Genomic DNA, 56,311 nt, shown 5'->3' with positions numbered 1-56,311 from the left:
ATCTGCAGGCGGATCATCATGTCGCCGTCGAGCAGCCCGCCCACGCAGATGATGACGATGGCCGCATGCGCCAGGATGTAGCCGATCTTGTTGCCCGCGCCGGCCTTGGCGGTGATGAGCGTCGCGCCGCCGTCGCGTGCAAACGCCCGGATGCGGAACCCGCGGTTCTGCGCGAGTGCTGCAAGGCGGGCCGTTACGGTGGCCGCATCGGCCGGCGCGTCGAATTCGTCCTTGTGATGGAACGCGCGCAGGCTGCCTTCACGCACGTTCTCGCGCCAGGCGCGCATGTCGGCGAGCATCTTCGGCGCATTGCGCACGATGCACAGCGACGTCGAAACCACCAGGAACGCCAGGATCAGCAGGAACCACCACGCGCTGTAGACCGTCGGCAGCGACAGCGAACGGAACACGTCGGCCCAGAACGGCCCGAACTGGTTGACGTAGTTCGGATAGGGCTCGTTCTGCTTGAGCACCGTGCCGATCACGCTGGCAATGGCGATCACCGTCAGCAGGCTGATGGCAAAGCGCATCGACGACAGCAACTCCACCGTCTCGCGCAGCGCGCGGCGGCGGGTGCGGATCTGAACGCCGGAGGTGGAGGCAGAAGACATGCGGGACAACGCTATTCAGAAACGAAAACAGGGTGGCGATGCCAGGCGCATTGCCACCCTGTTTTTCTTATGGATTGTGCGACCGTCAATTGATGGCCGGGTGCGACAGATTAGCGCAGGCCGGCAATGTAATCCGCCACGGCCTTGATCTGCTCGGCCGTCATGCGGCTGGCTAGGTCGTGCATCTGCACGCTGTTCTTGCGCGTGCCGTTCTGGAACGCCACCAGCTGGGCCTCGGTGTATTCGGCGAACTGGCCAGCGATGCGTGGGTACTGCGCCGGGATGCCGGCGCCGGTCGGGCCGTGGCAGCCCGCGCACGCTGCGATGCCGCGCTTGGCATCGCCGCCGCGATACAGCTTCTGGCCGAGTTCGATGGTGTCCTTGTTCTTGGCCGAGCCGGGCTTCCAGGCGGCCTGCTTGCCCAGGTAGGCACCGATGTCCTTCATATCCTGCTCGGAGAGCGCACTCGCGTAGAGCGACATGACCGGCTGATTGCGCTCGGTCTTGGCCTTGAAATCCTTGAGCTGCTTTTCGATGTATTCGGCGTGCTGACCGGCCAGCTTCGGGTTGACGTTCATCGCGCTGTTGCCGCCGGCGCCGTGGCAGCTGGTACAGGCCGGCACGCCGTTGGCCGGGATACCGGTATTGAAGAGCGTCTCGCCGCGGGCGGCGTCAGCCTTGGCGACTTTCTGCTCGGCAGCGTAGGCCACGGAAAAGGCCGATGCCAGGGACAGCGCTGCGACAGCAACAACGTTCGCGATGCGGTTCATTCGCACACCTTGTTTAGATTGTTTTCGAATGCTGCGTGCGCCGCCTAATGCCACACACTTCGGCCCGACCCTGCGGCGCGCGGCATCCCCTTCTCCTCTTGCCAGATCGGTACATGAAAACGGACCGGCCCGGGCCTCGGGGCGGTCCTGCGACGGATCTGGCGGGGACGTCCGTAAACCGGCGTATTGTACAATAACCCTTCTGCAATGCGACCTAGCGGCGCAGCATCTACGCAGTTTCAACACCGCAGTCTACAAGGTTCGCCGCGCATGTCGCTCCTCCATCAAGCCCGTTTCTTTACCACCGTCAATCATCTGCGCGATCTTCCGCCAACGGCCGTGCCGGAGGTGGCGTTTGCGGGCCGCTCGAACGCGGGCAAGTCCACCGCGATCAACATCCTGTGCAACCAGAAGCGGCTGGCGTTCTCGAGCAAGACGCCCGGCCGCACGCAGCACATCAATTATTTCTCGGTCATGCCGGCCAAGGCGGAAGACCCGCTCGGCTTCCTCGTCGACCTGCCGGGCTATGGTTATGCCGAGGTGCCGGGCGAAGCGAAGTCGCACTGGGAACACCTGCTCGGCGACTACGTCCAGACCCGCCCGCAACTTGCCGGCCTGGTCATCATGATGGACGCACGCCGGCCCTTCACCGACCTCGATTGCCAGATGGTCGAGTGGTTCCTGCCGACGGGCAAGCCGATCCACGTGCTGCTCACCAAGGCGGACAAGCTGACCAACAACGATGCCTCACGCTCGCTGATGGGGGCGCGCAAGGTACTGAAGGATTATCAGGCGCAGACCGACGGCGATGTATCGCTGACGGTGCAGCTGTTCTCGAGCCTGAAGCGCCGCGGTATCGAAGAAGCGCAGCGAATTGTCGCAGGCTGGCTGTGCCTGCCCGAAGCCTCCGAGCCCGTGCCGCCGGCCACGAAGGCAAAAAAAACCCCGTCGCCAGACGCGCAACGGGGATAACGACCCCATCGAGCCATCGATGGGAACCCGCGTCAGGGAGGAGCCGCGGGGGACGCTGCATCAGCGTCGCTGGCGCATTGTCCGTGCGTAAGAGGGATAATGGCCAAGAAAGTTTTCAAAGTTCACAGTGTGTTCTTAGAGTCTGCTGACATGATTTCGAGCTTCCCCGACCATCGTCCGCGCCGCATGCGCCGCGACGATTTCTCCCGCCGCATGATGCGCGAGTCGCGCCTCACACCCGACGATCTGATCTACCCTGTGTTCATCCTTGAAGGCAGCAACGTACGCCAGGCCGTGCCGTCCATGCCGGGCGTCGAGCGGGTGTCGATCGATGTGCTGATGGGCGTCGCCGAGCAGTGCGTGCAACTGGGCATTCCGGTGCTCGCGCTGTTCCCGGTCATCGAACCGTCGCTCAAGACGCCGGACGGTATCGAGGCGACCAACGCAGACGGCCTGATCCCGCGCGCCGTGAAGGCGCTCAAGGCGCGCTTTCCCGAGCTAGGCATCCTGACCGACGTGGCGCTCGACCCGTACACGAGCCACGGCCAGGACGGCGTGCTCGATGACAACGGCTACGTGCTCAACGAAGAGACGGTGGAAATCCTCACGCGCCAGGCGCTGGTGCAGGCTGAAGCCGGCGTGGACATCGTCGCTCCGTCAGACATGATGGACGGCCGCATCGGTGCGATCCGCCTGGCGCTGGAGCACGACAACCACATCTACACGCGCATCATGGCGTACGCCGCCAAGTACGCATCGGCGTTCTACGGCCCGTTCCGGGATGCCGTGGGTTCGGCCGCGAACCTGGGCAAGGGCAACAAGATGACCTACCAGATGGATCCGGCCAATTCGGACGAGGCGCTGCGCGAAGTGGCGCTCGACATCGCCGAGGGCGCCGATATGGTAATGGTCAAGCCCGGCATGCCGTATCTCGACATCGTGCGCCGCGTGAAGGACGAATTCCGCTTCCCGACGTACGTGTACCAGGTCAGCGGGGAATACGCGATGCTGAAAGCCGCCGCGCAGAACGGCTGGCTGGATCACGACAAGGTCGTGCTGGAATCACTGCTGGCGTTCAAGCGTGCCGGCGCAAACGGCATCCTGACGTACTTCGCACTGGACGCCGCCCGTCTGCTGCGGGCCTGATGATCAGGTGGAAGGTTTCGCCGCCTGTGCCGTGCCGAGTGCGCGGCGCAGGCTGGCGAGGAACGTGTCGGCACGCTGAAAGCCGATCACCCGGGCTTGTACCTCGCTGCCGCGCACATCAAAGAAGACGGTCCCCGGCGGGCCGAACAGGCCAAAGCGCTTGAGCAGTGCTTGGTCATCTGCAGTGTTGGCCGTGACGTCCGCCTGCAGCAACACCACCTCGGCGAGCGCCGCGCGCACCCGCGCATCGGTGAACGTCAGGTGCTCCATCTCCTTGCAACTCACGCACCAGTCGGCGTAGAAGTCGAGCATCACAGGTTTGCCGGCTGCACTGGCGTTGCGCACTTCGGCATCGAGCTCGGTCACGCTCTTCACGCGCTTGAAGGTCAACGCCGGTGCGTTCGTCATCGCCGAGGTGCGCAGCACGCCCGCCAACGGCTGCAGCGGATCGCGCCCGCCTGCGGCCACGCCCAACAGCTGTGCCACGCCGGCCAGCGCCAGCACCATGCCGATCACCTTGCCCAGGCGTTGCAGGTTGCCGGCGCCGTCGGGCAGCGAATCGAACGTCCGCAGAAACACGGACGCGCCGATCAGCAGCGTACCCCAGCCGACCATCGCCATCCACGCAGGCACGACCGGCTGCACGATGTACCAGGCCACCGCCAGCAGGATGAAGCCGAAGACCGCCTTGGTGACGACCAGCCAACGCCCCGAACGCGGCAGCAGATTGCCAGCGCCCACACCGACGAGAATCAGCGGAATCCCCATCCCGATAGACAGCGCGAACAGCGCCATACCGCCCACGGCCGCGTTGCCCGTTTGCGAGATGTACACGAGCGCTCCCGCCAAGGGCGCGGTGACGCAAGGGGACACAATCAAGGCAGACAGCGCGCCCATGACGGCCGCTCCCACCACCTGGCCGCCGCTCAGCTTGTTGGACGCCTGCGTCAGGTGGTGATGCCACGCCGCCGGCAGCTGCAGTTCGTACAAGCCGAACATCGACAACGACAGCAACGCGATCAGCAGCGCAAAGGCACCCAGCACCCAGGCATTCTGCAACGCTGCCTGCAGCCCCTGGCCTGCCAGCCCGGCAGCCACGCCCAGCGCCGTATAAACAACGGCCATGCCGAGCACGTACGCCACCGACACCAGTGCCGCGCGCATACGCGTGGCGTGCTCCCCCACAACGATGGCCGACACGATCGGCAGCATCGGCAGCACACACGGCGTAAAGGTCAGCAGCAAGCCCAAACCAAAGAACAGCGCAGCGATCGCGCCGAGGTTGCCGCTGTCCAGTGTGCTGGCAATGCGTCCTTGCTTGCCCTCCGGTTCGGTGCTGTCTGCCGCCGTGGCAGTCGGCGCCATGGGTACGGCCGAGGCAGGCGACGGACGCACCTGGAACCGGCTCTTCATCGGCGGGTAGCATAGACCTTGGTCCGCGCAGCCCTGGGAGGTCACGATCAGCGTGAACGGCGAGTCTGCATTCAGTGCCTTCACGCGGAAGGCAACCTCATGGCGATACGTCTCGACGTCCTTGTTGAAGGTCTCGTCAAATTTGACCTTGCCGGGCGGCATGTCGAGCGGGGCCAGCCTGACGGTGGCCGGTTCGGCGCCCACGGCAAAGCGCTCGCGATACATGTAATAGCCATCGGCAATGCCGAAGCGGACCTCGACGGTCTGCCCGTCCACCTGCGTCGCCGAAAAACGGAAAGCCTGCTCCGGCGGCAAGAAGTCGTCAGCGGCATGCGCGGGAACCCGCAAAAGCGCCACCAAGACGAGCAGCACGAGCCATTGCAGCATGCGCCGCGCGGACAGGAACGAAGACAAGGTCATATCAACAACAATCAGACGTCAGACAGAGGGCGGCGGCGAAGCTTCTTCAGCTACCCACGCAAGATACGCCGGCAAGCCCGCCGTCACCGGCACGGCGATGAGTTCCGGCACCTCGTAGGGATGCGCCTGGCGCAACACGGCTTCCAGCGCCGGGTACACCGCCTGCGTCGTCTTGATCAGAAGCGGGATCTCGGTCGCCTGCTCGATCGCGCCGTTCCACCAGTACGACGACATGCACGCCGGCAACCGGTTGACGCAAGCGGCCATGCGGGATTCCAACACGGCCCGCGTAACACGATCCGCGCTATCCACATTCGGCAGGTTGGTCAGCACAAGCAGTACATCGGTTCCAGCGGGCATAGAGCCTCCATCAGCGCCATGGGGCGACATGTCGGTTGCGGCAGGCAACAAAAAAGCCAGGACGTAAGTCCTGGCTTCATTGTAATGCGCGCCGAGGCACGCATTTTTCATAGCCCCCGCCGCGACGCCATGTCGCAGCGACGAACTTCGGCTGACCTTACTCAGCAGCCGCTTCGGCTTCCACAGCCTCGGCAACTTCCGGGCGATCGACCAGCTCGACCAGCGCCATCGGCGCGTTGTCGCCCTGGCGGAAGCCGAACTTCAGGATGCGGGTGTAGCCGCCCGGACGGGTCGCGTAGCGCGGGCCCAGTTCCGTGAACAGCTTGGTGACCATATCGCGGTCGCGCAGACGGGCAAATGCCAGGCGGCGGTTTGCAACGGTGTCCTTCTTGGCCAACGTGATGAGCGGCTCGACAACCTTGCGCAACTCCTTGGCCTTCGGCAGGGTGGTCTTGATCAGCTCGTGCTGGAACAGCGAGTTGGACATGTTACGCAGCATCGCGAGACGGTGCGACGAGGTGCGGTTCAGTTTCCGCAGACCATGACGGTGACGCATGATGATTCCTTCTTAAGAGTGTTTGACCAGCTCTTCTATCGCCCCTGACGAGGCGCGGGCCGGTAGCCTTGACTATGCCGCTCAGACCGCAGCGACGGGAAAACGGCCGATGCACAGGCACCGGCCGACAACTGCAATTTACTTCTCGAGACCTGCGGGCGGCCAGTTCTCGAGCTTCATGCCGAGCGTCAGGCCACGCGAAGCGAGGACTTCCTTGATCTCGTTGAGCGACTTGCGACCCAGGTTCGGGGTCTTGAGCAGCTCGTTCTCGGTACGCTGGATCAGGTCGCCGATATAGTAGATGTTTTCGGCCTTCAGGCAGTTGGCCGAACGCACCGTGAGCTCGAGGTCGTCAACCGGGCGCAGCAGGATCGGGTCGATCTGCGGAGCGCGGGCAGCGGCGGCCTCAGCGGCGCTTTCGGTGCCTTCCAGGGCAGCGAACACCGAGAGTTGATCCACCAGAATGCGAGCCGACTGGCGAATCGCTTCCTCCGGCGAGATCACGCCGTTGGTCTCGATGTTCATGACCAGCTTGTCGAGGTCGGTACGCTGCTCCACACGGGCAGACTCCACCGCGTACGACACGCGGCGCACCGGTGCGAACGAGGCGTCCAGCACGATGCGGCCGATGACCTTGCTCGACTCGTCGCCGAACTTGCGCACGTTGCCCGGCACATAGCCGCGGCCCTGCTCGACCTTCAACTGCAGATCCAGCTTGCCGCCAGCCGACAGGTTGGCGATCACGTGGCCCGGGTTGATGATCTCGACGTCGTGCGGCAGCTCGATATCGGCGGCCGTCACCACACCCTCGCCTTCCTTGCGCAGCGACACCGTGACTTCATCACGGTTGTGCAGCTTGAACACCACGCCCTTGAGGTTCAGCAGCAGGTTGACGACGTCTTCCTGCACGCCATCGATGGTGGAATATTCGTGGACGACCCCAGCGATCGTGACTTCGGTCGGGGCATAGCCGACCATCGACGACAGCAGCACGCGGCGCAGCGCGTTGCCGAGCGTGTGGCCATAGCCGCGCTCGAACGGTTCCATGACGACCTTCGCGTGATGATCGCCAAGCGGCTCAACCGCAATAATTTTGGGCTTCAGGAGTGCTGTTTGCATGTAGGTTGTCCTGTTTCAATACCCTCGGCTCGTTACACCGATAAGGCTGACGGATTGGACTGGAAAGATTCCATCGCGAACCCCGCGACGGAAGACGCACGTGCCGCAAACGCGTTGCGGCACGTAGCGATTCGGATTGCTGCGGCGCCTAAAGACTTTCGGCACACGACCACAATGTTGTAGACGATGAGCGTCCCCAAAAGGCGCACGAACCCGCACCTTCCGGTACGGGCGTCGTCATTAACGCGAATACAGTTCGACGATCAGGCTTTCGTTGATGTCGCCGGCGATATCTGCACGATCCGGGACTTGCTTGAAGATGCCTTCCATCTTCTTCGCATCGACGGTCACCCAGCTCGGGAAACCGGTCTGCTCAGCCAGCGACAGCGATTCAGCGATACGCACTTGCTTCTTCGACTTTTCGCGAACGGCGATCACGTCGCCCGACTTGATCTGGGCCGACGGTACGTTCAGCGCCTGACCGTTGACCAGGATCGCCTTGTGCGACACCAGCTGGCGCGCTTCAGCGCGGGTCGAGCCGAAGCCCATGCGGTAGACGACGTTGTCCAGACGCGACTCCAGCAGTTGCAGCAGGGTTTCACCCGTGTTGCCCTTGCGGCGGTCGGCTTCGGCGAAGTAGCGGCGGAATTGACGCTCCAGCACGCCGTAGATGCGCTTGACCTTCTGCTTTTCACGCAGTTGGTTGCCGTAGTCGGAAGTGCGCGCCCCCGAGGTACGGCCATGCTGACCAGGCTTGCTGTCCAGCTTGCACTTGTCGGCGAGCGAGCGACGTGCGCTCTTCAGGAAAAGATCAGTACCTTCGCGGCGAGACAGTTTCGCCTTGGGGCCGGTATAGCGTGCCACGTTGCGTTCCTTTGTTTTCAGTCATCCGCAGCACAAACTCTGCGGACGGTCCGTCATCGGGCTCCAATCGGAGCCATGACGAACAGTGGGCTTATGAAAAGACGAAACCCGCCTTCCAGAACAATCCGGAAGACAGGCAAGCGGGCAAGTATAGCACCCGCAGACCGACCTCGCCAGCAACTGGCGCGGCCGGCCGAATCACTTAGATGCGACGGCGCTTCGGCGGACGGCAGCCGTTGTGCGGCACCGGCGTCACATCCTCGATCACCTGAATCTTGATACCCAGGTTGTTCAGTGCGCGCACGGCCGATTCACGACCCGGGCCCGGGCCCTTGATGCGCACTTCCAGGTTCTTGATACCTTGGTCCTGCGCCACGCGGCCAGCACTCTCAGCAGCCACCTGAGCGGCGAACGGCGTCGACTTGCGCGAGCCCTTGAAGCCCTGGCCACCCGACGTCGCCCACGACAGGGCATTGCCCTGACGGTCGGTGATCGTGATGATCGTGTTGTTGAACGACGCGTGAACGTGCGCGATGCCGTCGGCGACGTTCTTGCGAACCTTCTTGCGCGCGCGCTGGGCGGCGGTATTCGCTGCTTTTGCCATAGTTCCTATCCTTTACCCGACGGATTACTTCTTGAGCGCAACGCCGGCCTTGCGCGGACCCTTGCGGGTACGGGCATTGGTGCGGGTACGCTGACCGCGCATCGGCAGGCCCTTGCGATGGCGCACGCCACGATAGCAGCCCAGATCCATCAGGCGCTTGATGTTCATCGTCGTTTCACGGCGCAGATCGCCTTCGACGGTGAACTTGTTGACTTCGTCACGCAGCTTTTCCAGGTCAGCGTCCGTCAGGTCCTTGACCTTCTTGTCGGTCGGGACACCGGTCACCTCGCAAATCTTCTGAGCGCGCGAGCGGCCGATACCGTACACAGCCGTCAGGCCGATCACGGTATGTTGGTGGTTGGGGATGTTGACCCCTGCGATACGTGCCATTCGTCAATCCTCTTTGCGAAATTAGCCTTGGCGCTGCTTATGACGCGGGTCCGACGAGCAGATCACACGCACCACGCCCTTGCGCTTGATGATTTTGCAGTTGCGGCAAATGCGCTTAACAGAAGCCAGCACTTTCATGATTTTCCTCTTCCTTCAATTCCAGTCCGCTCACTTCGCCCGGAATACGATGCGCGCGCGGGACAGATCATACGGGGTCAATTCGACCGTCACCTTGTCCCCGGGCAAGATGCGGATGTAATGCATTCGCATCTTGCCGGAAATATGGCCTAACACTACGTGGCCGTTTTCCAGTTTGACGCGGAACGTCGCGTTGGGGAGGTTTTCCAGCACCTCACCCTGCATCTGGATCACGTCGTCTTTAGCCATGTCCCTTCAGCTTCGTGCGACCGCTCCTAGCGGAGCGTCAAGTTACCCTTGAAATTCGCCTTCTTCATCAAAGACTCGTACTGCTGAGACATCACGTAGGACTGCACTTGCGCCATGAAGTCCATCGTGACCACCACGATGATCAACAGCGACGTCCCACCAAAGTAGAACGGCACATTCCAGCGCAGCACCAAGAACTCCGGCAGCAGACACACCAGCGTGATGTAGATCGCACCCGCCAGGGTCAGACGCACCAGAATCTTGTCGATATACCGCGTGGTTTGCTCGCCCGGACGAATACCCGGAATGAACGCCCCACTCTTCTTCAGGTTATCTGCAACCTCGCGGCTGTTATAGACCAGCGCGGTGTAGAAGAAACAGAAGAAGATGATCGCCGCCGCATACAGCAGGATGTACACCGGCTGACCCGGCGACAGCGTTGCCGCCAGATCCTTGACGAACCGTGCAACCGGATTCGTCGAGTTGCCGGCCGTAAACCAGCCCGCGATCGTGGCCGGGAACAGAATGATCGACGATGCGAAGATCGGCGGAATCACCCCGGCCATGTTCAACTTCAGCGGCAGATGCGACGACTGACCGCCATAAATCTTGTTACCAACCTGCCGCTTGGCGTAGTTGACGAGGATCTTGCGCTGGCCGCGTTCGATGAACACCACCAGATACGTCACCGCGCCAATGATCGCCACCACCAGGATCGCGGAGAAAATCCCCATCGAACCCGTGCGCACCAGCTCAAACAGCCCGCCGATCGCGTTGGGCAGACCCGCTGCGATCCCGCCGAAGATGATGATCGAGATGCCGTTGCCCAGACCACGCTCGGTGATCTGCTCACCCAGCCACATCAGGAACATCGTGCCCGTCACCAGCGTGATCACCGCGGTGGCACGGAACATCAGGCCCGGATCCAACACCAGGCCCGGCTGCGCCTCGAGCGCCACGGCAATGCCGAGCGCCTGGAAGGTTGCCAGGACCACCGTACCGTAGCGCGTGTACTGCGTGATCTTGCGCTGGCCGGCCTGACCTTCCTTCTTCAACGACTCCAACTGCGGCAGCACGATCGTCAGCAGCTGCATAATGATCGACGCCGAGATGTACGGCATGATCCCCAGCGCAAACACCGTGAACCGCGACAGCGCACCGCCGGAGAACAGGTTGAACATCCCGAGGATGCCGCCCGACTGCCGTTGGAAGAGCTGCGCCAGTTGATCCGGATCGATACCCGGCACAGGAATGTGCGCGCCGATCCGGTACACCAGCAGTGCCAGCACCAGGAACATGAGCCGACGGCGAAGATCGCCGTACCTGGCCGTGTTCTTGGCCTGGGCCATCACATTAGGTTTCGCCGTGGCCAAACGGATGCTCCGTCAGTGTGAAACAGCAGGCGATTAAGCCAGCGAGCCACCAGCTGCTTCGATTGCGGCCTTCGCCCCAGCCGTTGCGCCGATACCCTTCAGGGTCACCTTCTTGTCGATTTCGCCCGACAGGATCACCTTGGCGCTCTTGACCATCTCGCCCACCAGGCCGGCTTGCTTGAGGGACAGCAGATCGATTTCCTCGATCGGCAGCCCCGCCAGGTCGCCCAGACGCACTTCAGCGGTGAATTCCTTGGTCAGCGAGGTGAAACCACGCTTGGGCAGACGACGATGCAGGGGCATCTGGCCGCCTTCAAAGCCGACCTTGTGGAAACCACCCGAACGCGACTTCTGACCCTTGTGACCACGGCCAGCCGTCTTGCCCAGGCCCGAGCCAATACCGCGACCAACGCGGCGCTTGGCGTGCTTGGAGCCGGCTGCCGGCTTCAGGTTATTCAGTTGCATGCTCTTCTCCGTCTTCCCTTAGCCGATGACCTTGACCAGGTAGGACACCTTGTTGATCATGCCGCGCACTGCGGGCGTGTCCTGCAATTCGGACACCGAGTTCAGGCGGCGCAGGCCCAGACCACGCACCGTAGCGCGATGGTCTTCGCGCGTGCCGATCAGGCTGCGCACGAGTTGGACTTTCACGGTTTTCTGCGACATATCGTTCACCTATCCCTTCGGCTTAGCCGAGGATCTCTTCGACCGACTTGCCACGCTTGGCAGCAATCTCAGCCGGGGTGCTCATCTTGCGCAGGCCGTCCAGCGTTGCGCGCACCATGTTGTAAGGATTGGTCGAACCGTGCGACTTGGTCACGATGTTCGTCACGCCCATCACTTCGAAGATGGCGCGCATCGGACCACCGGCGATCACACCAGTACCGTCCTTTGCAGGCATCATCTGCACCTTGGCGGCGCCATGCTTGCCAACCACTTCGTGCTGGAGCGTACCGTTCTTCAGCGGAACCTTAACCATCTTGCGACGGGCTTCGTCCATTGCCTTCTGCACGGCCACGGGCACTTCCTTGGCCTTGCCTTTGCCCATGCCGATACGGCCGTCGCCGTCACCCACCACGGTCAGTGCGGCGAAACCGAGAATACGGCCGCCCTTGACCACCTTGGTCACGCGGTTGACCGCGATCATCTTCTCGCGAAGACCGTCGTCGCGTTCGTCCCCTTGGACCTTCGGTTGAATTTTTGCCATGACGATATCCTCTATGCCGGCTTAGAACTTCAGGCCAGCTTCGCGTGCCGCGTCAGCCAGTGCCTTCACGCGACCGTGATAACGGAAACCCGAGCGATCGAACGCCACGGCTTCGATGCCGGCAGCCTTCGCCTTCTCGGCGATACGCTTACCCACCAAGGTGGCGGCAGCGGTGTTGCCACCGTTGCCGTTCAATTCCTTGCGGACTTCGGCTTCCGCCGTCGAGGCCGAAGCCAGGACCTTGGTGCCGTCTTCCGAGAAGACCTGCGCGTAGATGTGCAGGTTCGTACGGTGCACAGCCAGACGGGCGACGTTCAGTTCCGCAATCTTCAGGCGGGTCTGACGTGCACGGCGCAGACGCGAGTCATTTTTGTTCATGATGTGCACCCTTACTTCTTCTTGGTTTCCTTCAGGATCACACGCTCATCGGCGTAGCGCACACCCTTGCCCTTGTACGGCTCAGGCGGGCGATAACCACGCACTTCAGCGGCGACCTGACCAACTTTCTGCTTGTCCGAACCCTTGATGATGATTTCGGTTTGCGTCGGCGTTTCCGCCTTCACGCCTTCCGGCATCTCATGGATCACGTCGTGCGAGAAACCGAGTTGCAGCTTCAGGGCGTTGCCCTGAACCGAAGCACGGTAACCCACGCCGACCAGGTTCAGCTTGCGCTCGAAACCCGTCGTCACACCCTTCACCATGTTGGCCGTCAGGGCGCGCATCGTGCCTTGCAGCGCATTGGCTTCACGCGACTCGTCTGCGGGCGAGAACGTGATCGTGCCGTTGTCGGTGTTGACCTTGACCAGCTCGTGAATCGGCTGCGACAGGGTACCCAGCGGGCCCTTGACGGTCAGCAGACCACCAGCGAAATTGACTTCGGCGCCCTTGGGCAGCGCGATGGGAGCCTTACCTACGCGAGACATGGTTCCCCTCCCTTAGGCGACGTAGCAAATGACTTCGCCACCGACACCGGTTGCGCGGGCACGGCGGTCCGTCATCAGACCCTTCGGGGTCGAGATGATGGCAACGCCCAGGCCGTTCATCACTTGCGGGATTTCGTTACGGCCCTTGTACACGCGCAGACCAGGCTTCGAGACGCGCTCCAGGCGCTCGATGACCGGACGGCCGGCGTAGTACTTCAGACCAATCGTCAGGGTTGCCTTGCCACCCTGCTCGGTCACGGCGAATTCGTCGATGTAGCCTTCGTCCTTCAGGACCTTGGCGATTGCCACCTTCAGCTTCGACGACGGCATGACCACCGACGCTTTTTCCACCGCTTGCGCGTTGCGGATACGCGTCAGCATATCGGCGATCGGATCGCTCATGCTCATACTGTTTCTCCTGTAGCCTGTGCGTGATTACCAGCTGGCTTTCGTCAGACCCGGGATCTCGCCCTTGAAGGCGATTTCACGGAGCTTGTTACGCGCCAGGCCGAACTTGCGGAACGTACCGCGGGGACGACCGGTGATCGAGCAGCGGTTGCGCTGACGAGTCGGGTTCGCGTTGCGCGGAAGCTGCTGCAGCTTCAGACGCGCTTCGTAACGCTCTTCTTCCGACTTGCTTTGGTCGGCCACGATGGCTTCGAGAGCGGCGCGCTTTTCAGCGTACTTGGCCACGAGCTTGGCACGCTTCTTCTCGCGTTCGATCAGAGACAATTTAGCCACGGTAACCCCTTAATTACGGAACGGGAACTTGAATGCGTTGAGGAGCGCCTTGGCTTCCTCGTCGCTCTTCGCCGTCGTGGTGATGCTGATGTTCAGGCCACGCAGCGCGTCGATCTTGTCGTACTCGATCTCGGGGAAAATGATCTGCTCTTTCACACCGATGTTGTAGTTGCCACGACCGTCGAACGCCTTGCCGGACACACCGCGGAAGTCGCGCACACGCGGCAGCGACACGGTGATGAAGCGGTCCAGGAATTCGTACATGCGTTGGCCACGCAGCGTGACCATCGTGCCGATCGGGTAACCCTGGCGGATCTTGAAGCCGGCGATAGCCTTGCGGGCTTTCGTCACGACAGGCTTCTGGCCCGCGATCTTGGTGAGGTCGCCGGTGGCGTGCTCAATGACCTTCTTGTCATTCACAGCCTCGCCAAGACCCATGTTCAGGGTGATCTTGGTGATGCGCGGCACTTCCATCACGGACTTGTAGCCGAACTGCTTGATCAGTTCGGGCACAACCTTTTCTTTGTAAAACTCTTGCAGACGCGCAGTCATGCTCAACTCCTCTCTCTCGCCCAGAATCAAGCGCCGACGGCAGCACCGGTGGTCTTCAGTACGCGCGTCTTCACGCCACCTTCGACCTTGATGCCGACGCGCGACGGCTTGCCATTGGCATCCACGAGCGCAACGTTCGAAATATGGATGGGCATGACCTTGTCGACCACACCACCCGTGGTACCCAGCATCGGGTTCGGGCGCACGTGCTTCTTGGCGACGTTCACGCCTTCCACGGTCACGTGCTCGCCGAGCACAGCGAGCACGGTACCTTGCTTACCCTTGTCCTTGCCGGTGCGGACGATGACGCGATCGCCCTTGCGAATCTTGTTCATGCGGCCTCCGATTACAGCACTTCCGGCGCGAGCGACACGATCTTCATGAAGCGCTCGGTACGGAGTTCGCGAGTGACCGGCCCGAAAATACGGGTGCCGATCGGCTCAAGCTTGGTGTTCAGCAGCACGGCGGCATTGCCGTCGAACTTGATGAGCGAGCCGTCAGGACGGCGCACGCCCTTGGCGGTACGCACCACCACGGCGTTATAGATGTCGCCCTTCTTGACGCGACCACGCGGGGCAGCATCCTTGACGCTGACCTTGATGATGTCGCCGACGCTGGCGTAGCGGCGCTTCGAACCGCCCAGCACCTTGATGCACATGACTTCACGCGCACCCGTGTTATCGGCCACTTCGAGCCGGCTTTCTGTCTGAATCATGGTGTTCTCGTCCCAACTTAATTCGCCAGGCACACAATGCGCGGAGGCGATCAGTCTTGGTCCCGCCGGCCGCTGGCATTGCGCCAGCCGCGATTGGGTTGATCAACTTGAAGTCGGTAGCTGCCCGACGGCGAGCGCCGCCCGGCCCATTCTTTTTTCCCTCGACCCGAGCCGACTGCGATGCAGCCGACACCCTTACAAAGGGAAAGACCGAGATTATATCACATAATCTCGGTCTTGCAACAGCAAACTGCTTCGCTGTTGTTTTAGATCACGCGTGCAGCTTCAACCAGACGCGACACCACCCACGACTTGGTGCGCGAGATGGGGCGCGATTCCGTGATCTCAACCTTGTCGCCTTCGTTGTACTGGTTGGCTTCGTCGTGCGCATGGTACTTCTTGGAGCGCACCACGTACTTGCCGTACAGCGGATGCTTGACGCGGTTTTCGACCAGGACCGTCACGGTCTTGTCCATCTTGTTGCTGACAACGCGACCGACGAGCGTGCGCTTCAGGGACGTTGCGGCTTCAGTCATTTCTGGTTCCCCTTCTGGCCCAGCACGGTGCGGACGCGCGCGATGTCACGACGCACCTTCTTCAGCTGGCTGGTGTTCTGCAGCTGTTGCGTCGCCTTTTGCATGCGCAGGCCAAATTGAGCCTTCAGCAGCTCGGAGAGCTCCTGGTTCAGCCCGGCGACATCTTTGTCGCGCAGTTCGGATGCTTTCATGGTGTGTGCTCCTTACGTTCCGACCTGACGCACCACGAAGCTGGTCGCGATCGGCAGCTTGGCAGCCGCCAGGCGGAACGCCTCGCGTGCCAGTTCTTCACCGACGCCATCCATTTCGTACAGCATCTTGCCCGGCTGAATTTCAGCCACGTAGTATTCCGGGTTGCCCTTACCGTTACCCATACGGACTTCGGCAGGCTTCTTCGAGATCGGCTTGTCCGGGAAAATCCGGATCCAGATGCGGCCGCCACGCTTGATGTGACGGGTCATCGCACGACGGGCCGACTCGATCTGACGTGCCGTCAGACGGCCGCGGCCCATCGCCTTCAGGCCGAACTCGCCGAAAGAGACCGCATTACCGCGCGTTGCGATACCCGTGTTGCGGCCCTTCTGCTCCTTGCGGTACTTCCTACGCTTCGGTTGCAGCATGTTTATTCTCCAGTCTTGGCGTCGGCGCCACGACGGGCACCTGCGCCAGCACCGCGGCGCTGACCAGCCGGACGGCCCTCGCCCTCACGGCGGCGACCTTCCGGGCGACCCGGACGGCGACGGCGCTCATCTTCCTTCGGCTCTTCCACGACGGGCGCATCGTTGCGGCCCAGATGGTCGCCCTTGTACACCCACACCTTGACACCGATGATGCCGTAGGTGGTTTCCGCTTCGGAGAAGCCGTAGTCGATGTCGGCGCGCAGCGTGTGCAGGGGCACACGGCCTTCGCGGTACCACTCGGTACGGGCGATTTCGATACCGTTCAAACGGCCCGAGCTCATGATCTTGATGCCCTGGGCACCCAGGCGCATCGCGTTCTGCATTGCGCGCTTCATTGCGCGGCGGAACATGATGCGGCGCTCGAGCTGCTGCGTGATCGAATCGGCGATCAGCTGTGCATCGACTTCCGGCTTGCGGATTTCTTCGATGTTCACGTGCACAGGCACACCCATGCGACGCTGCAGCTCGGCCTTCAGCAGTTCGATGTCCTCGCCTTTCTTGCCGATCACCACGCCCGGACGCGAGCTGTAAATGGTGATACGTGCATTCTTGGCCGGACGCTCGATGACCACGCGGCCCACCGAAGCGTTCTTCAGCTTCTTCTTCAGAAACTCGCGAACCTCGATGTCTTCCTTGAGCATGTCCGCAAACTGGGTGTTGCTGGCGTACCAGCGCGATGCCCAGTTACGGCTGACAGCCAGACGGAAGCCAGTCGGATGAATCTTCTGTCCCATCGTGACCCCTTAGTTGCCCAGCGTCACAGTGATGTGACAGGTTTGTTTCTCGATGCGGTTGCCACGGCCCTTCGCACGTGCGGTGAAGCGCTTGAGCGACGTTGCCTTGTCGACGTAGATCGACTTGACCTTCAGCTCGTCGATGTCGGCGCCTTCGTTGTGCTCGGCGTTCGCGATGGCGGACTCAACCACCTTCTTCACGATGCCAGCCGCCTTTTTCGGGCTGAACGTCAGCACGTTGAGCGCGCGCTCGATCGGCAGACCGCGGATCTGGTCAGCAACCAGACGCGTCTTCTGTGCGGAGATACGGGCGCCGCGATGAATCGCTTTAACTTCCATGATTGCCCCTTATCGCTTCGCTTTCTTGTCGGCAGCGTGGCCCTTGAACGTGCGCGTCAGCGCAAATTCACCGAGCTTGTGGCCAACCATGTTTTCCGTGACATACACGGGAACGTGCTGACGGCCGTTGTGGACGGCGATCGTCAGGCCGATGAAGTCCGGCAGAATGGTCGAGCGACGCGACCACGTCTTGATGGGCTTCTTGTCCTTGCTGCTCACCGCCGCTTCCACCTTCTTCAGCAGGTGGGCGTCGATGAACGGACCTTTCTTTACGGAACGAGTCATTTCTTAGCTCCTACCTACCGATTAACGCTTGTGGCGGCGCTGGACGATCATGCTGTCCGTGCGCTTGTTACGACGGGTGCGGTAGCCCTTGGTCGGCGTGCCCCACGGGGACACCGGATCACGGCCAGCTGCGGTACGACCTTCACCACCACCGTGCGGGTGATCGATCGGGTTCATCACCACACCACGGACGGTCGGGCGGATACCGCGCCAACGCGTCGCACCGGCCTTGCCGATCTGGCGCAGGCTATGCTCTTCGTTGCCGACTTCACCGATGGTGGCGCGGCACTCGATGTGCACGCGACGCACCTCACCCGAGCGCAGACGCACTTGAGCGTAGATGCCTTCGCGAGCCAGCAGCACGGCGGACGTACCGGCCGAGCGGGCGATTTGTGCGCCCTTGCCCGGCAGAATCTCCACGCAGTGGATCGTCGTACCGACCGGGATGTTGCGGATCGGCAGGTTGTTACCGGCCTTGATCGGCGCTTCCGAGCCGTTGGCGATGGCCTGGCCGACCACGGCGCCCTTCGGGGCGATGATGTAGCGGCGCTCGCCATCGGCGAACAGGACCAGCGCGATGTTGGCGCTGCGGTTCGGATCATATTCCAGGCGTTCGATCTTGGCCGGAATACCGTCCTTGTCGTTACGCTTGAAATCGACCACACGATAGTGGTGCTTGTGACCACCGCCCTTGTGACGGGTGGTGATGTGGCCGTTGTTGTTACGGCCCGACTTCTGGATTTGCTTTTCCAGCAGCGGAGCGTACGGCGCGCCCTTGTGAAGGTCGGGATTGACGACCTTCACCATCGAGCGGCGGCCCGGCGATGTCGGCTTGGTTTTGACGAGTGCCATGATTACTTGGCCTCCGCTTCAAAATTGATTTCCTGACCCGGCTTCAACGAAACGTAGGCCTTCTTCACGTGGTCACGACGACCCATGAAGCGACCGAAGCGCTTTTGCTTGCCCTTCTGGTTCAGGATCTGGACGGACTCGACCTCGACCTTGAACAGCAGTTCGACGGCAGCCTTCACTTCGCCCTTGTTGGCGTCGCGGGCCACTTCGAACACGACCTGCTCGTTCTTCTCGGCCACCAGGGTTGCCTTTTCAGACACCACAGGTGCCAGCAGCACCTGCATCAGGCGATGGTCGTTCTTGGCAACTTGCGTCATTTCAGCAACTCCTCGATCTGCGCGACGGCGCCCTTCGTCACGAGCACCTTCTTGTAGTGCACGAGCGACAGCGGATCGGCGTGACGCGGCTCAACCACGAGCACGTGCGCCAGGTTGCGCGATGCCAGGAAGAGATTTTCGTCCAGGTTATCGGTAATCACGAGCACCGAATCCAGGCCCATGGCGCGGAACTTATCGGCCAGCAGCTTGGTCTTCGGGGCTTCGACGGACAGGCTGTCAACGACGTTGATGCGGCCTTCGCGGGCAAGCTGCGAATAAATCGAGCGCATGCCGGCGCGGTACATCTTCTTGTTGACCTTCTGCGAGAAGTTTTCTTCCGGGCTGTTCGGGAAGATACGACCACCCCCACGCCACAGCGGGGAGGAGCTCATACCTGCACGGGCGCGACCCGTACCCTTCTGGCGCCACGGCTTCTTGGTCGTGTGCTTGACCTCTTCACGATCCTTCTGCTTACGGTTGCCGCTGCGCGCGTTGGCCTGGTAAGCGACGACGATCTGGTGAACGAGGGCCTCGTTGTAATCACGGCCGAACACTTCCGGCGAGGCAGCAACACCCGCGCCGAGTTGACCGTTGTCCTGGAGCAGCTTCAGTTCCATGCGTTTGCTCCTTATGCCTTCTTGGCGCGAGCCTTCACGGCCGGCGTGACGATGACTTGACCGCCCTTGGCACCCGGGATGGCGCCCTTGACCAGCAGCAGCTTGCGCTCTGTGTCGATGCGGGCGATTTCCAGGTTCTGGACGGTACGGGTGACGTCACCCATGTGACCGGTCATGCGCTTGCCCGGAAACACACGGCCCGGATCCTGCGCCATACCGATCGAGCCCGGCACGTTGTGCGAACGCGAGTTACCGTGCGACGCGCGGCCCGACGAGAAGTTGTAACGCTTGATGGTACCGGCGTAGCCCTTACCAATCGTCACGCCCTGGACGTCGATCTTCTGACCGACTTCAAACAGGTCGACGCTGATGTTCGCGCCGGGCTGGAATTCTGCGGCACGAGCGGCATCCACTCGGAATTCTTTGATGACTTCGCCCGCTTCCACACCGGCTTTGGCGAGATGACCCGCCAGCGGCTTGGTGACGCGGCTGGCACGGCGGGTGCCGAAGGTGACTTGAACCGCGGTGTAACCGTCGGTCTCGTCCGTCTTGATTTGCGTCACGCGGTTGTCGCCGACCTCGAGCACGGTGACGGGAATCGAATCGCCGTCGTCCGTGAAAATACGGGTCATGCCAACCTTGCGACCTACAAGGCCAAGGCTCATGGTTTGCTCCATTCCCAGCTGCGATTGGCCGGGGCTGATTGATACTACGAATCTTGAACTGGGCCGCGCCTAAAGAGACAGCGCACGACCAAATGGCCAGCCCACTCCCCTTTACTAAAGGGGTAGCCCTACACTATATCCCGGTTACGGACAATCCGCAAGCACGATTGGCGGATTCCCGTCCGGGCGTCGCGCACGGAACAACATTCTTGGCAAAAAGCAAAACGGCGAGCACCTGGCTCGCCGTCCGTGCCCGTTGCCGGCGAACCGGCAGCGTTGTCTTGCTTACTGCAGCTTGATCTCGACGTCCACGCCGGCCGGCAGGTCCAGCTTCATCAGCGCGTCGACAGTCTTGTCGGTCGGATCGACGATGTCCATCAGGCGCTGATGCGTACGGATTTCGAACTGGTCGCGGCTGGTCTTGTTGACGTGCGGCGAACGCAGGACGTCGAAACGCTGGATGCGGGTCGGCAGGGGCACCGGGCCCTTGACGATCGCGCCGGTGCGCTTGGCGGTCTCGACGATCTCAGCGGCCGACTGGTCGATCAGGCGATAGTCGAAAGCCTTCAGGCGGATACGGATCTTTTGGTTCTGCTGCATGATGTTTCCTTAAAGAGCGTGGCGGCCAGGCCGCCGGAAGATGGAAAGAGCGATAACCCGACGATGCGCCGCGCCCTTTGGCAGCAGCGGCGCATCAGTCCGCCTTACTCGATGATCTTGGCGACGACGCCGGCGCCGACGGTACGGCCGCCTTCACGGATGGCGAAGCGCAGGCCTTCTTCCATGGCGATCGGGGCGATCAGCTTGACGGTGATCGACACGTTGTCGCCCGGCATGACCATTTCCTTGTCCTTCGGCAGCTCGATCGAGCCGGTCACGTCGGTCGTACGGAAGTAGAACTGCGGACGGTAGTTGTTGAAGAACGGGGTGTGACGACCGCCTTCGTCCTTGGACAGGATGTAGACCTCGCCCGTGAAGTGCGTGTGCGGGGTGATCGAACCCGGCTTGGCGAGCACCTGGCCACGCTCGACGTCTTCACGCTTCGTGCCGCGCAGCAGGATACCGACGTTGTCGCCTGCCTGACCTTGGTCGAGCAGCTTGCGGAACATTTCGACGCCCGTGCAGGTGGTCTTCTGCGTGGCCTTGATACCGACGATTTCGATTTCCTCGCCGACCTTGATCACGCCGCGCTCGATACGGCCGGTCACCACGGTGCCGCGGCCCGAGATCGAGAACACGTCTTCCACCGGCATCAGGAACGTGCCGTCCACGGCGCGCTCCGGCGTCGGGATGTACGAGTCCAGCGCGTCGGCCAGGTTCATGATCGCCACCTCACCCAGCTCGCCCTTGTCGCCTTCCAGCGCCAGCTTGGCCGAGCCCTTGATGATCGGGGTGTCGTCGCCCGGGAATTCGTACTTCGAGAGCAGCTCGCGCACTTCCATTTCCACCAGCTCGAGCAGCTCGGCGTCGTCCACCATGTCGCACTTGTTCAGGAAGACGATGATGTACGGCACGCCAACCTGGCGGGCCAGCAGGATGTGCTCACGCGTTTGCGGCATCGGGCCGTCCGCGGCCGAGCACACCAGGATGGCGCCGTCCATCTGGGCGGCACCGGTGATCATGTTCTTGACGTAGTCGGCGTGGCCCGGGCAGTCAACGTGCGCGTAGTGGCGGTTGGCCGTTTCGTACTCGATGTGTGCGGTGTTGATCGTGATGCCGCGTGCCTTTTCTTCCGGCGCTGCGTCGATTTCGTCGTACTTCTTCGCTTCGCCACCGAACTTGCTCGACAGCACGGTCGCGATCGCTGCGGTCAGCGTCGTCTTGCCGTGGTCAACGTGACCAATCGTCCCAACGTTCACGTGCGGCTTGGTCCGCTCGAACTTTTCCTTTGCCATGTCAGCTCCTCAATTCGGAATCAGCTAATTACTAGATATGGATCGGGGCGACCGCACGTGCGGTCGCCCAAACACGTTGATTACTTCGTACCCTTGGCGGCCATCACGGCTTCGGCGATGTTCTTCGGTGCCTCAGCGTAGTGCTTGAATTCCATGGTGTACGTGGCGCGGCCTTGCGTGGCCGAGCGCAGCGCGGTCGAGTAACCGAACATTTCCGACAGCGGGACTTCGGCCTTGATGATCTTGCCGCCGCCTGCCATGTCGTCCATGCCCTGCACGATGCCGCGGCGGGACGACAGGTCGCCCATCACGGTACCGGTGTAGTCTTCCGGCGTTTCCACTTCCACGGCCATCATCGGCTCGAGCAGCACCGGGCTGGCGCGGCGCATCGCTTCCTTGAACGCCATCGAGCCAGCCATCCGGAACGCGTTTTCGTTCGAGTCCACGTCGTGGTACGAACCGAACGTCAGCGTGACCTTCACGTCGACGACCGGGAAGCCGGCCAGGACGCCCGCAGTCAGCGTGTCTTCGATACCCTTCTGCACTGCCGGGATGAATTCCCGCGGAATCACACCGCCCTTGATGGCGTCGACGAACTCGAAGCCCTTGCCAGGCTCTTGCGGTTCCAGCGTGATCACTGCGTGGCCGTATTGGCCGCGGCCGCCCGACTGCTTGACGAACTTGCCTTCGACGTCGGTTGCCGTCTTGCGGATCGTTTCGCGGTAGGCCACCTGCGGCGCGCCGATGTTGGCTTCCACGCCGAATTCGCGCTTCATGCGGTCGACCAGAATTTCGAGGTGGAGCTCGCCCATGCCCGAAATGATGGTCTGGCCCGACTCTTCATCGGTCTTCACGCGGAACGACGGATCTTCTGCAGCCAGGCGGTTCAGCGCCAGGCCCATCTTTTCCTGATCGCCCTTGGTCTTCGGCTCGACGGCCTGCGAGATCACCGGCTCCGGGAACACCATGCGCTCCAGCACGATCGGCGCGCTCGGATCGCACAGCGTGTCACCCGTGGTCGCGTCCTTCAGGCCCACTGCCGCAGCGATGTCACCGGCCAGCACTTCCTTGATTTCTTCGCGCTGGTTGGCATGCATCTGCAGAATACGGCCCAGACGTTCCTTCTTCTGCTTGACCGGGTTGTACACCGTGTCACCCGAATTGACCTTGCCCGAGTAGACGCGGAAGAAGATCAGCTGGCCAACGAACGGGTCGGTCATGATCTTGAACGCCAGCGCCGAGAACTTTTCGTTGTCGTCAGCCTTGCGCTCGAGCTTCTTCTCGTCGTCGTTCTCGTCCACGCCCTTGACCGGCGGAATGTCGACCGGCGACGGCAGGAAGTCGATCACGGCGTCGAGCATGCGCTGCACGCCCTTGTTCTTGAACGCGGTGCCGCACAGCATCGGCTGGATTTCGCAGGCGATGGTACGGTCACGCAGCGCCTTGACGATCTCGGCACGGGTCAGCTCTTCGCCGCCCAGGTACTTTTCCATCAGCTCTTCGCTGGCTTCGGCCGCGGCCTCCACCATCTTCTCGCGCCATTCCTCAGCGGTGGCTTGCAACTCGGCCGGGATGTCCTTGTATTCGAACTTCACGCCCTGGCTGGCTTCGTCCCAGATGATGGCCTTCATTTCCAGCAGGTCGACGACGCCCTGGAAGCCGTCTTCCGCGCCGATCGGCACCACGACGGGCACCGGGTTGGCCTTCAGACGGGTCTTCAGCTGGTCATAGACCTTGAAGAAGTTCGCGCCGGTACGGTCCATCTTGTTGACGAACGCCAGACGCGGCACCTTGTACTTGTTGGCCTGACGCCAGACGGTTTCCGACTGCGGCTGCACCCCGCCCACCGCGCAGTACACCATGCACGCGCCGTCCAGCACGCGCATGGAACGCTCCACCTCGATGGTGAAGTCCACGTGGCCCGGGGTGTCGATGATGTTGAAGCGGTGCTCGGGGTAGTTGCCCGCCATGCCCTTCCAGAAGGCGGTGGTGGCAGCGGACGTGATGGTGATGCCGCGCTCTTGCTCCTGCTCCATCCAGTCCATGGTGGCGGCGCCATCATGCACTTCACCGATCTTGTGGTTCACACCGGTGTAGAACAGGATCCGCTCGGTCGTGGTGGTCTTGCCGGCGTCGATGTGAGCAGAAATACCGATGTTACGGTAGCGCTCAATGGGGGTCTTACGAGCCACGGTTAATCCTCAGATTCGTCAACGGGGCGCCGGCAATCGCCAAGCGCCCCTAATACAAATGGGCGAGATGTGCGCACACAGCCCGCCCAGCAACCAACAACGTTGTCGCGTCGCTTAGAAGCGGAAGTGCGAGAACGCCTTGTTGGCTTCGGCCATGCGGTGCACTTCGTCGCGCTTCTTCATCGCGCCGCCGCGGCCTTCTGCAGCTTCGAGCAGCTCACCAGCAAGACGCAGGGCCATCGACTTCTCGCTGCGCTTCTTCGCAGCTTCCCGCAGCCAACGCATCGCCAATGCCAGACGACGCGACGGCCGGACTTCGACCGGCACCTGATAGTTGGCACCGCCAACACGGCGGCTCTTCACTTCGACCACCGGCTTCACGTTGTTGATTGCAACGCTGAAGACTTCGATGGGCGCCTTGCCTGCTTTCTTCTCGATCTGGTCGAACGCACCGTAGACGATACGCTCAGCCACCGACTTCTTGCCGTCCAGCATCAGGACGTTCATGAACTTGGCGACTTCCACATTGCCGAACTTCGGGTCCGGCAGAATTTCCCGCTTGGGGACTTCACGACGACGTGGCATCTTCTTTCCTTCTTCAGTTCAGTTGAGAACCGCTTCGGTTCTCCGGCCACCAACTAGCTTGTCTTCCAACAATCTGAGCCGGGTGACCACTTACTCGACGGTGCCAGTGCGATCAAAAAAACGCACCGTTGTACCGCCTGCTCATGACAAGACCGTGACCGCAGATGCGGCGCGATCCTCGCAGCTTAGGCTGCCTTCGGACGCTTCGCGCCGTACTTCGAGCGCGCTTGCTTACGGTCCTTGACGCCTTGCAGGTCAAGGGAGCCGCGCACGATGTGGTAACGCACACCCGGCAAGTCCTTCACACGGCCGCCGCGGATCAGCACGACGCTGTGTTCTTGCAGGTTGTGGCCTTCACCGCCGATGTACGAAATGACTTCGAAACCGTTGGTCAGGCGCACCTTGGCGACCTTACGCAGTGCCGAGTTCGGCTTCTTCGGCGTCGTGGTGTACACGCGGGTGCACACGCCGCGACGCTGCGGGCAGTTCTCAAGTGCCGGGCTCTTGCTCTTCAGCTTTTCCGAGACGCGGGGCTTGCGAACCAGTTGGTTGATGGTTGGCATTGTTCAATCCAGCTTGGTTTTTGAAAAATCGCCGGCTCACATAACGTGAACGCCTCATTTATGAGGCGGACGGCGCAATCGGGTTTTATGGAAGTGGCGAGCAGAACGCTCTGGGAAGAGGACCTGCGGGAACAGATCAAGACCAAAGAGCGCGAGCCCGTCTGGTTCAGATGCCTTGCACGGCGCTTTGCCGGGCACGGACGTGCGGAGCCAGAAGCCAAAAACTCGAATCTGGCACTATAGCCGGGTGTCTTGCAAGCGTCAAGCGCGCTACCGCTCTGGCAGCGCGGTGTGCCGATCAGCACCCCCGGTGTGTCGCGTGGGCAGCACGGCGTGCGGACTCCGGCCACAGGAAGGCCAGTGCGGCGGCGGCCACGAAACCAAGCGCGAGGACCGACACGCCGACCCAGCCGACCCGGTCCCACGTCGCGCCCGCAAGCCCGCCGCCTGCCGCAGCGCCAAAAAAGAATGCCCCCGTATAGAGCCCGTTCACTCGTCCGCGGATTTCGGGCGGCAGCGTGTTGACGGTGTACCGGCCCAGCGCCTGGTCGCCGATCGCGCCGAAATCCAGCAGCAATGCCGCCGCCGCCAGCATCGTCAGCGCGACGGGAACGCCCAAGCCGGGCACGAGCGCCGACGCCAGCGCCAGCAGCAAGCCGGCCGCCGCAATGCCATGGGCGAGCAGCGTTCCCACGCGCACCAAGCCACGATCCGCCAGGCGGCCCGCCACGGGCGCGGCGACCACCCCCGCCGCGCCGCACAGCGCAAAGACGCCGATGCCGCTCTGCGACAGGTGGAACGGCGCCGCCGCCAGCCGGAGTGCCACAGCCGTCCAGAACAAGGTGAACGCGGCCATGAGCAGCGCCTGGGTGGCAGCGCGGCGTCGCAGCACGGGCTCGGCGCGCAACAGGCATCCGTATGAACGCAGCAGCGCGCCGTAAGACAGCGCGCGCGGCGGCACGAAGGTCGGCATCACGCGTGGCAGCACGACCGCCAGCGCGACAATCGCCACGGCGGAGGCGCCGTAGTACGCCCGCCACCCCCACTGCGCGGCGATCAGGCTCGCAGCCGGTCGCGACAGCAGGATACCGAGGTTCAGGCCGATCATGATGTCGCCGAGCACGCGGCCGCGCCGGTGGTCGCCCGCCAGGCGCCCGGCCAGCGCAATCAACATCTGGATGACGGTCGAGGTGACGCCGATAGCGAAGGCGGCCAGCATCAGCACCTGCCCGCTGCGCGCGACGGCGGTCAGCGCGAGCGACGCCACGGCGCCCCACAGCGTGCGCGAGACTAGCGCGCGGTTGTCCTGCAGGTCGGTCAACGGCATCAGCAGCAGCAGCCCGATGCCGTAGCCGACGAGCGTGGCCGTCACCAGCAGCCCGGTGGCGGCCGTCGTCCATCCGATGCTGGCGGCAATCTCGGCGACGAGCGGCTGTATGCCGAACAGGTTCACGACGATGAGCCCGACGGCGGCGGCAAACAGCGGCGTGGCGCCACGGGGAAGCGCGTCGGCGAGGGGCGTGTTGGGAACGGCTGGGGCTTCGGTGGTCATGATGCGCGGGACGAGGAGTCGGAGACCCCATCCTAGCCAGCCGATTCGCGCAGATTAAGGTAGCCTCTGGCGCCATATTGTTTCCATACGTGCGCAAATATGGATCGGCTTTCTGACGTGGTGGTCTTCGTGCAGGTGGTGGAGCGCGGCAGCCTGTCGGCGGCGGCCGATGCAATGGGGATGTCGCGCGGCGTGATCAGCAAGGCGCTCGCGCGGCTGGAAGCGCGGCTGCAGACGCGCCTGCTGCAACGCACGACGCGACGCCTGTCGCTGACCGAGGCGGGCGCGGCGTTCTTCGAGAAGAGCCGCGAAGGCCTTGCCCTCGTGGACGCCGCCGAGCAGGCCGTGACTACCCTGCGCGACGAGGCGCGCGGCACGTTGCGCGTGTCGGCGCCGGCCTCGTTTGCGGTGACATTGCTGGCGCCGCTGCTGGGCGCATTCCAGGCACGCTACCCGGCCGTGCAGATCGACCTGGACATGAACGACCGTTATGCCGATCTGGTCGCTGGGCGCATCGACGTGGCGGTCCGCATCGGCATGCTAGAGAACTCGTCGCTCGTCGCGCGGCGGCTGGCCAGCTGCGCACATGCTATCTACGGCGCGCCGTCGTACTTCCGCAAGCACGGCATTCCGCGCACGCCGGACGATCTGCGCCAACACAACTGCCTCGTCTATGCCAATTACGACGGGCCGTACGATTGGATCCTCACGGATACGGCAGGCCAGCGCCATGTGGCGCACGTGTCCGGCTCGATGCTGGCCAACAACAGCCTCGTGCTGCGCGAGGCGGCGCGCTCAGGGCTGGGGGTGTCGCTGGGGCCGGCGTACCTCGTGCGGGAGGACATCGCGGCCGGGCGCCTGCAGGCCGTGCTGACTGACTACACCGCGCGCGAAGTGCCGCTGCACGCCGTGTTCACGCAGCGCGTCCATCTGCTCCCGAAGGTGCGCGCGTTCGTCGATTTTCTTGGCGAGCATCTGGCGCGCACTGGCGTGATGGGGCCACTGCCCCTGGCAGCCAGCTAGGCCGCTTCGCGGCACTTCGCCAACACGTCGAGCAGCGCCTGCCCATACCGGTCCAGCTTGGCCACGCCGATGCCCGGCAACTCGCCCAGCGCCTCGCGCGAATCCGGATCGGTCTGGGCAATGTGCGCGAGCGTGCTGTCGTGGAAGATGACGTACGCCGGCACGCTATGCTCGCGCGCGGCCTGAGTCCGCCACGCGCGCAACGCCTGCCAGCGCACCTGCGCCTCCGGCGAAAGATCGGCGGCCGGATCGGCGCGGCGCTCCTTCTTCGTCAACGAGGACGATGTGCCGCGCGCCTTCTCTGTCTGACGGCGCAGGATCACGCGCTGCTCGCCCTTGAGCACCGGACGCGCCGCATCGGTGAGGATCAGCGCGCCATGGCCGCCGTGGTCGACCGCAAACAGGCCTTGTGCGACCAACTGGCGGAACACGCTGCGCCACGCCGCTTCCGACAGCGCGCTGCCGATGCCGAACGTCGACAGCGTTTCGTGGTGCCACTGCTTGACCCGCTCGGTCGCGTTGCCGCGCAGGATGTCGATGAGCTGGCCCGCGCCAAAACTCACGCGGCTGGCTTGCTGGACGCGGTATGCGCACGACAGCGCCATCTGCGCCTCGCGCGTGGCATCCCAGGTTTGCGGCGGCGTGAGGCACGTATCGCAGTTGCCGCAGGGCTGGCTGCTTTCGCCGAAGTACGCAAGCAGTGCCACGCGGCGGCAGGTTGCGGCTTCGCACAGGCCGAGCAGCGCTTCGAGCTTGGCGGTGGAGACGCGCTTGTGCACATCGTCCGCATCGGATTCGTCGATCATGCGGCGCTGCTGCACCACGTCGGCCAAGCCGTAGGCCATCCACGCGTTGGCGGGCAGGCCGTCGCGGCCGGCGCGGCCAGTCTCCTGGTAGTAGCCCTCCAGGCTCTTGGGCAAATCGAGGTGCGCAACGAAGCGGACGTCCGGCTTGTCGATGCCCATGCCGAAAGCGATGGTCGCCACCATCACGACGCCCTCCTCCTTGCGGAAGATCGCCTGATGGCGGGCGCGCACTTCAGAATCCATCCCGGCGTGATACGGCAGCGCGCGGATGCCCTGCTCGGCCAGCCACTGCGCGGTCTCTTCCACCTTCTTGCGCGACAGGCAATAGACGATGCCGGCGTCGCAGGTGTCGCCGTCCATGTGCTCGGCCCGGATGAAGCGCAGCAGCTGCTGCCGCGCGCTGTCCTTCTCGACAATGGTGTAGCGGATGTTCGGGCGGTCGAAGCTGGAGAGGAAGACGCGGGAACCCGTGAGCGCGAGCCGTTCGATGATCTCGTCGCGCGTGACCGCATCGGCCGTGGCGGTGAGCGCAATGCGTGGCACGTGCGGGAAGCGCTCGTGCAGCACCGAGAGCTGAATGTACTCGGGCCGGAAATCGTGCCCCCACTGCGATACGCAGTGCGCTTCGTCAATAGCAAACAGGCCGATGCGCGATCGCTCAAGCAGCTCGAGAAAGCGCGGCGTCATCAACCGCTCGGGCGCCACGTAGACGAGGTCCAGCCGCCCTGCCGCGAGATCGCGCTCGACCTGCGCGGCCTCGGCGCCCGTCAGCGCGGAGTTGAGATACGCGGCGCGGACGCCCGCCTCTTCCAGCGCGGCCACCTGATCCTGCATCAGCGCAATGAGCGGCGACACGACGATGCCGGCGCCCTGCCCGCGCCGGTGCCGCACGAGCGCCGGAATCTGATAGCAGAGCGATTTGCCGCCGCCGGTCGGCATCAGCACGAGGCAATCGCCGCCGTCGGCGACGTGCGCGACGATTTCCGCCTGGGGGCCGCGGAAGGCGCTGTAGCCGAACACATCGTGCAGCACCGCATGCGTCGCGGCGGCGGTGTCTTCGGGCAGCGCCTGCAGCGCGTGGTCTATGGCGGGAGAGTCGTACATCGGGACGGCGGGTGCGCGCGATGTCACGCGCGGGCTGGGCGAAACCGCTATTGTGACAAACCCCGCCGAGGGGCGGTCAATCAGGACAGTCGGATTGTCGGAAACGCTGCGGTCAGACCTTGCGCGCAACGATGCGATGGATTGTCCGCCCCGACGATTGGCTAACGGCCGCTTCGTCGAAAACCACTTCAGTGCCGGCCAGCGCCTCGCGCACGGGCGCCGCATCGAACGACGTGAACAGCCGGCCGCGCCCATCGCGCTGGTCGGCGTCGGGCGTGACGCGCCAGCTCAGATACAGCGTGCCGCCCGGGCGCAGCAACGACACCAGCCGCTGCACCGCCGCACCAATCTGCCTAGGCGGCAGATGCATGATGACGGTCTCGCAGAGGACGTTGTCGAACGCACCTTCGGCAATGCCGACCAATTCAGGCAAGACCGCCTGCCGGAACGACAGCCCTGGATATTGCTCGCGTGCCGCTTCCAGCAGCGCGGCAGACGCGTCGTAGCCGACCGCCGGGTAACCGTTGGCGTTGAGCCACGCCACCTCGCGCCCCGCGCCGCAGCCGATGTCGGCGGTGGCACCGCCTGCCTTGAACTCGCGGCGCAGCAGCGCGTACAGGTCTTCAGGCGCCGGCTGGTCGCGCCACTCCTGCGCGAAGGTTTCGGCGAGCGCGTCGTAGGCGGCAACGGTCTGCGTGTCCATGGCGGCTCCGGTCGTGTGGGCTACTTCATCGTGAAACTGCGGAGCAGCGTCAGATCGCCGGCCTTGCGCATCGGCACGACAAACGTCTGCTGGCGTTCGGACGGCGTGTTCTCGTCGGTGATGATGGTGACGGTGGCGGTGGTGATCGCGCTGCGGTCGTTGCCGCTGCCGTAATAGTTCACGTAGACGAGGTACGTGCCGGGCACCGGCGCCGGGTTCGAATAGATCTCGGGCCCGTAGCCAGTGGTGACGTCCACGTCGAGCGCGCCGCCGTTTTCAACGACGCGGTTGCCGTACCAGGCGTGCTGACCGTCGGGCGAGATGACATGCAGGTCGAGATCGGTGCCGTCGGTGTCCCACGCGAGGACCACGCGCAAGCGCGGACGCTGCTTGCCGGTGTAGCTGTCGTAGAACTGCACGCGCTTGGCGTCGCCGCGCGCGCTGCGCACCTCGACGCTGTTGCTGCCCGCGCCAAATGCGTACGGACGCGAGAACGTGCCGTCGGCCTCGATGCGCTGCGGCATGGCCACGCCGTTGACGATCAGCGTGCCGACCGACGCGCCATCGGCGCCACGGCGGCGGCGCGGCTTGTTCTCGTCGGTTGCTGCGGCCGCCTTCGGCTGGTTGCGGATGCGCCCGGCGATCATCGACGCCACGCCCTGCCCTTGCGGCGTGGACACCGACACCGCCGGGTAATGCACGTCCTGCGTGTAGCGGGACTCGTCGCCCGCGGAATTGCGCCAGCCGTTGAGCGGCGCGGCGATCTCGACATTGCCGGTGTCGGTTTGCGCGAGCACGCTGCCCGCGGCCGCAAACGTGGCCAGCGCAATCGCGACGGCAAGACGGAAAGTGGAAAGCGTCATGCGGATCGCCTTAGAAGCGGATCGATTTCATCAGCGCCAGCTCACCGATCTTGCGCAGCGGTACGGTCACGAACTCGCGCCGCTCGTTGGGCGTGTTCTCGTTATAGATGAGCGTCAGTTGCGCGGTGATGAGATCGCGGTCGTGCGCTTTTTCGTCGAAGTTGTAGCCGCCGGCGTTGAAGTTGCCCCAGTAGTTCACGTAGAACAGCCACACGCCGGGCCGCGGCGCGGCGGTCGAGAAGATCTCCGGCCCGGCACCGTCAACGCTGTCGACGTCGAGGCCGCCGCCGTCGGACAGCAGCGGTTGCGCCCAGAACGCGTGATCGCCAATCGGCGAAATGACGTGCATGTCGACCTCGGCGCGCGGGTCGTCCCACGTGAGGACAGCGCGCAGCTTGGCCGACGTCTTGGTGGTGTCGGCCTCGTAGAACTGCAGGCGTTGGCGCGACTGGCCGTCGGCACTGACGATTTCGACGCTGTTCGAGCCCGGGCCGAACGCCCAGGGGCGGGCGAAGCGGCCTTCGCCATCGCCATACAGCGGCATGGCGTTGCCGTTGACGACAAGCACCGGCGGGCGGCGTTGCTTGCCGGCCGCGCGGATGCGTCCGGCGATGAGCGTGCGGTACTTTTGCGCGCCACGGTCCACGGGCGGTTTTGGATACGCCGCGGTGTATTGCTCCAGCTCGTTGGTCAGCTTGCTGTTGCGCCAGCCGCCGATCGGCCCTTCCAGATCGGCCACCGGCTCAGCCAGCGCCGAAGCGGCCAGCAGCAGCGCAACGGTGCCCAGCGCCAAGCGCGTTATCCCACTCTTCACAGCAAACCCTCCCCTCGGATCAGGCGACGCGCCATCGCCTCGACAAACTGTTCGTCCTGCCCGCGCGGGTGACGCGCAAAGGCAAGGTGCAGATATTCGTGCGTGAGCGCGATGCGGTCTTCCTCGGTCGCAAGCCGATGCACGTAGAGCCGGTTGCGGCGTGCATCAGCGTACGGCCGGCCCTCGTGCACGACACACACGGCGGGCAGCGGCGGCGCCTCGTAGCCTGGCTCGGCAGCCAGGCGGGCCGACCAACCCGGCGCGCGCGCCTGCAGCCACTGCTGCGCACCCGCCACCGGTGAGCAATCTCCCCCCACCGGGCTCTGGAACGACGTGAGCGTCGCCTGCGGCCACCACTGCGCGAGGATCGCGTCGAACCCCTGGCCGCGTTGCGCGGCGGCGCGCGCCGCGGTCCAGCTCATCTGGCCGCGCGCGCTGATGGTGCCGTGGTACTGCACGGACTGGCCGGTCAGCACCAGCGCGTCGGTAAATTCGGCTGCGTTGCGCGCAGCGGCCTGCGGCGGGCGCGGCAGCACGCGCTGCGTGCGCGAGCTGTCGGCGATGCGGTAGCAGCCCTTGTCACGCGAGGCGTGCTGCACGAGGTAGCTGCGCGCCGCCACGGCCAACGCACGCGCGGCCTGCGGCTCGGCAAGCTCGCCTTCGCGCTCGACCACGCGCGCCACGTAATCGTTCATGCCCAGGCGGCCAGTGATGACGGGCACGTTGTTCGGGCGCGCGAGCGTCAACTCGCCCCGGCTCTCGATCGGCAGCGTGTTGCCGTTGACGAAGCGCACGGCGTAGCGGCCTTCCAGGCGACCGGCGGCGACCGGCTTGCCGCTGGCGTCGCGCACCTCGCGAATCGGATAGCGCGCAAAGAAGTCCACCACGACACAGGCATCGTCGTCGGGCACGGGCGTCTGTTCGATCAGCGGCGTCAGGCGCGGTGCGGCAGCGGCCAGCACCTGGTTGCTCGACCCGGCACCGCCGAGCCAGACGGGCGTGCCGTCGGCCAGCCAGCCCGCGGCCCCGCCGATTGACGCGCCCGGCCGTTGCGGGTCGGGCATCGTCCACGTCTTGGCGCGCAGCAGGCCACCGAAGTGCGAGACCGTGCCCTCGCCGCGCCCGATGGTCAGCACGGAAATGAGCGTTTGCGCGGCGGTCTCGCGGCCCTCCGCCGGCACGCTGCGCAATGCCGCGAGCAGATCGGCGACCGGCACGCGATGCGTCGGCTGCATGGCTCGCAGCTCGCGCAGCCACGTGGGCGACGCGGCTTGCTGCCAGAAGCGCCGCCAATCCGCGCGGTCCAGCCCGAGACGCGCCGGTTCGAAATAGCGTCCGCACGACTGGATGAGCGCGCGCTCGCGGTCGATGCTGTTGCCGGCGGTGCAGCAGTAGACCTCTTCGGGGTCGTTACCGTGGCACGTGTAGTCGGGCGTGCTGATGCGGCGCGAGACGAGGTAGCTGTAGACGAAGAGTTTCCAGACGCTGCCGAGCGGTGTTTCGGCGTCGCGCGGCAACGCGGTGGCTTGCGGCACGCCGCCGGCCGGGTCAGCGCTGAACTGCCAGAGCTTGGCGTCATCGCCCTGCAACGCGGCATATTTCAGTGGCGGAACCGGCTGGCCAACCGGCGCGGCGATGGCGTGTCCGGCCTGCCCGGCAAGCGCGAGCGCGCCGCCAGCCCAGAGCAGGCCGGTCAGCACACCGCGCGCAAGCAGGCGGGAAGGCATCGCTGATCACTCCACCTTGAACGGATAGCTGGCCGTCTTGCCGTCGCCCTGGAACGCCTTGGCTTCCGGCTGGTACATGCGGAAGTAGCGCACCGGCGGCAGCGCAAAGCGGCCCGGCAGCGAGAAGCGCACGAGCTGCCGCAGCACGGTCGGGCGCTCCAGCGCGGGCACCGGCTGGTTGTACGAGAGCTGACCCATTTCATACGCGGCCTTGCGCTCGAACGGCTGCGGGCCGTTGCCTTCGTTCGGCTCACCCTTCAGCCCGTCGATCTGGATGCCCCACGTGGTGGCCTCCACTTCGGCGCCCGGCGGCAGCGGCACCTCGACCAGGCCGTAGCGGTACGTGCCCTGGCGCGGCGTCAGCACGACCTCGTCGACGTAGAGCGCATTGCTGTCGAGCGTGTCGCCCGGCTTGACCGGCTTGGCCTTGAGCGTGATGCCGCTGGTGCTGCCCGCGCCGGCTACGGGCTGCTTGGCGGCCTTCGTGTCGGCCTTGGGCGCGTCCGTCGGCTCCAGGCGATACAGCTTGCGCTCGACCGTGATCGGCAGCCTGGACGCTTCCGGCGCGCGGCTGCGGTACGACACGATGGCCGATTGCGTGGTCACATCGGTCGGCGCCGTCGTCAGGTCCAGCGCGGCGGGGGCTTGCGCGCCGGTCCAGCGCCACGTCGGCACACCGACCGGCGAGCGCGTCGCCAGCCAGCCGCCCGCCGAGACGGCCGGCTGGATGGTGGCAACGCTGGCGCCTTGCAGGCCGCCCAAACCCTTCTGCAGCCAGACCAGCGCCACAGCGCGGTCCATCGTCGGCATGGCGGCGCTGGCGCGGGCCAGCAGCGGTGCCGGGTCGGCAGCCGAGCGGCCACCGCCCATCAGCAGCAGGCTTTGCACCAGCGGAGAAGTGTCGGCAGCCAACGCATTGCGCGCGGCGATGTCAGCGGAGACCAGCGCTTCCGGCACCGGCTGGCCGACTTGGCGCATCAGCTGTGCCGTCAGCACCGTCGCCACCTGACGGCCGCGCGGCGAATCCGGCGCCACGAAGATCAGGCTGTCGCCCGCGGCGGGGTCGGCGTCGGCCGAGGCCTTGGGCGCCTTACCGCCGCTGGGCGCAAGCTCGTTCGCCACGCCCGACAGCGGCGTCGCCACGGGCAAGCCCATCTCGTTGGCGAACCACAGCGCCAGCGCGCGGTGCAGCAGCGGCTCGTTCTGGCTGGTGCGCTTGTAGGCTTCGAGCACCTGCTTCCAGTTGTCTGCCGGCAGGCTGATGCCGACTGAACGGCTGGCAAGCCAATCCGCGTAATACGCATACGACGTGATCAGCGCGCTACTGGTGGTCAGCTCGCCCCACCAGCCGAAGGTGCCGTTGGTGCCGGCCAGCAGGGCCAGACGCTGGCGTTGCGTGCGCAGCAGCGCGTCGACGCCCTGGGTGCCGGCCGGGCCGCCGTCGCCGAGGCGCGTGCCAGTGGCCGCCAGACTCTGCTGGGCCAGTGCCAGCGGAATCAGCCGGCTGGCGGTCTGCTCGGCGCAACCGTACGGATATTCGATGAGGTCATCGGCCACACGAGCAAACTGGCTGGCCGTGTTGCCGACCACGCGCAGACGCACGTCGCGCGCATCGGCGGGCAGGCCCAGCGGCAGGCGCGTGCCTTGCAACTGCGTGAGCGGGACGACGTTTTCGCGGTCCGCCAGCCAGCCGGTCGCATCCAGCCTGAGCGTGGTCTGCAGGCGGTCCGACACCTTGTCGCCCTGCTTCAGCTCGGCATTGACCACACCCGCCTGCAGCGCCGTGACGGGCGCGCGCAGGTAGTTGGCGCCGCGCTTGAGCGTCACGCGCTGGTTGATGTTCAGGCCGGCGCCCGAGACGATCCAGTCGGCGGTGATGTCCTTGTCGGTCTGGTTGAAGGCGACCATGTCCAGGCGCGGCTGATCGCTTTCGCGGAAGCGCTGCGGGCCGGTCCACTTGAGGTACAGCGGCTTGTCGGAGCGGATGCTCGCCGTGCGCTGGCCAACGATGCCGTCCGATGTGCCGGTGGTGGACACCGCGCGCACCGTTATGCGCCAGCGCGCCAGCGAATCCGGCATCTTGAAGGTCATGCGCGCACGGCCATCGGCGCCGGTCTGCAGGTTGGCGACCCAGGCAGCGGTGTCCTTCTCGTCGCGGCGCGGGCGTTCGAGCACCTTCACGCCGCGCTCGTTATGACGGCCGTACGTGCCGCCCGGCTTGCCCGGCAGCGACGCAAGCGCGAGGTCATAGCTGATGAAACTCTGGCTCGACGTGGTGCGCACGCTGTTGCGGCGCGGGTGATAGAAGAAGTCGACGATGCTCGGCGCCACTTCAGGCTGCAGCACGTAGATCATTTCGTCGACCACCGAGACGGTCAGGTTGGCCGGCACAGGCTTGCCCGCCAGCGCGCTGGTCAGGTCCAGCGTGACGGTCTCGCCCGGCGCGTAGACGGCCTTGTCCGCATGCACGCCCAGGTCCAGCGTCGGTTGCGTGACGACGATGCCGGCGTTCTGGAACACCATGTCGCCGTCGCGCACGTACAGCACTGAGAACGTCATGTTGGGCGCGAACTCTGCACCGATCTTGATGCGCGCGCGGTACTGCGACGGCGTGACCTTCTGCAGGCTCAGCCATTCGCCGCCGCGCGTGAGCAGCGCGTGGCGCTCGACCTTGTCGCGCTCGAGCGTGAGCAGCGCGTCGTCCACCGGCAGGGGGAACGTGATCAGCGCTTCGGCCGTGTCGCCAATCTGGTAGCGATCACGGTCGAACACCATTTCGATGTTGCCCGGCACGGTCTGCACGCCGTCGCCGGCCACCCAGTGGCTCGATGCGGCGAGCAGGTTGCCAGCAGCATCACGCACCGACAGCGTGTATGAGCCCGGCTGGTCGAACTTGACCGGGAACGTGGCGTTGCCCTTGGCATCCGGCGCGAGCGTGCCTTCAGTGCGGGTACGCGTCTCCAGGCGGACGAGATCCCACTTGGCCGGCGGTGCCGTCGGCCCGGTCGCACCCGCCACCACCGGCATCGGCGTGAGCGTGAAGGACACGTTCTGCCCCGGCGTGGTGAAGTTCGACGTGGTCCACAGCTTGTACGGCGTCGCGCCACGGGCGATCAGCAATTCACGCGTGACCTTCACGCGGTACGCCGCGCCATCGTTGGCAAACACGGTCACGACGTAGCGGCTCGGTTCCTTGGCGGCGGGCAGCTCCAGCTTGGCGTTGCCGTCGCCATCGGTGACAAGCTCCTGCTGCTCCAGCTTGACGGGGAACAGGCCCGCGTAACGCAGCTCGCCCTCCACCATCGTCACCTGTTGCGCGCGCAGGCTGACCGACACCTTGCCGTTCTTGACCGGCTTGCCGTCCGGATAGCGCAGGCTGATCTTGCCCTTGACCGCTTCGCCCGTGCCGTAGCTGGCCTTGTCGAGCGACAGGTTTACGTCAAAGTGCGGCTTGATGTATTCAGCCACACGGAAGGCGCCGCCGTAGGTGCCGCCGTTGTAGTCGAAGCGCAGCGAGTAGCCGCCGGCCGGCGCGTTGGACGGCAGCGTAAAGCGCGCGTCAGCGCCCGTCTCGCCCGTCAGGCGCGTGGTCGTCGTGGCCACCGGCGCACCATTCGGGTCGAGGACTTGCAGCTTGATGTCGCCGGCCGCCGGCACCGTCGATTCGGTTGCGTTCTTGAAATTGCGGCCGATGAACTTGACGCTCACTTCGTCGCCCGGCCGATACAGCGGGCGATCGGTGAAGGCGTACAGCTTGGTGTTGTAGATCTCGCTGTCGTAATAGAAATTCTCGGAGATGAACACCCCGCCCGCGCGGTCGCTGCCAATCACGTAGCTGCGTTCAGGGGACACGTGACGCAGATCGGCCGTGCCGTCCGCTTCGGTGGTGCCCGAGGCCAGCACACCGACGCCGTCGGTCCAGCTCACCGACGCGCCGCCGACGGGCTTGCCGCTCTTGCGTTCGGCCGTCCACACCATCATCCCTTGCGACGTGCCCTTGGTGACGGCCACGGTGTCCGACACGAATAGCAGCGTGTGCGCACGGTACGCCCCAATCACGGCTTCAACGATGTACAGACCCGCCGGCAGCTTGCCGACCGGGATCATCACGTTGCCGGCGTTCTGCGGCATCCATTCGCTGCTGCTGCCTTCGAGCTTCACGTCCTTGGGCGGCGCGATCGGCTTGGCATCCCAGATCGGGTAGCGGAAGCGGCCCAGCAGCTCGTAGCCCTTGAGCGGCGCGTATTGCGGGTTGTTCGAGAAGCGCGTGGGCGCGGTCATCTGGTCGCCCATGCTGAACTGCGGCGCGGCCTCCACGGCCTTGCTGCGCGTGGCGAACGACAACACGCGCTGCCAGGCACGGCGGGCTTGGCGCGCCCAGTTGTCCCACAGATAGGCGAGCGTGTTGGCCAGGCCTTCGCCCGTGTAGTTGGCCTTGACGTCGATGCGGTGCAGGTTCTTCTGCGCCTTCAGAAATTCCAGCGGCTGCGGCACGCGGTAGACGAGGACGTCTGCGCCGCCGTAGCGGGAGAGTTCGTCCTTGTATTCGCGGCCCGGGGCTTCGAGGCGGACCAGCGCTTCCTGATCGGTGCCGTAGCTCGCATCCGAGAGCAGGAAGAACGGCTGGCCCTTGATCGGCTCGTAGCCGCTGCCCGGTACGTCGAACAGCGTTGGGTTCGGCGCGTCTGCCGCGTGCGCTGCGGGCACCGAAGCGACCAACGCCAGCACCGTCACGCAGACGGCGGCAACGAGATTGAACGACAGCCAACGGTTGCGCATGCGTTTTTCTACCGTGTCAAAAAGGCCAGACGAAACACGCCGATGAAGTTGGGGTTGCCGCTCTGCGGCTGCCAGCGCGAGTCTTTCCATTGCATCAGTTCAGAAACCGGGACCGCGCGCAGGCCGTTGTCGGTGCGGGTGACGGTGCCGGTGTGGTAAGCGATGTAGCGATCCATCCAGATCATCAGATGCTGGTCGTCGCCTTGATCGAAGAAGAGCAGATCGCCCGGGAGCGCCTGGTTGACGTCCTTGGCGATGAAGCGGCTGTTCTGCTGGATGAGCCCCAGCGCCGAGACATACGCGCCGGTGCTGCCATCGAAGCGTGCCCACCGCTGCGTAAGCGTGCGTTGGGCGGGCGTGAGATTCAGCTCGGGCGGCAGTTGCCGTGTGGATTCCGCATCGCGCATGCCGTTGGCGCGCAGCCAGCGGGCGTCGTGGGGGCGCAGCGCCTCGCCGGCGGCAAAGCGCACGAGGCCGGCGCAGTCACGGTGCGTCCAGCGCGGGGTCGGGCCTTGGCGAAGCTGCTCGTTGACGATGCGAACGAACCACGCGCGAAACACGCTCGATTGGTCCGCCGTAAGGGCATCGGCATCCGCCGGAGCCGTGTCGGCCCAGCCCGACAGCGCATGCACAGACGGAGCGAGCAGGCAGGCGCCCGCCGCCGTCAACCAACGGCGGCGGTTCAACGCGGCGGCCTGGGCGCGCAACGTCATTGCTGCATGCTGGTGTTGTCTTCGGAGGCGGGCGCCGCAGCCACTGTGGCGGGCGCGTCGGCCGACGGGGCTTGCGCTGCCGTTGCGTCAGCCGGGGGCGGCGTGCCATCGCCACCGGCAGGCAGACCGCGGCCGCTCGACAGCCACGTCACGGGCACCCAGCCGCGCGCCGACGGCACACCGCCGTCCAGCGCCAGCGATACCGGCGCGTACCGCGACAGTGCTTTCAGCTTCGGAAACAGATGCGTCTGTGCCGCGTTCAGGAACACCGCTTCCTGATCGGCGGGCAGCGCGGCCCCGGCTTCGCGGCGAACCAGCGGCGCGAGCGCTGCGGGCGTCATCGTCAGGACGATGCGATCGGTCTTGTCCTTCGGCAGGCTATCTGCCACGGCGGGGAAGCGCTTGGCGAGCACCGCCAGGGCGTCTTCAACGAGGCGCGCGTCCGGCGAGAACACGACCACGTCACCCGCAATCGCCAGCGTGACCGGGAAGTAGCGATCCGCCGACAGCTGCGCCGCAAACGGTGCGCCAGCCGATTGCGCTGTACCGTAGCGCGCGCTGACCGGGCGCTGCCACAGCGTGGCGTTGGCGGGCCCTTGCTTTGTCGTCACCGGCAGGCGCTTGTACGGACCGGACTTGTCGTCGGCCTGCGCCTTGGCTTCGTACGAACCGACAATCTGGCCGAACAGCGCGCCGAGCGCCGGCTTGACCGCCTCGGCCTGCGACGCCGATGCCAGCTTCGCCACGAACAACGGCGCCACCAGCGACGACTTGCCGTACCAGCACGCAGCCGCCGGGCCCGCAAATGCACCGCCGACATGCGCGGCGGCGTCGCTGATCTCCTTGGCATCGCCCGCCACGGACTTCAGCAGCGTGCCGGCGGCCTTCCAGTCGACCGGCAGCGTCGCGCACGCGGCAGGGTCAGACGGCAGCGCGCGCCAGAGCCCAGCGTTATCCCACTTCGCAGAAAGCCGGGCCGGGTCGATGAGCGCGGCGCTCTGCCAGCCGTTGCCCACGCCGTCTTTGCCCGCACCGAAGTCGAAACGCAGCGCTTCAATGCCGGGGAAGTACTGCTGATAGCCGAACGACAGATAGTTGGCGCTCACCACAACGTGATGGCCCGTCGGCTGCTGCGCGGGCAGCGCGTACGCCGTGCCCTGCACGTTGCGCTTGTCCGCATCGTCGGAGAACAGCGCCGCCAGCGCATTCGCCTGCTTGGCAATCGGCTTGCCGTCCTTGTCCAGCAGCATGCCCGGCTCGGACAGCGCGATCAGCCGGTCGCCCTTGCTGGCAATCAGGATCGAACGCGTGGCCGAAAGCCTGAGCGCATAGACCGGCGCGCCCGAATCGCCCAGCCCATCGGCGACCTTGCTGAGCTGTGCATCGCTCGTTGCCACGGTGGCGACGGCTTCCAGCGCCTTGGCCAGGCCGTTGCGCTGCATCGAGAGCACCCAGTAGCGCAGCTTGTCGTCCGGGCCGCGCCACAGCATCACGCGCGCGGGCTCGTCAAACACGTGCCTGAGCACGGTCTCGGCCAGGTCGAGCTTCTGCTCGTACGCTAGGCGGCGCAGCGCACCGGCCACCGAGAGGCGGTCTTCGTTGCCTTCGTAATAGGCGACGAAATCTTCGGTCAGGACGTCGCGCAGCAGCGGCACACGCAGCACGTCGCGCGGCAGTTGCGACAGGCTCTGGCTGTCGATGAGCGCATCGGGGTAGGTCAGGTCGAGCTGGACCTGGCGGGCGTGCAGCGCGCGCGTGCGGCCAAACGGGTGCCAGACCATCTGCACCACTGCCGCACCGGCAGCCACCAGGACAATCGCGCCGGCGGCGATCTGCTTGCGTGTGAGCTTCATGGAGGAATCGTCGGCAAGACTGAGGAGGGCCGGCGATTGCAGAATGTGCCGGTCTATAACCGCGAGATCATAGCGGCAGGCATGTTAAGGCGGGTTAACGTGCGGAAAAAACGGGTAAATACAACAGCACCGGTCCGGTTTGAGGCCACGGTGCAGCGGTGTTGGCCGGTGCCGGCGATCTTCCAGCAGCGCCATGCCCGCGGTGCGATGCGAGCCGCGGGGGCAAAAGAAAAAGCCCGGCACCCCAAAAGGGGCCGGGCTTTTGATGCGAAGGACGCTGCCTGGCTTCAGGCTGCGCCGCCTTCCTCCTGGTGAGCGACAGGCGTCTCGAAGATCGAAGCGGCTTCTTCCTCGGCGATCGCTGCCGCGCGGTCGCGGTCGGCGGCTTCCTTGGCCTTGCGGGCGCGGTGGTAAGCCAGACCGGTACCCGCCGGGATCAGGCGGCCGACGATGACGTTTTCCTTCAGACCACGCAGGTCGTCGACCTTGCCCATGATGGCGGCTTCGGTCAGCACGCGCGTGGTTTCCTGGAACGACGCCGCCGAGATGAAGCTGTCGGTCGACAGCGACGCCTTCGTGATACCCAGCAGCAGGTTCTCGTACGTTGCCGGACGCTTGCCTTCCGCGATCACGCGGTCGTTCTCGTCGAGCAGCTCCGAGCGCTCCACCTGTTCACCCGGGATGAACTTGGTGTCGCCCACATCGACGATCTGCACGCGGCGCAGCATCTGACGAACAATCACCTCGATGTGCTTGTCGTTGATCTTCACGCCTTGCAGACGGTACACGTCCTGCACTTCGTCGACGATGTAGGTCGCCAGTTCTTCCACCCCCTTCAGACGCAGGATGTCGTGCGGGTCGGCCGGGCCTTCGACGATCATCTCGCCCTTGTTGACGACTTGGCCGTCGTGCACCAGCACCTGCTTTTCCTTGGCAATCAGGAACTCGTGGGCGTTGCCGTCGAGGTCCGTGATCACCAGGCGCTGCTTGCCCTTGGTGTCCTTGCCGAACGAGACGGTACCGGTGACTTCCGCCAGCACGGCGGCGTCCTTCGGCGAACGCGCTTCGAACAGCTCGGCCACACGCGGCAGACCACCGGTAATGTCACGCGTCTTCTGCGATTCGGTCGGAATACGTGCGAGCACTTCACCCACGTGCACTTGCTGACCGTCCTTCACGGTGATCAGCGCGCCCACCTGGAAGCCGATGGTCACGGAGTGGTCCGTGCCCGGGATCTTCACTTCGGCGCCCGACGAATCGAGCAGCTTCACCTGCGGACGGATGCCCTTCGAAGCCGAGGTGCGACGCTTGGCGTCGATCACCACCAGCGTCGACAGGCCGGTCACTTCGTCCATCTGCTTGGCGACGGTCACGCCCTCTTCGACGTTCTCGAACTTGATGGTGCCCGAGTACTCCGAAATGATCGGACGCGTCAGCGGATCCCACGTGGCGAGCTGCGTGCCGGCCTTGATGGCCTGGCCATCCTGCACCAGCAGCGTTGCGCCGTACGGAATCTTGTGGCGCTCGCGCTCACGGCCGTGGTCATCGGTGATCAGCGCTTCGCCCGAACGCGAGATGACGATCTGCTCGCCCTTCGCGTTGGTGACGTAACGCATGGTCGCCGTGAAGCGCACGGTACCGGTGGCCTTCGCTTCCACGCTCGACGCCACTGCCGCACGCGATGCCGCACCACCGATGTGGAACGTACGCATCGTCAGCTGCGTGCCCGGCTCGCCGATCGACTGCGCAGCGATCACGCCCACCGCTTCACCCGAGTTCACCAGCGTGCCGCGGCCAAGGTCGCGGCCGTAGCACTTGGCGCACAGGCCGTAGCGCGTGTCGCAGGTCAGCGGCGTGCGGACCTTGACTTCGTCCACGCCGATCGAATCGATCAGGTCGACGAGGTCTTCGTCAAGCAGCGTGCCGGCTTCGATCGCGGTTTCCTGCGTTTCCGGGTTCACCACGTCGTTGGCCGTGACGCGGCCGAGGATACGGTCACGCAGGGCTTCGATCACTTCACCACCCTCGACCAAGGCCTTCATAGCCACGCCGTTGGAGGTGCCGCAATCGTCTTCCACCACCACCAGATCCTGCGTCACGTCGACCAGACGACGGGTCAGGTAACCCGAGTTCGCGGTCTTCAGTGCCGTATCGGCCAGACCCTTACGTGCACCGTGGGTCGAGATGAAGTACTGCAGAACGTTCAGGCCTTCGCGGAAGTTCGCGGTAATCGGCGTTTCGATGATCGAGCCGTCCGGCTTGGCCATCAGGCCACGCATACCGGCGAGCTGGCGGATCTGCGCCGCGGAACCCCGTGCGCCCGAGTCGGCCATCATGTAGATGGAGTTGAACGACTCCTGCTTGACGGTGTTGCCGTGGCGGTCGACCACGTCTTCGGTCTGGAGCTGCTCCATCATCGCCTTGCCCACCTGGTCGCCGGCGGCGCCCCAGATGTCCACGACGTTGTTGTAACGCTCCTGGTCCGTCACCAGACCCGACATGTACTGCTTGTCGTATTCCTTCACCTTGGCGGCGGCCTCGGCGATGATCTTCTCCTTGGCCGGCGGCACCAGCATGTCGTCGATGGCGATCGAGATACCGGCGCGCGTTGCCAGGCGGAAGCCAGACTGCAGCAGCTTGTCAGCGAAGATCACGGTTTCGCGCAGACCGCACTTGCGGAATGCCGTGTTGATCAGGCGCGAGATTTCCTTCTTCTTCAGCGGCTTGTTCAGCACCGAGAACGGCAGACCCTTCGGCAGGATCTCCGACAGGATCGCGCGGCCGACCGTGGTCGACTGCAGCGTGATCTTCGGCGCAAAACGGGCGTCGCCGTCGGCTTCCGGGTTCACCAGTTCGTACTCGGTGATCCGCACGTTCACGCGCGAAGCCAGTTCGACTTCCTTGTTCTCGTAGGCGCGGATGACTTCCGAGATGTCGGCGAAGGTCATGCCCTCGCCCTTGCCGTTGATCTTGTCGCGGGTCGCGTAGTACAGACCCAGCACCACGTCTTGCGACGGCACGATCGACGGATCGCCGTTGGCCGGGAACAGCACGTTGTTCGACGCCAGCATCAGCGTGCGCGCTTCCATCTGCGCTTCGAGCGACAGCGGAACGTGAACGGCCATCTGGTCACCGTCGAAGTCGGCGTTGAACGCCGCGCAGACCAGCGGATGCAGCTGGATGGCCTTGCCTTCGATCAGCACCGGCTCGAACGCCTGGATACCCAGACGGTGCAGCGTCGGCGCACGGTTCAGCATCACCGGGTGTTCGCGGATCACCTCTTCGAGGATGTCCCACACCACCGGGGTCTGGCTTTCCACTTCCTTCTTCGCCGCCTTGATCGTGGTGGCGATGCCCATCGTTTCCAGCTTGTGGAAGATGAACGGCTTGAACAGCTCGAGCGCCATCAGCTTGGGCAGGCCGCACTGATGCAGCTTCAGCGTCGGGCCCACCACGATGACCGAACGGCCCGAGTAGTCCACGCGCTTGCCCAGCAGGTTCTGACGGAAACGACCGCCCTTACCCTTGATCATTTCCGCCAGCGACTTCAGCGGACGCTTGTTGGCGCCGGTCATCGCCTTGCCGCGACGGCCGTTGTCCAGCAGCGAATCCACGGCTTCCTGCAGCATGCGCTTTTCGTTGCGCACGATGATCTCCGGCGCCTTCAGCTCCAGCAGACGCTTCAGACGGTTGTTCCGGTTGATCACGCGGCGATACAGGTCGTTGAGGTCCGACGTGGCGAAACGGCCGCCGTCCAGCGGCACCAGCGGACGCAGTTCGGGCGGCAGCACCGGCAGCACTTCGAGGATCATCCACTCCGGCTTGATGCCCGAACGCTGGAATGCCTCGAGCACCTTCAGGCGCTTGGCGAACTTCTTGATCTTGGCTTCCGAGCCAGTGGCCTGCAGCTCGGCGCGGATCGTCTCGATCTGCTTCTCGATGTCGATGCCGCGCAGCAGCTCGCGGATGCCTTCGGCGCCCATCATGGCGACGAACTCACCCTCGCCGTACTCGTCGCACTTGGCCAGGTAGTCGTCTTCCGACATGATCTGGCTCTTCTTGAGCGGGGTCATGCCCGGCTCGACCACGACGAATGCCTCGAAGTACAGCACGCGCTCGATGTCGCGCAGCGTCATGTCGAGCACCATGCCCAGACGCGACGGCAGAGACTTCAGGAACCAGATGTGCGCGGTGGGCGCAGCCAGTTCGATGTGGCCCATGCGCTCGCGGCGCACCTTGGCCAGCGTCACTTCCACGCCGCACTTCTCGCAGATCACGCCACGGTGCTTCAGGCGCTTGTACTTGCCGCACAGGCACTCGTAGTCCTTGATCGGGCCAAAGATCTTGGCGCAGAACAGGCCGTCGCGCTCAGGCTTGAACGTGCGGTAGTTGATGGTCTCGGGCTTCTTGACTTCGCCGTACGACCACGAACGGATTTTCTCCGGCGACGCGAGGCCAATCTTGATCGCGTCGAACTGCTCTTCTTGCTGTACCTGACGGAATAGGTCGAGCAATGCTTTCATTCCAAACTCCTTGAGTTTGAGGCTGGCACCCCGGCTACCAGGGCACCGGCCCTAAATCTTCGTCAATGGCTGCTGTTACCGGAGCGCGGCAATCGTGCTGCCGCGCCCCCATCGCATCGGCGCTCAGTTGCGCTCGAGGTCGATGTCGATACCCAGCGAGCGGATTTCCTTCACCAGCACGTTGAACGACTCCGGCATGCCGGCATCGATCGAGTGCTCGCCCTTGACGATGTTCTCGTACACCTTGGTCCGGCCGTTCACGTCATCCGACTTCACGGTCAGCATTTCCTGCAGCACGTACGACGCGCCGTACGCTTCCAGCGCCCACACTTCCATTTCACCGAAACGCTGGCCACCGAACTGGGCCTTACCGCCCAGCGGCTGCTGTGTCACCAGCGAGTACGGACCGGTCGAACGCGCATGCATCTTGTCGTCGACCAGGTGGTGCAGCTTCAGCATGTGCATCACGCCCAGCGTGACCGGACGCTCGAAGGCTTCACCGGTTCGACCGTCGTACAGCGTGACCTGCTGCTTGGAAGCGGTCAGGCCCTTTTCCTTGGCGATGTCGTCCGGGTAGGCCAGATCCAGCATGCGCTTGATCTCGTCCTCGTGCGCACCGTCGAACACCGGTGTCGCAAACGGCACGCCCTTCTTCAGGTTCTCGGCCAGCTCCAGGATCTCAGCGTCCGACAGGCTGTCCAGATCTTCGGTCTTGCCGCTTTCGTTGTAGATCTGGTTCAGCAGCTTGCGGATCTCGGCAGCCTTGGCTTGCGCCTTCAGCATGTTGCCGATGCGCTCGCCCAGGCCGCGTGCGGCCCAGCCCAGGTGGGTCTCGAGAATCTGGCCCACGTTCATCCGCGAAGGCACGCCCAGCGGGTTCAGCACGATGTCTGCCGGCGTACCGTCAGCCATGTACGGCATGTCTTCGATCGGGGTGATCTTCGACACGACACCCTTGTTACCGTGACGGCCTGCCATCTTGTCGCCAGGCTGCAGTCGACGCTTCACGGCCAGGTACACCTTGACCATCTTGATCACGCCCGGCGGCAGTTCGTCGCCTTGCGTGAGCTTCTTGCGCTTCTCTTCAAACGCGAGGTCGAAGTCGTGACGCTTCTGCTCGATGGCTTCCTTCACGGCTTCGAGCTGGGTGGCCACGTCGTCGTCCGCCGGGCGGATGTCGAACCAGTGCCACTTGTCGAGGTCGTCCAGGTATTCCTTCGTGAGCGCGGTGCCCTTGGCCAGCTTCTTCGGACCACCGTTGGCCACCTTGCCGATCAGCAGACGCTCCAGACGCTGGAAGGCATCGCCTTCCACGATACGCAGCTGGTCGTTCAGGTCGAGGCGGTAGCGCTTCAGCTCTTCGTCGATGATGGACTGGGCACGCTTGTCGCGCGTCACGCCTTCACGCGTGAAGACCTGCACGTCGATCACGGTACCGCTCATGCCCGAAGGCACGCGCAGCGAGGTGTCCTTCACGTCGGACGCCTTCTCGCCGAAGATCGCACGCAGCAGCTTTTCTTCCGGCGTCAGTTGGGTCTCGCCCTTGGGCGTGACCTTGCCGACCAGCACGTCGCCAGCTTCGACTTCCGCGCCGATGTACGTGATGCCCGATTCGTCCAGGCGAGCCAGCTGCGCCTCGGCCAGGTTCGAGATGTCGCGCGTGATTTCTTCCGGTCCAAGCTTCGTGTCGCGGGCCACGACCGACAGTTCCTCGATGTGGATCGAGGTGTAGCGGTCTTCGGCCACCACGCGCTCCGAGATCAGGATCGAATCCTCGAAGTTGTAGCCGTTCCAGGGCATGAACGCGACCAGCATGTTCTGGCCGAGCGCGAGCTCGCCCAGGTCGGTCGAGGCGCCGTCGGCGATCACGTCGCCGCGGGCCACGTGGTCGCCCACCTTGACCATCGGACGCTGGTTGATGTTCGTGTTCTGGTTCGAACGCGTGTACTTGATCAGGTTGTAGATATCCACGCCGACTTCACCGGCCACGGCTTCGTCGTCGTTTACGCGGATCACCACGCGGTTGGCATCGACATAGTCGACGACGCCGCCGCGCGTGGCCTGCACGGCCGTACCCGAGTCGACCGCAACGGTGCGCTCGATGCCGGTACCGACCAGCGGCTTGTCCGCACGCAGGCAAGGCACGGCCTGGCGCTGCATGTTTGCGCCCATCAGTGCACGGTTCGCGTCATCGTGCTCAAGGAACGGCACCAGGGAGGCTGCAGCCGACACGATCTGCGACGGCGCCACGTCGATGTACTGCACGCGGTCCGGCGTGACCATGCGGGTCTCACGCTCGCTGCCTTCACGCGCCGACACCAGTTCGTCGATCAGGTTGCCGTCCTCGTCCACCGTCGCGTTGGCCTGCGCCACCACGTACTTGCCTTCCTCGATGGCCGACAGGTAATGCACTTCGTCGGTCACCTTGCCGTTCTCGACCTTGCGGTACGGCGTTTCGAGGAAGCCGTAGTCGTTCAGGCGTGCATACAGTGCCAGCGAGTTGATCAGACCAATGTTCGGGCCTTCCGGCGTTTCGATCGGGCACACGCGGCCGTAGTGGGTCGGGTGCACGTCGCGGACTTCAAAGCCCGCACGCTCGCGCGTCAGACCGCCCGGACCCAGTGCCGAAATACGACGCTTGTGCGTGACTTCCGACAGCGGGTTGGTCTGGTCCATGAACTGCGACAGCTGCGACGAACCGAAGAACTCGCGGATCGCCGACGAAATCGGCTTCGAGTTGATCAGGTCGTGCGGCATCAGGTTTTCCGTCTCGGCCTGGCCCAGACGTTCCTTCACGGCACGCTCCACGCGCGACAGACCTGCGCGGAACTGATTTTCCGCCAGTTCGCCGACGCAGCGCACGCGACGGTTGCCGAGGTGGTCGATATCGTCGACTTCACCCTTGCCGTTGCGCAGGTTCACCAGCAGCTTGATCGTGTCGAGGATGTCCTCATCCGTGAGCACCATCGGGCCGTCGCCGGTCGGGCGGTTCAGGCGGCTGTTGACCTTCATGCGGCCCACGCGCGACAGATCGTACGAATCTTCGCTGTAGAACAGACGCTGGAACAGCGCTTCGACAGCGTCTTCGGTCGGCGGCTCGCCGGGGCGCATCATGCGGTAGATGGCGATGCGCGCGGCGGTCTGGTCGGCGGTGTCGTCGGTGCGCAGCGTGGACGAGATGTACGGACCCTGATCCAGATCGTTCGTGTACAGGGTCTGGATTTCCTTCACGTCGGCGTCGCGCAGCTTCTCGAGCACGGCTTCGGTGAGTTCGTCGTTGGCGTTGGCCAGGACTTCGCCGGTATCCGGATCGACGATGTTCTTCGCCAGCACGCGGCCGAGCAGGTAGTCTTCCGGCACGCTGATCAGCTTGGTGCCGGCCGCGTCCAGGTCACGGATGTGCTTGGCGTTGATGCGCTTGTCCTTCTCGACGACGACCTTGCCGTTCTTGTCGGTAATGTCGAAGCGAGCGACTTCACCGCGCAGACGCTCGGGCACGAATTCCATCAGCGCGCCTTCGCTCTTTAGCGTGAAGTTGTCGAACACGAAGAAGTGCGCCAGGATCTGCTCGGGCGTCAGGCCGATCGACTTCAGCAGGATCGTCACCGGCATCTTGCGGCGGCGGTCGACGCGGAAGTACAGGATGTCCTTCGGGTCGAATTCGAAGTCGAGCCACGAGCCGCGGTACGGAATGATCCGCGCCGAGAACAGCAGTTTGCCCGAGCTGTGCGTCTTGCCCTTGTCGTGCTCGAAGAACACGCCCGGCGAGCGGTGCAGCTGGGACACGATCACACGTTCCGTGCCGTTGATCACGAACGAGCCGGTGGACGTCATGAGCGGGATTTCGCCCATGTAGACTTCCTGCTCCTTGATCTCCTTGACCTTGGTGGGGTTCTCGCGGTCGTTGATGATCAGGCGCACTTTTGCGCGCAGCGCCGAGTGATAGGTCAGACCACGCTGCTGACATTCCTTGACGTCAAACGGCGGGTTGGACAGGTGGTACGACACGAACTCCATGCGTGCCAGCCCGTTGTGCGACACGATGGGGAAAATGGCGTTGAACGCCGCTTGCAGGCCTTCGTTCTTGCGCTGTGCCACAGGCACGTTTTCTTGCAGGAACTGGGTATACGATTGAATCTGGGTGGCAAGCAGGAAGGGAACCTGATGAACCGTTGCGCGCTTCGCGAAACTCTTGCGAATACGCTTTTTCTCGGTAAAGCTGTACGCCATGGGATCTCCGAATCATCGCAAGCGCAGACGGACGGGCGAAGGTCACGACCAACACTTGAGGTGTTCAGCGACTGGTGACGGGATTTGGCGGTTGGCCGCTACCAACCTCTGGCTGACGGTACTGCGCGCGCCGCCCGCACATGCACCCATGGAGCGCATGCCACGGACGGGGGAGCACCCGACCAAACTTGCCTTCTGCAGTCGGTTCAGAAGACAAACATCAGCGGACTGCGAACTGCCTAGTGTGCCACTGATGTTTGGCCTCTGCTGGCCTGGCTCAGACCTGCGACCGGATATCCGGTAAAAGAGACTCCAAGCCGACTTATCGCGTGATTGCGGGATCGCTCAACAACCGGTCCCACAAGCGCAAAAAGGCTGGCGCCGGGAAATGTCCCTTTGCCAGCCTCCGTCGCGTACCGGATGCGGCACGCGAGACCTGCACTTACTTGGCTTCGGCTTCCGCGCCGGCTTCCACCAGCTTCTTCACCAGCTCGTCGGCAGTCTTCTTGTCGACGCCTTCCTTCACGGGCTTCGGTGCGCCATCGACCAGGTCCTTGGCTTCCTTCAGGCCCAGGCCGGTGATTTCACGCACGGCCTTGATGACGCCAACCTTGTTCGCGCCGGCGCTCTTCAGCGTCACGGTGAATTCGGTTTGCTCTTCCGCCGCAGCAGCGGCGCCGCCAGCAGCAGCCGGGCCGGCCACTGCCACTGCAGCTGCCGACACGCCAAACTTCTCTTCGAACGCCTTGACCAGGTCGTTCAGTTCCATCACGGACATCGCGCCAACGGCTTCCAGGATGTCGTCTTTGGTGATTGCCATTTGAATAACTCCAGAATGTGATTCGGTATCGATCGTGCGATCTGTGCGAGGTATTCGCGGCCGATTAGGCTGCGGCGCCTTCGCCTTGCTTTTCGGCCAGCGCAGCCAGGGCACGGGCGAAGCCCGACACCGGCGCCTGCATGACGAACAGCAGCTTGCTGAGCAGTTCTTCGCGGCTCGGGATCGTTGCCAGGGCCTTCACGCCGTTGACATCGAGCACCTTGCCATCGTACGAACCGGCGCGCAGCACCAGCTTGTCATTGCCCTTGGCGAAATCGTTCAGCACCTTGGCCGGGGCCACTGCGTCTTCGGAAATACCGTAGATCAGCGGGCCGGTCAGTTGCTCGGCGAGTTCGGCAAACGGCGTGCCTTCCACAGCGCGGCGAGCCAGCGTGTTCTTCAGAACGCGCAGGTAGACGCCTTGCTGGCGTGCTTGCGCACGCAGCTTGGTCAGATCGCCAACCGTGATACCGCGATATTCAGCAACGACGATGGTCGAGGCCTTGGCGACTTGCGCCGTTACCTCGGCCACGACGGCCTTCTTATCTTCGAGATTGAGTGCCACGGTTAAGCTCCAAAACGACGTTGGCTCCCGCGGATGCAGCGGTCGCCTCGGTCAGTCCAAAAGTACGGCGTCCGATTGGCACAAATCACTTCGGCAATACCAAAGTCACTCATTCCCTTCGGGGGCGCCATCTGCGTTGGCTGCAGCGCGGTGCGTTGCCACGCCGCGTCGCGATTAAGGCGCCGGCTCCAACCAAGGAGCCCGTCACCGCCAACGGTCTTTGATAACCAGCGGCATCTGTCTGTTCGTACAAACATCTGCCGCTGCCCAAAGTTCTTCCCTGAAGCTGCCAGGGACCGCGCGGCCGGAGCCACGCAGAGAAACAGCAAACGCCGGGATGGTTATCGGGTCACCCGGCGCGAATGATCGAACGATCAGGCGGCCAGGGTCGCCTGGTCGATGCGCACGCCCACGCCCATCGTCGACGAGACGGCGATCTTGCGCAGGTACACCCCCTTGCTCGATGCCGGCTTGGCCTTGTTCAGCGCATCCAGCAGTGCTGCCAGATTGCTCTTCAGAGCAGCCGGCTCAAACGAGCGGCGGCCGATGGTTGCGTGGACGATCCCGGCCTTGTCGACGCGGAATTGCACCTGACCCGCCTTGGCGTTCTTCACGGCGGTCGCGACGTCCGGCGTCACGGTACCGACCTTCGGGTTCGGCATCAGGCCGCGCGGGCCGAGGATCTGACCCAGCGTACCGACGATACGCATCGTGTCGGGCGAAGCGATCACGACGTCGAAATCCATGTTGCCAGCCTTGATCTGCTCAGCCAGGTCTTCCATGCCGACGATCTCTGCGCCAGCCGCCTTGGCTTGCTCAGCCTTGTCGCCCTGGGCGAACACGGCCACGCGAACCGACTTGCCAGTACCAGCGGGCAGGACCACCGAGCCGCGAACGACTTGGTCCGACTTCTTGGCGTCGATGCCCAGTTGCACGGCCACGTCGATGGATTCATCGAACTTGGCGCTCGCGCATTCCTTGACGAGGCTCAGCGCTTCGTCGATCGGGTAGAACTTGGTGCGCTCCACCTTGGCCTTGTTTGCGGCCACGCGCTTCGAAATCTTTGCCATGATTACAGGCCCTCCACCGTGATACCCATCGAACGGGCGCTGCCGGCGATCGTACGCACGGCGGCGTCGAGATCCGCTGCGGTCAGGTCCGCGTTCTTCGCCTTGGCGATCTCTTCAGCCTGGGCGCGGGTGATCTTGCCGACCTTGTCGGTATGCGGCTTCGACGAACCCTTCTGGATGCCAGCAGCCTTCTTGATGAGCACGGTCGCCGGCGGCGACTTCATGACGAAGGTGAAGCTCTTGTCGGCGTAGGCGGTGATCACCACCGGCACCGGCAAGCCCGGTTCCATGCCTTGAGTCTGCGCGTTGAACGCCTTGCAGAACTCCATGATGTTCAGACCGCGCTGACCCAGGGCCGGGCCGACGGGCGGGGACGGATTTGCTTTACCAGCCGGGATCTGCAGCTTGATAAAGCCAATAATCTTCTTGGCCATCTTGACTCCAATCCGGATTGCCAAGCGTCAACGCGAGAGCAATCCTGTTGAGTGGTAACGCATCAGCACAAGACTGACGCTCCTCTGTTGGCGCAGGCGGCCTTGCCGCCGTTGCCCGCCGCATCCGCTGGATCCGGCGACTGGCACAACGGGTTCTCCCCGCCGCACCGAATTCCTTATACCTTTTCGACCTGGCCGAACTCGAGCTCGACCGGTGTCGCTCGACCGAAGATCGTCACGGAAACGCGCAGGCGCGACTTCTCGTAGTTGACTTCCTCGACGTTGCCGTTGAAGTCGGTGAACGGGCCCTCCTTCACGCGCACCATCTCGCCCACCTCGAACAACGTCTTCGGACGCGGCTTCTCGACCCCTTCTTGGATCTGAGCCATGATCTTGTCGACCTCACCCTTGGAGATCGGCGAGGGCCGGTTGCCCGACCCCCCGATGAAGCCCGTCACCTTGGACGTGTTCTTGACCAAGTGCCACGTTTCATCCGTCATCTCCATTTCAACGAAGACATAGCCCGGAAACAGGCGGCGCTCGGTGACAGTCTTCCGACCGCTCTTGTTCTCCATGACCTCTTCTGACGGCACCAGAATCTGGCCGAACAGGTGTTGCAGGCCTTCGCGATCAATGCGCTCCTGCAGCGCGCGTTGCACACTCTTCTCCATGCCCGAGTAGGCATGCACGACATACCAGCGCTTCTTTGAGGCCGGCGCGGAAGAATCCGTCGACGTGTCGTTCGCTACGTTATCCGTCATGGCTTCACCCGATTATTTCCAGCCCAGCACGAGCGAGAAGATCACCCACTCGATGAGCTTGTCCGCAGACCAGAGGAACACAGCCATGATCACCACAAAGGCGAACACCAAACCGGTCATCTGCCCCGCTTCCTTGCGCGTCGGCCAGACGACCTTGCGAACTTCGCGGTACGACTCGCGGGCAAATTCGATAAAGCTCTGCCCAGGCGCGGACACCAGGGCAACGCCGGCACCCAGCACCAGCCCGCCGATCAGCGAGGCTGCGCGGACATAGCTCGGTTGCTGTGCGAGCAGGTAAAAACCGATCACCCCGGCGACCACCAGCAGGACCGCCACGACCAGCAGCCACTTGCCGCTGGCGGTGTTGACGGTTTCGACGTTCGGATTGGCCATGTTTCCCAAACGAGACTAAGCCGCGTGGCGCCATATCGCGCTACGCGGCTGATGAATTGGCAGGGGCAGAGGGAATCGAACCCCCAACCTTCGGTTTTGGAGACCGACGCTCTGCCAGTTGAGCTATACCCCTAAAACAGCTTTGGGGTTGCCGTGCGGTCAACCCCACTCTGGCACTTCACGTGCGGCCGGTTGGCAGCCGCACGGAAGAGTTACAGCACTTACTCGATGATCTTGGCGACGACGCCGGCGCCGACGGTACGGCCGCCTTCACGGATGGCGAAGCGCAGGCCTTCTTCCATGGCGATCGGGGCGATCAGCTTGACGGTGATCGACACGTTGTCGCCCGGCATGACCATTTCCTTGTCCTTCGGCAGCTCGATCGAGCCGGTCACGTCGGTCGTACGGAAGTAGAACTGCGGACGGTAGTTGTTGAAGAACGGGGTGTGACGACCGCCTTCGTCCTTGGACAGGATGTAGACCTCGCCCGTGAAGTGCGTGTGCGGGGTGATCGAACCCGGCTTGGCGAGCACCTGGCCACGCTCGACGTCTTCACGCTTCGTGCCGCGCAGCAGGATACCGACGTTGTCGCCTGCCTGACCTTGGTCGAGCAGCTTGCGGAACATTTCGACGCCCGTGCAGGTGGTCTTCTGCGTGGCCTTGATACCGACGATTTCGATTTCCTCGCCGACCTTGATCACGCCGCGCTCGATACGGCCGGTCACCACGGTGCCGCGGCCCGAGATCGAGAACACGTCTTCCACCGGCATCAGGAACGTGCCGTCCACGGCGCGCTCCGGCGTCGGGATGTACGAGTCCAGCGCGTCGGCCAGGTTCATGATCGCCACCTCACCCAGCTCGCCCTTGTCGCCTTCCAGCGCCAGCTTGGCCGAGCCCTTGATGATCGGGGTGTCGTCGCCCGGGAATTCGTACTTCGAGAGCAGCTCGCGCACTTCCATTTCCACCAGCTCGAGCAGCTCGGCGTCGTCCACCATGTCGCACTTGTTCAGGAAGACGATGATGTACGGCACGCCAACCTGGCGGGCCAGCAGGATGTGCTCACGCGTTTGCGGCATCGGGCCGTCCGCGGCCGAGCACACCAGGATGGCGCCGTCCATCTGGGCGGCACCGGTGATCATGTTCTTGACGTAGTCGGCGTGGCCCGGGCAGTCAACGTGCGCGTAGTGGCGGTTGGCCGTTTCGTACTCGATGTGTGCGGTGTTGATCGTGATGCCGCGTGCCTTTTCTTCCGGCGCTGCGTCGATTTCGTCGTACTTCTTCGCTTCGCCACCGAACTTGCTCGACAGCACGGTCGCGATCGCTGCGGTCAGCGTCGTCTTGCCGTGGTCAACGTGACCAATCGTCCCAACGTTCACGTGCGGCTTGGTCCGCTCGAACTTTTCCTTTGCCATGTCGCGACTCCTGTCTCGGTAGCGATTTGCGGTGGTGGATGCGTGGTGCCCATGGGCAGGATCGAACTGCCGACCTCTCCCTTACCAAGGGAGTGCTCTACCACTGAGCCACATGGGCGAAACGTCTAACAGCGAATGGAGCGGGTGAAGGGAATCGAACCCTCGTCGTAAGCTTGGAAGGCTTCTGCTCTACCATTGAGCTACACCCGCCTGGGTTACTTCTTCCCTTGCCGCTCGGCCCATGCGGACCGAACTCACTGCTTAATTCTGGTGGAGAGGGTTGGATTCGAACCAACGTAGGCGTAAGCCAACAGATTTACAGTCTGCCCCCTTTAGCCACTCGGGCACCTCTCCGAAGAGAACTTGCGATTATGGGACCATCAGGACACCTTGTCAAGCAATCTTGATGAAATCCCAGCATGGCCGGCCGCGGAATGCGTTTTCATTCCTCAATGGCCGCGGATAGGGCATCGGCCCACAAGAGAGAAACTCCAATGGCAATGGAGCAGCGGGCCTGCGACAGCGACGACAGCACAGGAATACAGCAGAGCTGTCACGCACAATCCAGTGGGCATGGCGATCATGCGCCACCAGCATTTTGTCGAACATCAGCGCCGGCGTGGGGGGCAGGCGCCCGTCCTGCCGGTCCACCTCAACGCGCCCGCGCGAAACGTAGACGCCACAATCGACCCGACGTTGGGGGCGGAGGATTTTTCGTTCATGCTGCAGGAGAGGCCTGGGTGTTTTGCGTTCATCGGCAACGGTGACGGGGATCACCGAGAG

Annotated in this window: 59 protein-coding genes and 4 tRNA genes (1 of these 63 cut by a window edge); 3 read left to right on the top strand and 60 right to left on the bottom strand. The window is 63.9% G+C overall.

The window, feature by feature from the left end; translation table 11 throughout:
- Together KHN96_RS17585 and KHN96_RS17580 are read right to left on the bottom strand one after the other, a co-directional pair.
- On the bottom strand, positions 1–611 hold the 5' portion of the coding sequence (locus KHN96_RS17585) for a cytochrome c biogenesis protein ResB (protein ID WP_062739455.1). 1,585 nt of this gene lie to the left of the window's left edge; only the first 611 of its 2,196 coding nucleotides appear in the window; the start codon lies at positions 609–611; its stop codon lies off the left edge, out of view.
- 110 nt (positions 612–721) lie between these two features.
- Complete coding sequence (locus tag KHN96_RS17580) at positions 722–1,381, bottom strand: c-type cytochrome (RefSeq protein ID WP_045785034.1); 660 nt, start codon at positions 1,379–1,381, stop codon at positions 722–724.
- Positions 1,382–1,651: 270 nt separating this feature from the next.
- Here KHN96_RS17580 and yihA point away from each other — a divergent pair, with 270 nt between their 5' ends.
- Both yihA and hemB read left to right on the top strand, forming a co-directional pair.
- The gene (gene yihA, locus KHN96_RS17575) at positions 1,652–2,353 is read left to right on the top strand and encodes a ribosome biogenesis GTP-binding protein YihA/YsxC (RefSeq protein WP_045785035.1); all 702 of its coding nucleotides are present in this window, start codon (positions 1,652–1,654) and stop codon (positions 2,351–2,353) included.
- 150 nt (positions 2,354–2,503) lie between these two features.
- Entirely contained in the window at positions 2,504–3,499 is a 996-nt protein-coding gene (hemB, locus tag KHN96_RS17570) for a porphobilinogen synthase (RefSeq protein ID WP_045785036.1), read from the top strand.
- 3 nt (positions 3,500–3,502) lie between these two features.
- Here hemB and dsbD read toward each other — a convergent pair whose 3' ends face one another.
- From dsbD to KHN96_RS17390, 36 genes are all read right to left on the bottom strand, one after another.
- Complete coding sequence (gene dsbD / locus KHN96_RS17565) at positions 3,503–5,332, bottom strand: protein-disulfide reductase DsbD (RefSeq protein ID WP_062739454.1); 1,830 nt, start codon at positions 5,330–5,332, stop codon at positions 3,503–3,505.
- A gap of 18 nt (positions 5,333–5,350) precedes the next feature.
- A complete protein-coding gene (gene cutA, locus KHN96_RS17560; RefSeq protein ID WP_045785038.1) occupies positions 5,351–5,692 on the bottom strand; it encodes a divalent-cation tolerance protein CutA in 342 nt (113 codons plus the stop codon).
- 157 nt (positions 5,693–5,849) lie between these two features.
- Positions 5,850–6,248 carry a 50S ribosomal protein L17 gene (gene rplQ / locus KHN96_RS17555; protein WP_045785039.1) on the bottom strand — a complete coding sequence of 133 codons (399 nt, stop codon included), beginning with the start codon at positions 6,246–6,248 and terminating at the stop codon, positions 5,850–5,852.
- Positions 6,249–6,386: 138 nt separating this feature from the next.
- Positions 6,387–7,367: a DNA-directed RNA polymerase subunit alpha gene (locus tag KHN96_RS17550; protein ID WP_004634508.1), complete on the bottom strand. Its 981-nt coding sequence runs from the start codon at positions 7,365–7,367 to the stop codon at positions 6,387–6,389.
- Positions 7,368–7,607: 240 nt separating this feature from the next.
- Positions 7,608–8,231: a 30S ribosomal protein S4 gene (gene rpsD / locus KHN96_RS17545; RefSeq protein WP_045785040.1), complete on the bottom strand. Its 624-nt coding sequence runs from the start codon at positions 8,229–8,231 to the stop codon at positions 7,608–7,610.
- Positions 8,232–8,433: 202 nt separating this feature from the next.
- On the bottom strand, positions 8,434–8,835 hold the full coding sequence (gene rpsK / locus KHN96_RS17540) for a 30S ribosomal protein S11 (RefSeq protein WP_011002900.1): 402 nt from the start codon (positions 8,833–8,835) through the stop codon (positions 8,434–8,436).
- Positions 8,836–8,859: 24 nt separating this feature from the next.
- Positions 8,860–9,225, bottom strand: coding sequence for a 30S ribosomal protein S13 (gene rpsM, locus KHN96_RS17535; RefSeq protein WP_045785041.1), 366 nt, complete (start codon positions 9,223–9,225; stop codon positions 8,860–8,862).
- A gap of 21 nt (positions 9,226–9,246) precedes the next feature.
- Entirely contained in the window at positions 9,247–9,363 is a 117-nt protein-coding gene (gene rpmJ, locus KHN96_RS17530) for a 50S ribosomal protein L36 (RefSeq protein ID WP_003264141.1), read from the bottom strand.
- Positions 9,364–9,393: 30 nt separating this feature from the next.
- Positions 9,394–9,612 carry a translation initiation factor IF-1 gene (infA, locus tag KHN96_RS17525; protein ID WP_003264140.1) on the bottom strand — a complete coding sequence of 73 codons (219 nt, stop codon included), beginning with the start codon at positions 9,610–9,612 and terminating at the stop codon, positions 9,394–9,396.
- A gap of 26 nt (positions 9,613–9,638) precedes the next feature.
- Positions 9,639–10,961, bottom strand: a complete 1,323-nt coding sequence (gene secY / locus KHN96_RS17520) for a preprotein translocase subunit SecY (RefSeq protein ID WP_062739453.1) — start codon at positions 10,959–10,961, stop codon at positions 9,639–9,641.
- 57 nt (positions 10,962–11,018) lie between these two features.
- The gene (gene rplO, locus KHN96_RS17515) at positions 11,019–11,450 is read right to left on the bottom strand and encodes a 50S ribosomal protein L15 (protein ID WP_024977880.1); all 432 of its coding nucleotides are present in this window, start codon (positions 11,448–11,450) and stop codon (positions 11,019–11,021) included.
- Between the two features lie 18 nt (positions 11,451–11,468).
- Positions 11,469–11,651, bottom strand: a complete 183-nt coding sequence (rpmD, locus tag KHN96_RS17510; protein WP_006576229.1) for a 50S ribosomal protein L30 — start codon at positions 11,649–11,651, stop codon at positions 11,469–11,471.
- A gap of 22 nt (positions 11,652–11,673) precedes the next feature.
- Positions 11,674–12,192: a 30S ribosomal protein S5 gene (gene rpsE / locus KHN96_RS17505; RefSeq protein ID WP_013211230.1), complete on the bottom strand. Its 519-nt coding sequence runs from the start codon at positions 12,190–12,192 to the stop codon at positions 11,674–11,676.
- Positions 12,193–12,213: 21 nt separating this feature from the next.
- Entirely contained in the window at positions 12,214–12,570 is a 357-nt protein-coding gene (gene rplR, locus KHN96_RS17500) for a 50S ribosomal protein L18 (RefSeq protein ID WP_009241896.1), read from the bottom strand.
- A gap of 11 nt (positions 12,571–12,581) precedes the next feature.
- On the bottom strand, positions 12,582–13,115 hold the full coding sequence (gene rplF, locus KHN96_RS17495; RefSeq protein ID WP_045785043.1) for a 50S ribosomal protein L6: 534 nt from the start codon (positions 13,113–13,115) through the stop codon (positions 12,582–12,584).
- Between the two features lie 12 nt (positions 13,116–13,127).
- Positions 13,128–13,523 carry a 30S ribosomal protein S8 gene (gene rpsH / locus KHN96_RS17490; protein WP_003271376.1) on the bottom strand — a complete coding sequence of 132 codons (396 nt, stop codon included), beginning with the start codon at positions 13,521–13,523 and terminating at the stop codon, positions 13,128–13,130.
- 27 nt (positions 13,524–13,550) lie between these two features.
- Positions 13,551–13,856, bottom strand: a complete 306-nt coding sequence (rpsN, locus tag KHN96_RS17485) for a 30S ribosomal protein S14 (RefSeq protein ID WP_003264132.1) — start codon at positions 13,854–13,856, stop codon at positions 13,551–13,553.
- Positions 13,857–13,865: 9 nt separating this feature from the next.
- On the bottom strand, positions 13,866–14,408 hold the full coding sequence (gene rplE / locus KHN96_RS17480; protein ID WP_045785044.1) for a 50S ribosomal protein L5: 543 nt from the start codon (positions 14,406–14,408) through the stop codon (positions 13,866–13,868).
- Between the two features lie 26 nt (positions 14,409–14,434).
- Positions 14,435–14,743, bottom strand: coding sequence for a 50S ribosomal protein L24 (gene rplX / locus KHN96_RS17475; protein WP_045785045.1), 309 nt, complete (start codon positions 14,741–14,743; stop codon positions 14,435–14,437).
- A gap of 11 nt (positions 14,744–14,754) precedes the next feature.
- Entirely contained in the window at positions 14,755–15,123 is a 369-nt protein-coding gene (gene rplN, locus KHN96_RS17470; RefSeq protein ID WP_003264129.1) for a 50S ribosomal protein L14, read from the bottom strand.
- 266 nt (positions 15,124–15,389) lie between these two features.
- The gene (rpsQ, locus tag KHN96_RS17465) at positions 15,390–15,659 is read right to left on the bottom strand and encodes a 30S ribosomal protein S17 (RefSeq protein ID WP_045785046.1); all 270 of its coding nucleotides are present in this window, start codon (positions 15,657–15,659) and stop codon (positions 15,390–15,392) included.
- Positions 15,656–15,850 (bottom strand): 50S ribosomal protein L29, encoded by a 195-nt coding sequence (rpmC, locus tag KHN96_RS17460; RefSeq protein ID WP_004634481.1) that lies wholly within the window; start codon positions 15,848–15,850, stop codon positions 15,656–15,658. The genes rpsQ and rpmC overlap by 4 nt, the downstream gene beginning before the upstream one ends.
- A gap of 12 nt (positions 15,851–15,862) precedes the next feature.
- Positions 15,863–16,279: a 50S ribosomal protein L16 gene (rplP, locus tag KHN96_RS17455; RefSeq protein ID WP_003264123.1), complete on the bottom strand. Its 417-nt coding sequence runs from the start codon at positions 16,277–16,279 to the stop codon at positions 15,863–15,865.
- A gap of 2 nt (positions 16,280–16,281) precedes the next feature.
- Positions 16,282–17,073: a 30S ribosomal protein S3 gene (rpsC, locus tag KHN96_RS17450; protein WP_045785047.1), complete on the bottom strand. Its 792-nt coding sequence runs from the start codon at positions 17,071–17,073 to the stop codon at positions 16,282–16,284.
- A 9-nt stretch (positions 17,074–17,082) separates the two neighbouring features.
- Positions 17,083–17,412 (bottom strand): 50S ribosomal protein L22, encoded by a 330-nt coding sequence (gene rplV, locus KHN96_RS17445; protein ID WP_003271370.1) that lies wholly within the window; start codon positions 17,410–17,412, stop codon positions 17,083–17,085.
- A 9-nt stretch (positions 17,413–17,421) separates the two neighbouring features.
- Complete coding sequence (rpsS, locus tag KHN96_RS17440) at positions 17,422–17,697, bottom strand: 30S ribosomal protein S19 (protein ID WP_045785048.1); 276 nt, start codon at positions 17,695–17,697, stop codon at positions 17,422–17,424.
- 21 nt (positions 17,698–17,718) lie between these two features.
- Entirely contained in the window at positions 17,719–18,549 is an 831-nt protein-coding gene (gene rplB / locus KHN96_RS17435; RefSeq protein WP_045785049.1) for a 50S ribosomal protein L2, read from the bottom strand.
- A 2-nt stretch (positions 18,550–18,551) separates the two neighbouring features.
- Positions 18,552–18,866 carry a 50S ribosomal protein L23 gene (gene rplW, locus KHN96_RS17430; RefSeq protein WP_004634476.1) on the bottom strand — a complete coding sequence of 105 codons (315 nt, stop codon included), beginning with the start codon at positions 18,864–18,866 and terminating at the stop codon, positions 18,552–18,554.
- The gene (rplD, locus tag KHN96_RS17425; protein ID WP_045785050.1) at positions 18,863–19,483 is read right to left on the bottom strand and encodes a 50S ribosomal protein L4; all 621 of its coding nucleotides are present in this window, start codon (positions 19,481–19,483) and stop codon (positions 18,863–18,865) included. Before rplD ends, rplW begins: the two co-directional genes overlap by 4 nt.
- Before the next feature lie 11 nt (positions 19,484–19,494).
- Positions 19,495–20,148 carry a 50S ribosomal protein L3 gene (gene rplC, locus KHN96_RS17420; protein WP_115044104.1) on the bottom strand — a complete coding sequence of 218 codons (654 nt, stop codon included), beginning with the start codon at positions 20,146–20,148 and terminating at the stop codon, positions 19,495–19,497.
- 285 nt (positions 20,149–20,433) lie between these two features.
- Positions 20,434–20,748 (bottom strand): 30S ribosomal protein S10, encoded by a 315-nt coding sequence (gene rpsJ / locus KHN96_RS17415; RefSeq protein ID WP_003264110.1) that lies wholly within the window; start codon positions 20,746–20,748, stop codon positions 20,434–20,436.
- Between the two features lie 104 nt (positions 20,749–20,852).
- Positions 20,853–22,043 carry an elongation factor Tu gene (gene tuf / locus KHN96_RS17410; protein ID WP_045785052.1) on the bottom strand — a complete coding sequence of 397 codons (1,191 nt, stop codon included), beginning with the start codon at positions 22,041–22,043 and terminating at the stop codon, positions 20,853–20,855.
- 80 nt (positions 22,044–22,123) lie between these two features.
- Positions 22,124–24,235: an elongation factor G gene (fusA, locus tag KHN96_RS17405; protein WP_045785053.1), complete on the bottom strand. Its 2,112-nt coding sequence runs from the start codon at positions 24,233–24,235 to the stop codon at positions 22,124–22,126.
- 114 nt (positions 24,236–24,349) lie between these two features.
- Complete coding sequence (gene rpsG, locus KHN96_RS17400; RefSeq protein WP_006576502.1) at positions 24,350–24,820, bottom strand: 30S ribosomal protein S7; 471 nt, start codon at positions 24,818–24,820, stop codon at positions 24,350–24,352.
- 185 nt (positions 24,821–25,005) lie between these two features.
- The gene (rpsL, locus tag KHN96_RS17395) at positions 25,006–25,383 is read right to left on the bottom strand and encodes a 30S ribosomal protein S12 (RefSeq protein WP_003265519.1); all 378 of its coding nucleotides are present in this window, start codon (positions 25,381–25,383) and stop codon (positions 25,006–25,008) included.
- 298 nt (positions 25,384–25,681) lie between these two features.
- Positions 25,682–26,935 carry an MFS transporter gene (locus tag KHN96_RS17390; RefSeq protein ID WP_062739618.1) on the bottom strand — a complete coding sequence of 418 codons (1,254 nt, stop codon included), beginning with the start codon at positions 26,933–26,935 and terminating at the stop codon, positions 25,682–25,684.
- Between the two features lie 99 nt (positions 26,936–27,034).
- On the opposite strand from KHN96_RS17390, the gene KHN96_RS17385 reads away from it, so the two are divergent.
- Positions 27,035–27,958: a LysR family transcriptional regulator gene (locus KHN96_RS17385; protein ID WP_062739619.1), complete on the top strand. Its 924-nt coding sequence runs from the start codon at positions 27,035–27,037 to the stop codon at positions 27,956–27,958.
- On the opposite strand, the gene recQ is transcribed toward KHN96_RS17385, so the two are convergent.
- The 22 genes from recQ to KHN96_RS17275 form a co-directional block, all read right to left on the bottom strand.
- The gene (gene recQ, locus KHN96_RS17380; RefSeq protein ID WP_062739620.1) at positions 27,955–29,868 is read right to left on the bottom strand and encodes a DNA helicase RecQ; all 1,914 of its coding nucleotides are present in this window, start codon (positions 29,866–29,868) and stop codon (positions 27,955–27,957) included. The genes KHN96_RS17385 and recQ overlap by 4 nt on opposite strands.
- A 112-nt stretch (positions 29,869–29,980) precedes the next feature.
- On the bottom strand, positions 29,981–30,571 hold the full coding sequence (locus KHN96_RS17375) for a class I SAM-dependent methyltransferase (RefSeq protein ID WP_062739621.1): 591 nt from the start codon (positions 30,569–30,571) through the stop codon (positions 29,981–29,983).
- 20 nt (positions 30,572–30,591) lie between these two features.
- A complete protein-coding gene (locus KHN96_RS17370) occupies positions 30,592–31,434 on the bottom strand; it encodes a YfaP family protein (protein WP_045785058.1) in 843 nt (280 codons plus the stop codon).
- Between the two features lie 10 nt (positions 31,435–31,444).
- A complete protein-coding gene (locus KHN96_RS17365) occupies positions 31,445–32,248 on the bottom strand; it encodes a YfaP family protein (protein WP_062739622.1) in 804 nt (267 codons plus the stop codon).
- Positions 32,245–33,975: a YfaQ family protein gene (locus KHN96_RS17360; protein ID WP_062739623.1), complete on the bottom strand. Its 1,731-nt coding sequence runs from the start codon at positions 33,973–33,975 to the stop codon at positions 32,245–32,247. Before KHN96_RS17360 ends, KHN96_RS17365 begins: the two co-directional genes overlap by 4 nt.
- 6 nt (positions 33,976–33,981) lie before the next feature.
- A complete protein-coding gene (locus KHN96_RS17355; RefSeq protein WP_062739624.1) occupies positions 33,982–38,754 on the bottom strand; it encodes an alpha-2-macroglobulin family protein in 4,773 nt (1,590 codons plus the stop codon).
- Between the two features lie 8 nt (positions 38,755–38,762).
- Positions 38,763–39,467: a DUF1175 domain-containing protein gene (locus KHN96_RS17350; protein ID WP_062739625.1), complete on the bottom strand. Its 705-nt coding sequence runs from the start codon at positions 39,465–39,467 to the stop codon at positions 38,763–38,765.
- Positions 39,464–41,320 carry a DUF2138 domain-containing protein gene (locus KHN96_RS17345; RefSeq protein ID WP_062739626.1) on the bottom strand — a complete coding sequence of 619 codons (1,857 nt, stop codon included), beginning with the start codon at positions 41,318–41,320 and terminating at the stop codon, positions 39,464–39,466. Before KHN96_RS17345 ends, KHN96_RS17350 begins: the two co-directional genes overlap by 4 nt.
- A gap of 287 nt (positions 41,321–41,607) precedes the next feature.
- Positions 41,608–45,843, bottom strand: a complete 4,236-nt coding sequence (gene rpoC / locus KHN96_RS17340) for a DNA-directed RNA polymerase subunit beta' (RefSeq protein WP_045785064.1) — start codon at positions 45,841–45,843, stop codon at positions 41,608–41,610.
- Positions 45,844–45,966: 123 nt separating this feature from the next.
- A complete protein-coding gene (gene rpoB, locus KHN96_RS17335) occupies positions 45,967–50,073 on the bottom strand; it encodes a DNA-directed RNA polymerase subunit beta (RefSeq protein ID WP_045785065.1) in 4,107 nt (1,368 codons plus the stop codon).
- A 442-nt stretch (positions 50,074–50,515) separates the two neighbouring features.
- Positions 50,516–50,893, bottom strand: a complete 378-nt coding sequence (rplL, locus tag KHN96_RS17330; RefSeq protein ID WP_045785066.1) for a 50S ribosomal protein L7/L12 — start codon at positions 50,891–50,893, stop codon at positions 50,516–50,518.
- Positions 50,894–50,957: 64 nt separating this feature from the next.
- Positions 50,958–51,458 (bottom strand): 50S ribosomal protein L10, encoded by a 501-nt coding sequence (gene rplJ, locus KHN96_RS17325; RefSeq protein WP_045785067.1) that lies wholly within the window; start codon positions 51,456–51,458, stop codon positions 50,958–50,960.
- A 374-nt stretch (positions 51,459–51,832) separates the two neighbouring features.
- A complete protein-coding gene (gene rplA / locus KHN96_RS17320; protein ID WP_045785068.1) occupies positions 51,833–52,528 on the bottom strand; it encodes a 50S ribosomal protein L1 in 696 nt (231 codons plus the stop codon).
- A gap of 2 nt (positions 52,529–52,530) precedes the next feature.
- Complete coding sequence (gene rplK, locus KHN96_RS17315; protein ID WP_045785069.1) at positions 52,531–52,962, bottom strand: 50S ribosomal protein L11; 432 nt, start codon at positions 52,960–52,962, stop codon at positions 52,531–52,533.
- A gap of 176 nt (positions 52,963–53,138) precedes the next feature.
- Complete coding sequence (nusG, locus tag KHN96_RS17310; protein ID WP_045785070.1) at positions 53,139–53,723, bottom strand: transcription termination/antitermination protein NusG; 585 nt, start codon at positions 53,721–53,723, stop codon at positions 53,139–53,141.
- Positions 53,724–53,735: 12 nt separating this feature from the next.
- Positions 53,736–54,116, bottom strand: coding sequence for a preprotein translocase subunit SecE (gene secE / locus KHN96_RS17305; RefSeq protein WP_062739627.1), 381 nt, complete (start codon positions 54,114–54,116; stop codon positions 53,736–53,738).
- 57 nt (positions 54,117–54,173) lie between these two features.
- Positions 54,174–54,249, bottom strand: a tRNA-Trp gene (locus tag KHN96_RS17300).
- A gap of 88 nt (positions 54,250–54,337) precedes the next feature.
- Complete coding sequence (tuf, locus tag KHN96_RS17295; protein ID WP_045785052.1) at positions 54,338–55,528, bottom strand: elongation factor Tu; 1,191 nt, start codon at positions 55,526–55,528, stop codon at positions 54,338–54,340.
- 43 nt (positions 55,529–55,571) lie between these two features.
- Positions 55,572–55,646, bottom strand: a tRNA-Thr gene (locus KHN96_RS17290).
- Between the two features lie 18 nt (positions 55,647–55,664).
- Positions 55,665–55,738 (bottom strand) — tRNA-Gly (locus KHN96_RS17285).
- A 58-nt stretch (positions 55,739–55,796) separates the two neighbouring features.
- Positions 55,797–55,882, bottom strand: a tRNA-Tyr gene (locus KHN96_RS17280).
- 39 nt (positions 55,883–55,921) lie between these two features.
- Positions 55,922–56,311, bottom strand: a 390-nt coding sequence (locus KHN96_RS17275) for a hypothetical protein (RefSeq protein ID WP_211888726.1), incomplete at its 5' end; no start/stop codon positions are given.

It is taken from the genome of Ralstonia mannitolilytica, from assembly GCF_905397375.1.
GTDB classification, from domain to species: Bacteria; Pseudomonadota; Gammaproteobacteria; order Burkholderiales; family Burkholderiaceae; genus Ralstonia; species Ralstonia mannitolilytica.
This window is presented reverse-complemented; position numbering and strand designations above follow the sequence as displayed.

Coding starts and splice junctions, on each gene's coding strand:
- rpsK (WP_011002900.1), bottom strand. CDS start 8,835: ATGGCAAAAGCAGCGAATACCGCCGCCCAGCGCGCGCGCAAGAAGGTT.
- KHN96_RS17370 (WP_045785058.1), bottom strand. CDS start 31,434: ATGACGCTTTCCACTTTCCGTCTTGCCGTCGCGATTGCGCTGGCCACG.
- nusG (WP_045785070.1), bottom strand. CDS start 53,723: ATGACGGATAACGTAGCGAACGACACGTCGACGGATTCTTCCGCGCCG.
- rplA (WP_045785068.1), bottom strand. CDS start 52,528: ATGGCAAAGATTTCGAAGCGCGTGGCCGCAAACAAGGCCAAGGTGGAG.
- rpsG (WP_006576502.1), bottom strand. CDS start 24,820: ATGCCACGTCGTCGTGAAGTCCCCAAGCGGGAAATTCTGCCGGACCCG.
- tuf (WP_045785052.1), bottom strand. CDS start 22,043: ATGGCAAAGGAAAAGTTCGAGCGGACCAAGCCGCACGTGAACGTTGGG.
- rplW (WP_004634476.1), bottom strand. CDS start 18,866: ATGACGCAAGTTGCCAAGAACGACCATCGCCTGATGCAGGTGCTGCTG.
- rplR (WP_009241896.1), bottom strand. CDS start 12,570: ATGAACAAAAATGACTCGCGTCTGCGCCGTGCACGTCAGACCCGCCTG.
- rplQ (WP_045785039.1), bottom strand. CDS start 6,248: ATGCGTCACCGTCATGGTCTGCGGAAACTGAACCGCACCTCGTCGCAC.
- rplX (WP_045785045.1), bottom strand. CDS start 14,743: ATGAACAAGATTCGCAAGGGCGATCGCGTCATCGTCCGCACCGGCAAG.
- rpmJ (WP_003264141.1), bottom strand. CDS start 9,363: ATGAAAGTGCTGGCTTCTGTTAAGCGCATTTGCCGCAACTGCAAAATC.
- rplK (WP_045785069.1), bottom strand. CDS start 52,962: ATGGCCAAGAAGATTATTGGCTTTATCAAGCTGCAGATCCCGGCTGGT.
- rpoB (WP_045785065.1), bottom strand. CDS start 50,073: ATGGCGTACAGCTTTACCGAGAAAAAGCGTATTCGCAAGAGTTTCGCG.
- cutA (WP_045785038.1), bottom strand. CDS start 5,692: ATGCCCGCTGGAACCGATGTACTGCTTGTGCTGACCAACCTGCCGAAT.
- KHN96_RS17580 (WP_045785034.1), bottom strand. CDS start 1,381: ATGAACCGCATCGCGAACGTTGTTGCTGTCGCAGCGCTGTCCCTGGCA.
- recQ (WP_062739620.1), bottom strand. CDS start 29,868: ATGTACGACTCTCCCGCCATAGACCACGCGCTGCAGGCGCTGCCCGAA.
- rplF (WP_045785043.1), bottom strand. CDS start 13,115: ATGTCTCGCGTAGGTAAGGCTCCCATCGCGCTGCCCAAGGGCGCCGAA.
- rplP (WP_003264123.1), bottom strand. CDS start 16,279: ATGCTGCAACCGAAGCGTAGGAAGTACCGCAAGGAGCAGAAGGGCCGC.
- rpsM (WP_045785041.1), bottom strand. CDS start 9,225: ATGGCACGTATCGCAGGGGTCAACATCCCCAACCACCAACATACCGTG.
- KHN96_RS17350 (WP_062739625.1), bottom strand. CDS start 39,467: ATGACGTTGCGCGCCCAGGCCGCCGCGTTGAACCGCCGCCGTTGGTTG.
- KHN96_RS17550 (WP_004634508.1), bottom strand. CDS start 7,367: ATGCAAACAGCACTCCTGAAGCCCAAAATTATTGCGGTTGAGCCGCTT.
- yihA (WP_045785035.1), top strand. CDS start 1,652: ATGTCGCTCCTCCATCAAGCCCGTTTCTTTACCACCGTCAATCATCTG.
- dsbD (WP_062739454.1), bottom strand. CDS start 5,332: ATGACCTTGTCTTCGTTCCTGTCCGCGCGGCGCATGCTGCAATGGCTC.
- rpmD (WP_006576229.1), bottom strand. CDS start 11,651: ATGTCGCAGAAAACCGTGAAAGTCCAACTCGTGCGCAGCCTGATCGGC.
- rplO (WP_024977880.1), bottom strand. CDS start 11,450: ATGCAACTGAATAACCTGAAGCCGGCAGCCGGCTCCAAGCACGCCAAG.
- rplE (WP_045785044.1), bottom strand. CDS start 14,408: ATGACTGCGCGTCTGCAAGAGTTTTACAAAGAAAAGGTTGTGCCCGAA.
- rplD (WP_045785050.1), bottom strand. CDS start 19,483: ATGGAACTGAAGCTGCTCCAGGACAACGGTCAACTCGGCGCGGGTGTT.
- rpsE (WP_013211230.1), bottom strand. CDS start 12,192: ATGGCAAAAATTCAACCGAAGGTCCAAGGGGACGAACGCGACGACGGT.
- rpsJ (WP_003264110.1), bottom strand. CDS start 20,748: ATGCAGCAGAACCAAAAGATCCGTATCCGCCTGAAGGCTTTCGACTAT.
- rplV (WP_003271370.1), bottom strand. CDS start 17,412: ATGGAAGTTAAAGCGATTCATCGCGGCGCCCGTATCTCCGCACAGAAG.
- rpsQ (WP_045785046.1), bottom strand. CDS start 15,659: ATGACTGAAGCCGCAACGTCCCTGAAGCGCACGCTCGTCGGTCGCGTT.
- rpsS (WP_045785048.1), bottom strand. CDS start 17,697: ATGACTCGTTCCGTAAAGAAAGGTCCGTTCATCGACGCCCACCTGCTG.
- secY (WP_062739453.1), bottom strand. CDS start 10,961: ATGGCCCAGGCCAAGAACACGGCCAGGTACGGCGATCTTCGCCGTCGG.
- rpoC (WP_045785064.1), bottom strand. CDS start 45,843: ATGAAAGCATTGCTCGACCTATTCCGTCAGGTACAGCAAGAAGAGCAG.
- KHN96_RS17390 (WP_062739618.1), bottom strand. CDS start 26,935: ATGACCACCGAAGCCCCAGCCGTTCCCAACACGCCCCTCGCCGACGCG.
- rplN (WP_003264129.1), bottom strand. CDS start 15,123: ATGATTCAGACAGAAAGCCGGCTCGAAGTGGCCGATAACACGGGTGCG.
- KHN96_RS17385 (WP_062739619.1), top strand. CDS start 27,035: ATGGATCGGCTTTCTGACGTGGTGGTCTTCGTGCAGGTGGTGGAGCGC.
- hemB (WP_045785036.1), top strand. CDS start 2,504: ATGATTTCGAGCTTCCCCGACCATCGTCCGCGCCGCATGCGCCGCGAC.
- rpsL (WP_003265519.1), bottom strand. CDS start 25,383: ATGCCAACCATCAACCAACTGGTTCGCAAGCCCCGCGTCTCGGAAAAG.
- rpsH (WP_003271376.1), bottom strand. CDS start 13,523: ATGAGCATGAGCGATCCGATCGCCGATATGCTGACGCGTATCCGCAAC.
- KHN96_RS17355 (WP_062739624.1), bottom strand. CDS start 38,754: ATGCGCAACCGTTGGCTGTCGTTCAATCTCGTTGCCGCCGTCTGCGTG.
- rpsC (WP_045785047.1), bottom strand. CDS start 17,073: ATGGGACAGAAGATTCATCCGACTGGCTTCCGTCTGGCTGTCAGCCGT.
- KHN96_RS17345 (WP_062739626.1), bottom strand. CDS start 41,320: ATGAAGCTCACACGCAAGCAGATCGCCGCCGGCGCGATTGTCCTGGTG.
- infA (WP_003264140.1), bottom strand. CDS start 9,612: ATGGCTAAAGACGACGTGATCCAGATGCAGGGTGAGGTGCTGGAAAAC.
- rplC (WP_115044104.1), bottom strand. CDS start 20,148: ATGAGCCTTGGCCTTGTAGGTCGCAAGGTTGGCATGACCCGTATTTTC.
- tuf (WP_045785052.1), bottom strand. CDS start 55,528: ATGGCAAAGGAAAAGTTCGAGCGGACCAAGCCGCACGTGAACGTTGGG.
- secE (WP_062739627.1), bottom strand. CDS start 54,116: ATGGCCAATCCGAACGTCGAAACCGTCAACACCGCCAGCGGCAAGTGG.
- KHN96_RS17375 (WP_062739621.1), bottom strand. CDS start 30,571: ATGGACACGCAGACCGTTGCCGCCTACGACGCGCTCGCCGAAACCTTC.
- rpmC (WP_004634481.1), bottom strand. CDS start 15,850: ATGAAAGCATCCGAACTGCGCGACAAAGATGTCGCCGGGCTGAACCAG.
- KHN96_RS17360 (WP_062739623.1), bottom strand. CDS start 33,975: ATGCCTTCCCGCCTGCTTGCGCGCGGTGTGCTGACCGGCCTGCTCTGG.
- rplL (WP_045785066.1), bottom strand. CDS start 50,893: ATGGCAATCACCAAAGACGACATCCTGGAAGCCGTTGGCGCGATGTCC.
- rplB (WP_045785049.1), bottom strand. CDS start 18,549: ATGGCACTCGTCAAAACCAAGCCGACATCGCCGGGCCGCCGCTCGATG.